The sequence below is a fragment of the Nonomuraea turcica genome (genome assembly GCF_030718205.1).
GTDB lineage: Bacteria > Actinomycetota > Actinomycetes > Streptosporangiales > Streptosporangiaceae > Nonomuraea.
Window position 1 is genome coordinate 277,277 of sequence record NZ_JAUZQF010000010.1, and the last position, 57,671, is coordinate 334,947.

Below are 57,671 nucleotides of genomic sequence, written 5' to 3' on the forward strand. Positions count from 1 at the left end.
CCGCCAGCTCCTCGGGCTCCTCGCCCCTCCCCCGGTCCACCAGCAGATTATGCCTGAGCACGAGCAGGAGGAACGGGATGATGCTGAGCCCGTAGAAGAGGTCCGCGTGCGCGTTGAGCGCCCACAGGCAGTACGTCACGATCATCGCGCCCGAGCACATGATCCGGACCTGGGCCAGGTAGGCGGGAGAGTAGGCGGCCAGCGTCGCGCGGGTCCCCGTCACGCCCTGGGTCCGCAGCTCCGCCTCGCGCTTGCCCACCACCAGTTGCAGGGCCGCCAGCGAGATGACCACCAGGAACCATCCGGTCACCGGCACGTCCACCGCCACGGCCCCGGCGTAGGCCCTGATCACGTGGCACCCGGCGACCGCGATCAGGTCCACGACCTCCTGGTGCTTGAGCCACACCGTGTACGACAGCGTCAGCGCCACATAGCCGGCGACCACGGCCGGCGACTGCCAGCTCCCGGTGAGCGCGGCCACCACGGGCGCCAGGATCAGCAGGGCGACGCCGGTCACCCGGGCCGTCCGCACGGACACCGCACCCGCCGCGATCGGCCGGTGCCGCTTACGCGGGTGCAGCCGGTCGGCCTCCACGTCGGCGGCGTCGTTGAGCAGGTAGGCGCCGCTCGCCGCCAGACAGAACGCGACGAAGACCAATAACGTCGCGAGCAGGCTGCCCGGCTCGCCCAGCACCCCGGCGGCCGTGGGCGCGGCCAGGACCAGCACGTTCTTCACCCACTGGCGCGGCCTGGCCGCTCTGAGTAACGCGAGCGCGGGCGCGGCCGTGCGGGGCCGCGACACCACGCCTTGGCTCATGAGGTCCTGCGGCCGCGCACGGTCAGGAAAACGCCTCCCACGAACAGCACGATACCGACCACCGCGAGCACAATCGGCAAGGTGGTCCTGATCAGGTCGATCTGGCTCTTGCCTTCGCGTGCGCTGGTGACGAGCTCGTTGACGGTCTCGTCGGTCATCTTGGCCGTGGCCACGAAGGCCTTGGAGCGCTCGATGCCGTCCTGGCTCTTGAGCACCTCGTTGCGCTGCTGCTCCTGACGGACGGGCGCGCCGGTGGTGGGCTCGATCCAGTAGGTGACCGTGCCGGAGTAGACGCGGTTGAGCTGCACGTCACCGGACTCGCCCATGCCGAACAAGGCGGCGGGCACGTTCAGGGTCTCCGTCTGGGTCTCGGGGACGACCTGCTCGAACTTGTAGGTGTTCAAGCCGTTGACCTGCTCCTCGGCAACGAACTTGGCCTCGAACGCCTTGCCCGCGCTGGAGTTGAAGACCAGGTAGGTCTTCTTCTCCACGTCGAACGGGAACTTGTAGATCTGGCCCTGCAACTGCACCGGAGCCTTGTCGATGCTGACGCCGCAGCAGTTGAGCCCGACGCCCGAGCGCTTGTCGAAAGCGCTGCGCCGCTCGGTGAAGTTGATGCCGGGCTTGCCGTTGGTGACGTCGTTCACGGCGGTGAACTCGTCCCACACGACCCGGTCGCCGGACGCCTCCTTCACGTCACCACGGGTGGTGACGATGATGTCGAGGTCGGCGGTGAGCACCTTGCCGTCGGGGACGCTGAAGTACTGCGCGCCGGTCGCCTGGAGCTTGGTGATCCCGTAGTGGTCGCCCGCGGCGGCCATGAGCGCGGGCGCCACCTGGAGGCGCATCAGCGGAGCCAGAACGATGAGGAATGCCCCGACGGCGATGAGGACGCTGCCTACGACGACCCGGTTCATCGACCCTCCATGTGCAGGTGCACGGACGCCTGTCTGGGTGATTAAGTAACTGAAACTAGTTCCTACTCGCCGGTATGTTATTGCGGTGAGTGACCGACGTCACCAGGGATGCGGAAACGTGACCGAAACAGGTTCTACATCGGCGGGGGTGCCCGCGGTCTCCGGACACCAGGCGTCGCTCGATGGCATACGTGCGGTGGCCGCGTTCGCCGTCCTGGTCTTCCACGTGGCGATGGAGGCGGGCACGGCGCTGGAACCGGGTTTCCTGGGTGGCGTGTTGTCCAGGGGCGAGATCGGCGTGCCGATCTTCTTTACGCTGTCCGGCCTGCTGCTCTATCGTGCTTGGGCCGCAGAGGTCCTGATCGGAGACCCGGCTCCCAGCACGCGCCGCTACCTGTGGAGGCGTTTCCTGCGCATCATCCCCGCCTACTGGCTGGTGGTGGCCGTGGCCCTGCTGCTGTGGGGCGAGGTCCACCGGTCGGATCCGTGGACGTGGGGGAACATGTTGTTCCTGGTGCACATCTACGACACGAACCCGTGGTGGTTCGGCCTCGGGCCCAAGGGGCTCGGTCAGATGTGGAGCCTGGCGGTCGAGCTGACGTTCTACCTCACGCTCCCGCTGGTGGCGGCCGCGCTGCGGGGGTTCGCGCTGCGGGCGGGGCCGGACCTGGGCGCCAGGGCCAGGCGCCTGCTGATCGGGCTGGTGGTCTTGGCCGCTCTCTCCTACGTGTACACGATCTTCGAGTATTTCCCCGAGTACCGGCCGTGGATGAACGTGTGGCTGCCGCGCTCGTGGACGTTCTTCGTGCCAGGCATGGCGCTGGCGGTACTGACCGTCTGGGCCCGGGCGGATGACGGCCGCATCCGCCGCCTGTGCGCGGCCCTGGCCTCCTCGTGGGGCACGTTGTGGCTCATCGCGGGGCTGGCGTACCTGATCGCCGCCACCCCGGTGACCGGGCCGCGCTTCGTCGGTCTGGGCGGCATCTGGACCGCGTTCTACGAGCAGGCCCTCTACACGGTCATCGCCTTCTGTCTCGTCGCGCCCGCGGCCCTGGAGCCGGAGCGCGCCACGCCGGTGCGCGCGCTGCTCGGCGGGCGGGTCATGAGCTATCTCGGCCGGATCTCCTACGGCGTCTTCCTGTGGCAGTTCGTGGTCATCTACCTCTGGTACGACTTCACCGGCCAAGAGCCGTGGTCCGGCAACCTGCTACTCAACCTGGCCGCCGTCGGCGCCATCACGGTTGCGCTCTCCGGGCTCACCTACCGCTACGTAGAGGAGCCCGCCAGGCGGCTGATCCGCTTCATCCCTCAGAGCGCCGGAGGGGCCGGTCCCGGCTCGCCGAAGGCCACCGCCCTCAGGCAGAACGCCTGACCCTGGCCGCCGGCCGCGCTGATCCGCATGCCCTTGCCCGCCCCGTCGTGCGGGACGTAGAACAGCGCTCCCATGGCGCCGGTCGCGGGCAGCGTGGCCGCCCGCTGGGTGCCGCCGAGGTCCACCACGACCTGCACCGGCTGGGGACTGACGTACGCCATGGCCACCACCATGCCGGGGCCGCCCAAGGACTCGACGGGGAAGACCTGGGTCGCCGGATAACACTTCCTACCCTTGACCGCGTCGAAGAAGGGCGCCACCCGGCCCACGAGGACGAGCTTGCCCGTGGCGTCGAAGACGTACGGCTCGGCCGACGGCTGCGGCTCGCGCATGCGCTCTCTGATCTCGGGGTCGGCCAGCGGCGCGAGCACGTAGGACGTCAGGCGGCGCGGCCCGTTCCAGGGCAGGACGATCTCCGGCGGCACGGGACGCGCGTAGATGTCGGCGTCCGGCGCGGCGGTGGCCAGCGAGGCCCGCGCGTTGTCCAGGTAGCTCCTGACCTTGTCCCCGCTGAGCGTGTCGCCGAAGGCGTTGATCGAGACCAGCGACACGGCCACGAAGGCGACGGTCAGCCCGCCCGCGGCCAGCGACAGCGTGCCCGGAACCGGCCTGCGGCGGGTGTCGTCGGGCTCGCCCTCGACCGGCTGCCAGGCCAGCGCCAGGCACAGGGCGACCAGCACCGCGGCGTCGGCGACGTACCTGGTCTCCGCGCCCACCAGGTCCCACGCGGTGGCCCGCGCGATCACGGTGGGCACCGCGTCGGCCACGACGACGTAGGCGGCCAGAATCGCCCACGCCCGCCACGCCCGCCTGCGGTACACGCACGTGACCACGACGAGTAACACGATCACGGCCCATGAGCCGATCACGGTGGCCTGGGCCGGGTCGGCCAGCCCTCCGGTGGCGGTGAGCCCGCCCCAGCGCAGCGGGCCGCCGACCGCGCCCGTGGGGAAGGTCTCCCCCAGCAGCCTGCGCAGCAGCCCGGGGACGATCTCGGCCTTCGGGCCGGTCAGCCCGTCGGAGCCGGCGCTGTCACCGCGCAGCCAGTACAGCACGCCGTACCCGGCCAGCAGCAGGCCGTGCGCCCACCAGACGGGCCTGCGCAGCTCGGTCAGCAGCGCGCGAGCCCACAACCCCTTGCCCAGGTAGGCGCTGGTGATCCCGAGCACCACGAAGGGGATGAACACTCCCTTCGTGGAGAAGGCCATCCCGACGGCGGTCCAGATGAGGGCGTGCCAGCGGCCCTTGCCCTCGCGGACGTATCTGATGTGCGAGGCCAGCGCGGCGATCAGCGCGAGTTGCAGCGGCACCGCGTTGAGCGCGGCCGACCACCAGCTCATCGCGGGCACGGTGAGCGGGGCGAAGACGTAGACGGTCAACGCGGCCAGCACGACCGCGCGGTCCCCGAACAGCCGCCGCAACAACACGAGAAACACGATCGAGGCCGCCGCCTGGAGCGCGAGGGTGACGAACGAGACTAGCGCCCAGTTGTACGGTGCCACCGACGTGAGCACCCACACCAGGGCCAGCGCGCCGGGCATGAGGTGGCCCTTGTGCACCCGGGTCAGGTATTCCCAGGTCAGCCCGCTGTCACTGGCGCCGGCCACGAAAAGGAAGTCGTCCTCGACGAAGTACGCCTTGCTGAGTACGCCGGCCTTGAAGACCAGCGAGACCAGGATGAGCAGCAGACCGACACCCATGACGGGCCCGGTGCGGATCGCGGGCAACGTGATCTGCACCGGCTCAGGGCGTCTGGCGTCGTCAGGCGGCGTCGTTTCGGTTTCGGAGCGCTCGACGTCCTCAGCCGGCGTCGCTTCCGTGCCGGAGCGCTCGACCTCCTCAGCCGGCGTCGTGCCCGCTTCCGACCGCTCGACGTCCTCGGTCTGCGTCGTTTCCGTGTCGGAGCGTTTGACGTGCTCGGGCATCGTCATTTCCTTCCGCTGCAGTAAGCTCCGCGCCGTGGACACCCCCGAACCGTTCCGAGCGGATCTCGGCAGATCCGTCCGGTTGCTGCGTGCCTTCCGCCTGGAGCAGAGCGATCCGGATTTCTTCTACGGCACCCTGGCCAGTGACACGGTCGCCCAGCTGGCGACCTACACGGATCTGGCCGGTGCCACGGTGGCCGACGTGGGGGGCGGCCCCGGTTACTTCGCCGACGCGCTGCGTGCCGTCGGCGCCCGGCCTCTGTGCGTGGACTGCGACGCCGGGGAGATGCGCCTGCGCGACGGGGTGCCGCCGCGGGACTCGATCCTGGGCAGCGCCCTGGACCTGCCCCTCGCCACGGGCTCGGTGGATGTGTGCTTCTCCTCGAACGTGCTTGAGCACGTCCCCGACCCGCTCAGGATGGCGGACGAGATGGTCAGGGTCACCCGTCCCGGCGGGATCGTCTACCTGTCGTACACCGTCTGGCTCGGGCCGTGGGGCGGCCACGAGACCTCTCCCTGGCACTACCTGGGCGGCCACTACGCCGCCCGGCGGTACGCGCGCAGGCACGGCAAGCCGCCCAAGAACGTCTACGGCGAGAGCATGTACGCCATCGGGGTGGCCAAGCCGCTGGCCTGGGCCCGCCGGTGCCGCGACGCGGAGATCCTTGATGCGATCCCTCGCTACCATCCCCGCTGGGCCCGGCATGTCATCCACCTACCTGGCATCCGCGAGCTGGTCACCTGGAACCTGCTCCTCGTCCTGCGCCGCAGGTGAGCGCCGCCGCATGAGCCAAATGGCGGTCACCACACAGCCGGCGCCGAGCGCGCCGCCGCCCACCGGCGCGACCGTTCCCAGCAGCAGGATCCAGCGGCGGTAGGCGGCCGCGGTGTTCAGCGCCGCCACGACGTCGGTCTCGGTGGTGCGGAACGCCGCTTCCAGCGCGGTCAGCCGGCCCCGCCCGTCGGCCGTGACCAGCGTCTCCTCCACCTCGTCCAGTGTCTTGATCGGCTGGCCGCTGACCGGCTCCACCCAGTACGTGCGGCGGATCTCGGCGTACCGGCCCAGCCCGACGTCGCCCTTGCCCGGCAGCCCCATAAGGTGGCGCGGCAGCGGCGCGGTCTCGCCGGGGACGAGCCGGCGCGGTGTGCGCTGGACGTAGCGGTAGGTCTCGACGCCGCGCACCCGCTCCACCCCGTCGAACGCGGCCGTGACCGGCTGGCGCAGCCGCAGGTCGAACAGCGTGTAGTCGCGGCGCTGGGCGTTGAAGGGCCAGCGGAACGCCTGTCCCGACTGCTCGATCGAGGTGTTCTCGTCCAGGTATTCGCCGCAGCAGTTGACAATGGCGCCGGTGCGGCGGTCGAAGGCAAGGCGCCGCTCGTGGTAGTCCAGCCGCTCGCCGTCCCGCGTGGCCATGGAGATCGACTCGCCCCACACCGCGCGGTCGTCGTCACCGGCCAGCACATCGCCGATCAGCCACCGCGTCTGCACCAGCTCCCCCACCGCGGGCCGCATCGTGGCCGGGTCCAGGTAGGTCGCAGACTCCGCCACCGACCGGGTCATGCTCTGCTGCTCCAGCGGCGCCTTGAGCAGCTGGCCGTACACGTACAGGCGGGTCAGGGGGATGAGCGTCAGCAGGAAGGCGCCCACGCCGGCCAGCACCAGCGCGAGGTTCCTGCGGCTCGTGACGTTCATGGTGCCGGACTCGGGCACGTCGGTCATGGTCGCGGCACCGCCTGTCCCGGCGTCACGTCGCCGATGCACACGCCCGGCGGCATGTCGTGCACGACGATGCGGTCGGCGCCCGGCTCGGCGAGCATGAACACCTTGCCCAGGCCGGAGCGCAGTTCCACGTCAACGGCGCGCTCGCCCATCCAGAACGTGATCTTCGTGTCCGCGCGGGCGGCGTACCCGAGCTTCACCAGGGTGCCCTCCAGGCGGCTGACGCGATTGTCCAGCGGCACCTGCACGGTTCCGTTGGTGACCGGCCAGCACCGGTCCTGGGTCGCCGGGACGAGCGGGATTCCTTGGACGTCCCCGGGCCGCAGGTGGCCCTGGTCGTCGAAGACCATGCCGTCGAGCGCCGCGGGTGGCGCCTGCATTCTGGCCCTGAGCTGAGGTGTGGCCATGGCCCCCAGCACCCTGGAGGTCAGGCTGTAGGTCTTGTAGCTCGCCGGCAGCACCTCGGACGGCACGAGCCGGTCGTAGATCACGGTGCCGGGCGCCGCCCTGACCAGGTCGGCCCGTGCGTTCTCGATGTAGTGGTAGCGCCGATCCGCGCCCAGGTAACCGGTGAAGAGCGTGACCGTGACCAGCGACGCGCCCACGAACAGGCCGAGCGCCGCCCCGCAGATCCCGCTCACCCGTTCCCTGCCGGGCAGCATCCTCCGGTACGGCTCCGCCTCACCGGGAAGCGGCAGCAGCACGAGCCCGACGACCAGCGCGATCAGCGGTACGGCGTCGGCGACGTACCGCGTGTCCGTGCCGGCGAACGAGCCGAGCAGGTGAACCCGGCCCCACAACACCGGCAGGGCGTCGGCCACGAGCACGTACCCGAGCAACAGCGCCCAGGCCGGACCCGCCCGCCTGCGGTAGTACGCGGTGACCGCCACCACGGCCGCGAGGGTGACGAGGGAGGCGATCACGACCGGCAGGGGCGGCGAGGCCACTCCCCAGTCGCCGCCCGCGAACCACCGCCAGGGTCCGCCGAGCACGGTGGTGGCGAACGTCTTGCCAAGCAGCTCCCACAGGAACCCCGCGGCCTGGTCGAAGATCGGCAGAGCTCCGGTGTTGGGCGACGAGAGCGCCCGATACATGTAGAGCGCCCCGAAACCCACCAGCACGAGCAGGTACATCGACCAGGCCACCATGTACTTGCGCAGCGCGGTGCGCAGGCCGCCGTGGTAGAGCACCGTGAGCGCGAACAGCACCAGCGGCAGGGCGAACCCCTTGACGAACCCGAGCAGCCCGAACAGCACCCATAGCGCCGCGGCCACGGCGTGCCGGAGCCGCCCGGTACGCAGGTGCAGCCAGTGCGAGGCGATCGCCATGGGCAGGGCGATCTGCAGGAAGACGGTGTTGAGCGCCGCCGCCCACCACACGAGCGCCGGTACGGTGATCGGCGCGACGAGGAAGACCAGGAGCGGCGCGAGGATCGCCGGGCGCTCGCCGAACACGACGCGGAGCATCCGCAGGACGGCGAGGGCGGCACAGGCGTGCAGCACCAGGATCCCGCCGGCCGCGTACCCCCAGCCGAAGGGCTCCAGCCTGGACGTGAGCCAGGCCAGCAGGAAACCGCCCGGCATGAACTGGCCGAAGTGGATCCGGGTCAGGTAGTCGAAGGAGAGATCGTTCTCCATCGCCCTGGCCACGAACTCGAAGTCGTCCTCCTTGAAGTAGGAGCTCTGGACGATGGCCGTCTTCCAGGCCAGGGCCGCAGCGATGAGCACGAGAGCGGCCAGCAGGACACCGTGACGCCGCGCCCACCGGGACGCCGCGCCGGCGGTGCGGGCCATCGGGGCCGGGACGGTGAGCACGAACCCGGTGCGCGGCTTGGTGGTCTCGGTCATGACACGCTCGTCATGGTCGGGCCGCCGGCGGCGACGGGTACGGGGATCTCGATCCGCTTGGCCGGCGCCCGCCTGGCGGGGACCTCGGCGAGCAGCTGCGCCAGCAGAGGCAGGCAGAGCAGCTGCGGCCACAGACCGCCCACACCCACGGCGACCAGCACCGCGGCGGCCAGGTAGAGGACGACACCGGCCGGCGGGCCCAGCAGGAGGCGCCCGCGGGTCCGCAGGCGCCCGTGCTCGGCCTCGCGCAGCGGGCGCAACCGGGTTCCGAGCGCACAGACCACGCCGACGACGCCCGCGCCGGCCGGTCCGCCGACCCAGAACCCCAGGGCGACGGCGAAGGGCAGGACATGGGCCGGGCGCAGGCGAGCGGGCCGGATCGGCGCCAGGTGCCGCGGGGGCAGGCCCGTTCTCGCCAGGGCGAGGAGCGCCACCAGCAGCGCCAGGGCGCCGCCCGCGGCCAGCCCGGCCCGGTAGGCGCCGTCGGGCTCGTAGGTGAGCGTGACGGTGCCCACGGTGTACTCGGGCAGGAACCACGCCTGCCGCCAGCCGTCGAGCCGGACGGGTTTCAACTCGACCGCTCCCAGCTTGGCCCGCCACCCGGCGTTGAAGTTCTCGTTGACGACCAAGTAGGAGTCGACGGTGACGCCGACCTTGACCACGCGCTCGGCTGCGTCCCACGACTGCACGGCGACGTCGTTCATGTCCACGGGGTTCATGTCCAGGGGGACGGCGCGGACGCCCGGCTGGGGGCGGACGATGGCGGACTCGATGCGGTAGGGCTCTCCAGGGCGTACGGACATGCGGGACTGGCCGGCCGCGAGCCGCTGCGGCTCGCAACTCCTGAACGTGATGGGTTTTCCGATGACCACGTCGTTGAGCGTGCCATCGACGACCTCAGTGTGCACGGCGTCGCCGTCAATGGTGAGCGTCGGGCCGAACCCGCAGGGCATTCTGAGCGGGAAGCCGGTCAGCGCGCCGAGCGGGCGCACCCCGGGGAAGGCGATGTCGCTGATCTCGATGGAGCGGCCGCCGGACGCGCCGAACTCCAGCTTGACCTTCTGGGCCTCCATGGCGGGGAAACGGATGAGGCCGTCCTTGCCCACCCAGCTCTGCCGCACCCCGCCCTCGGCCCGGATCGTCACCCGGATGGGCGGAGCGCCGAGGTAGGAGTCGGGTGTGACGACGCGGATCTGCGACAGCCGCGTCCTGCGGGCCAGCTCGACGCTCAGCGTGGGACGCGGGTCGAGCGGATCGGCGAACCAGGCGGTCTTCGGGTCCCCGTCGAACGCCCACCGGCCGGCGGCAGCGCCGTGCTCGACCGCGGTCGAGGACGCCTGCACCTTTATGGCGTCGCCGGGCAGCGTGCTGAGCCGCTCGATGGCGGTGCGCTCGGTGAGCACCGCACGGCCGGAGACGGCGTACGAGCCGTCCTTCCTGACGGTGAACGAACGGTCGAAGCCGTTGCCGTCGTCGCCGAGGACCTCGTGGCCCTTGGCGCAGCTCCAGGCGACGGAGCCCTTGACGCATCCGGGGACGTCACCGGTCCTGCTTACCGCGACCGAGACCGGCTCGCCCGAGGCCGCGCCCGGGTCGGGCACGGTGATCGACCGTCCGGCCTGGACGCCGGGGATGGCCAGCTCGGTGATCCCGACGCGGCTGCCGAGCCTGCTCTGCGGCTCGTAGCCGGTGGCGGTGACCTTCACGCGCAAGCGGCTGATCGGGCCACTCGGCACCACCAGCTCCTGCGGGTCCGCGGTGGCGCGTACCCGCTGGCGCAGCGAGCCGGTGTCGGTCTCCACCGCCACTTCGCTGGGCGGGGGGCCGATGGGCGCGTTCTCGAAGGCCACCTTGATCGTGCCGACCGTCAGAGGCTGGGTGAAGGCGACCTCAAGCCACTCGCCGACCGCGCCGTTCCAGCCCGTGGACCGCCAGCTGGTCCGCCGGTCGCCGTCGAGGGCGGCGAAGGGCTGACGGGCGGGCTCTCTGGAGCGTGGGGACGCCGTGACATCGGCCTCGGAGCTGGACGCCGTGACCTTCGCGATCCCGGTGAGCGTCGCCGTGGCCAGGTATTTCTCCCATCCGGGATCGAGGATGTCGTTCGACGGCAGGTCGCCGCGGAACGGCTCGTCGGCGGTGAGCGTGGCGCTGGCGTTGCGGCGCAGGTCGGGGTAGGAGAGCTCGCGGCGGCGCAGGGTGTCGGTCAGCACCGTGTCGCCGGCGGGCACCTCGACCTGGCCCTGGTCGTCGTTGAGCAGGACCGGGCGGTCGTCGTCCAGGAGGCCCTGCTCGGCCAGGTCGAGCAGGGCCTCGGGGGCGCCTCCCACGCGGAGCGGGCGGGTGGCCTCGACGGTGCCGACGAGCGGCGCGGCGTCCGCCACCTTGTAGATCTCGACCGCGTGGTAGGGCTGGTCCACCCAGGCGGCCGCCTTGCCGTACTGGCCGATGCCGACGCCGGGCCCCATCTGGGCGGCGAGCGAGATGCCGGGCGAGTCCTCGAGTGCCTGGTGCACGCGGATCGGCCAGGCCGTGCCGATGGTGGCGCGGTCCAGGTCGTTGCGCACCACCAGGTATGTCACTCCCATGCGGCGCAGCGTGGCCGTGAGCCCCGCCGACCCCTCGCCGGCGGACAGGCGCTCGTCGATGGCGGCCATGAGCCGCGAGATGCCGGCCGACCCCCACGGCACAATGGTGTGCGTGGCCCAGCGGCCCTGCGAGAGCGCCTGCAGCGGCTCGTCCAGGGGCCGCCCCCAGAGGTACTCACCACGTTTGGCACCGGGCACGGCCAGGACCATCCCGTCTCCGGCGTTGCGCCCCAGCCAGGAGATGGTCTGCTTCCAGTAGTCGGGGATCGCGGTGAAGCCTCCGGCCGGCGCGAGCCCCGCGTACAGGATGGGCAGGGTCGACAACCCCATCAGCCCGGCAGCGGCGACGGTCAGCGGCGTTCGCCAGCGCAGCCGGACCAGTGACAGCAGCCCGGCGACGCCGAGCGCCACGGGCAGCCTGACCAGAGCGTCGAACTTGTGCAGGTTGCGGAAGACGGCGAGCGGGCCGTCCAGCAACTCGACCATGAGCTCGTGGTGCGGCGTGCCCGGGTGGCCCGTCGTGATGACGGCGACGCCGCACAGCAGGCTGATCAGGAGAAAGGGCCGCTCGGGCAGCCTGCGGAGGGTGAGGCCGGCGAAGCCGAGCGCCGCCACGGCCGCGGTGACCACGATCAGCCACGGGACCGTGGACTGCTGGTTGGCGTCGGGCAGCCAGGTCTGCCCGTCCACCGTCAGGAAGCTGAGCCAGCTCGACGTCCCGCGCAGCGCGTTGACCAGCGACGTGACGCCGGTCGTCGCGCTGGCCGTCTCGATGAAGGGCAGGAAGGAGAAGATGTAGCCGCCCAGCGTCAGCAGCGGGGCGGCCCACCACATCGACGCCAAGGCGATGAGCGCCAGCCACCATGCGGTCAGCCGCCACTTCTCCAGCCCGCCGCGCCTGGTGAGCAGGTACAACAGCGGGACGACGAGGACGGCGGCCTCGGCCACGGCGTTGACTCCGCCGCAGAAGAGGAAGGCGAGCGCGGACAACGCGGCCGCCCGGCGCGGTGACAACTCCCGCCTGGCCCCTTTGACCAGGGGGAGAACAATCCACGGCAGGACGGCGCTAGGCAGGAACTCCGAGGAGTTGATGCCGATGAGCGCCTGGGCGTGCGGCGCGAGCGCGTACACGAAGCCGGCAACCACGCGGGTGAGCGGGCCGCCGATGCCGAACGCGCGGGCCAGCTGGACCACGCCGAGGAACGCGGTGCACAACACCAGCGACATCCACAACCGCTGGACCGTCCAGGCCTCCATGCCGAGTTCGAGGCCGAGCGCGTAGAACGGGCCCATCGGAAAGAGGTAGCCGTAGGCCTGGTTCTGCAGGTGGCCGAAGTAGGCGCCGTCCCAGAGGTGCAGGGCCCGGCCGAGGAAGCCCAGCGGGTTGACCGCCATGTCGAGCTTGGTCTCGGGGATGATCTTCTCGGTCGAGGTGTTGAACGCGATGGCGCCGAGCAGGAGGCAGGATGCGAGCAGTCGCAGCCTGTGTCTGATCCGTGTCTCGTAGCTCTCGGCTGTGGACTCCGCGAGCTCCCCCCGGAGTCCAGGCGAGGCTTGGGTCACTGATAGGCTCCGCCGCAATCTTGGAGTTTTGCCAGGATAAGTCCGGTTATGCTAGCCCCCGTTCGAGCCCACGTAAATTCCCGCGCCCAGGCGCGGCAGGCGTCGGCCACCTCCGTCCGGCGGGCCGGGTCCGACAACTCCTTGAGCGCGCGTTCGACGACGTCCGGCAGGGTCTCCCCCTCACGCACGAGCCATCCGGTGACGCCGTGGCGTACGGAGTCGCGCAGCCCCGCCACGTCGTAGGCCACCGTCGGCACCCCGAGCGCGGCGGCTTCGATCACGGTCAGCCCCCAGCCCTCGAACTCCGAGGCCGTCACATTGAGCCGCGCCGCGGCGAGCAGCGCGTTCTTGCGTTCCTCTGGCAGGAATCCGTGCAGCACGACCCGCCCGCACAGCCCCTTGTCCGCGACCTGCCTGGCCAGCGGGCCCTGTTCGGGTCCGCGCCCGATGACGTGCACGGTCAGCCGCGGCCAGGCGGCGTGCAAATCGGCGGCCAGGTCGACGACCCGCTCGATGCGCTTGTGCCCGACCAGGCGCCCGGCGTACACGATCGCGGGGTCGCCATGGCCGGGCTCCGGCGGCCCGCCCTCGGGCGCGGCGCAGCCGTTGGGCACGATGGCGATCGCCGCGAGCCAGCGCAGCCTCTTGACCAGCTCCTGCTTGGACGACTCCGAGACCGTGATCGTCAGGCAGTTGCGGTAGAGCAGCCGGGCGACGGGCCCCTCGATGAAGCAGCCGATCCTGGCCAGCCACTGCGGGAGGAAGGCGTGAAACTGCCGGTCGTGGACGTGGTGCACGAGGCAGAGCACGGGGGTGCGGCGGCGTACCACGAGCGGTGAGAAGAAGGGGATGCCGTTCATCGTGTCGATCACGATGTCGACCGAGCGCCTGTGGAACAGGAGCCAGAGCGGCACCAGCAGGTAGACGAGATAGGGGTTGCCCATCCTCCGCACCTGGATGCCTTCCAGGGTCTCGGCGGGACGCTGCCCCCGCTGGCGGCCGGTCACGAAGACGACCGAGGCTCCCTGGGCCAGCAGGAACCGGCTGACCTGCCAGGCGTACTCCTCTGCGCCGCCGGCGGTCGACTGCCGGGGCTCGCGAAAATTCAGCATGGCGACGCGGACCCCCGCGAGCGGCTGCTCGTCCCCCGATGAATAGGTCAGCGCTGCCAGGCCTGCCGCCTCGGCCCGGTGTTCACCGGTAAAGACCACCGTCACTCCTCGTCAGCGGGCGTGCGGGCATGGCGGAGCCACACTCCGTGCTGCTGAGCTGGTATGGCCCCGTCAAGCGGGGAGGATCACCTGGTGCCGTAGTTGTAGAGCGGCTGGTTCGGCGGGGTCAGCGAAGGTGACGCCACATTCACCACGGCAACGGAAGCACCGACCGCCAGCAGAGCTCCGATGGCCAAGGCCACGAGAAGTCGCAACAACTGAGCACTCCTTCCGATCGGTGGCGCAGTGTGCCGAGACTAGAACGTGTTCCGGCTTGAATCCATAAGATTGGTCAAACCGTGATAAAGCAAGTTACTCTCTGGTATATCACGAAACGCCGGGTCAACGCCGCAGCAAGTGGAGCTCTTGGCCGCGGAAAATGGTCTTGAAGCCGGCCACCTCAAGCAGGAACCCGTTCTGACTTGCCGGCGCCAGGACGTACCTGACGGGCAGCCGAGCGTGATCACCGGCGGCCAGGAGCTCGCCTGCGCGCCGGTTGAGCGGGTCCTCGCCGAGCACCCGCAGCCGGCCGCCGTCCGGCAGCCCGACGTACAGCGAGTCGTCCCAGACGACCCGGCGCTCGAAGAGCTTCGTGGCCGGGTCCAGCACGATTCGGCCGCCGTTCCAGGCGAAGGCACGGTGCGCGCCCCAGGGCAGCGACAGCAGCGCTCCAGGGACGGGGTCGGCGTTGACGATCCGCTGCACGGCTGTCCACTCCGGCGGGTACGTGACCGCCGCCAGCCGCCCGAACCCCCCGAACGCGAGCGTGGGCAGCACCAGCACCGGCGCCACGATCCCGACCAGTGCGGGCGCCCCCTCCTTCAAGGCCGCGGCCAGGCCGACCGCGACCAGGAGGGCGAGCGGCGCGAGATAGACCTGGCCGTCGCGCAGCGGCCCGAATCCCGGCCAGAGGGCGATGAGCCACTTGAGCGCCTCGCGGCCGGCCGTGAACGCCCCCAGCGCCGCCAGGCAGAGCCCGGCCGCCGCGGCCACGGCCAACCCGCCCCACCACGCCGGCCGGTCCTGGGCGGCGCGGAGCCGTACGTAGCCGAAGACGCCCACCGCGACCAGGAGCAGGCGCGCGGTAGCGAGCCACCACGACTCCTGGCCGGGCAGCCCGGCGTCAGCGCTCCAGATGCCGCCCAGGGAGAGCAGGCTGCCCACGACGCCGAAGGGCCCGTCGGCGCGCGCCGCGAACGCGTCGACCCCCGCCGGGTCCGTCACCGCACCCGAGGCCAGCGCGGGAACCGCCCACGGCAGGCTGAACACGATCAGGATCGCGGCGACCACCGGCACTGCGCGGCGCGTGACGGCGATCGGCATCAGGGTGAGCGCCGAGACCAGCATGGCCTGGAACCCGCCGATCGCCGCGGGGAGCAGCGCCAGGGCGAGCCGGGTCCAGTGCATGCCCACGGCCCGCACCGCCCACGGCAGGCCGGCCACGCCGAGCAGCAGCGCCCACTGGCCGAGCATGAGCCGCTGCGCCAGATAGATGTTCCACGCGTAGCAGGCGGCCGCGACCAGCCGCGCCAGCCTGCGCTCCGGCGGCACCAGCGCCGCCGCGCCGGTCGCGGCCAGCACGAAGATCGCGACCAGCATGCCCTTCTGCACGATCTCCACGGGCAGCATCTGGGACAGCAGCGCCACGACCACGTCGCTGGGCACGGCACGGGGGAGGCCGCCGCTGTCGGGCAGGAGCGGCGGGTCGGGCACGAAGAGCAGGTCGTAGCGGAGCACCAGCCCCCAGCCCAAGGCCGGCCCCAGCGCCAGGACCGCCAGCACCACACCCAGGAGCACGGGTGACGACCGGTCGACAGTCACCGAGCACCGCCTCTCCCCTGCCCCGGACATTCCAGGCACAGGGGAGCGTAACCGCCGTAGCGTCACATGCGTTACTTGCCGGGCTCAGGGTCCCTCGGCAGGCCGAGCATCCGCTCGCCGATGATGTTGAGCTGCACCTCCGTGGTGCCGCCGTAGATCGTCATGGCCCTGGTGGCCAGCACCGCCCGGGTCCAGTAGCCGGCGTCGCCGAGCTTGGCGTCGGCCGCCGTCGTGGCGGCGGCGCCCAGCAACTCCACGGCCGTCTCGGAGACGTGCTGGGCGTGGGAGGTGGACAGCAGCTTGCGTACGGAGGCGTCCGCGCCCGGCTCGTTCCCCGCAAGCTGCTTGAGCGTGACCCGCAGCGAGAGCGCGTTGATCGAGTGGCCCTCGCAGACGACCGCCGCCACCGTCTGCGCCTCGGCCGGCGTCAGCTCGCGGCCGAGCCGCCCGATGAGGCCGAGCAAGTCGGGCACGGACGCGCCGGTGCCGCCCGAGCCGGACGACAGCGAGACGCGCTCGTTGGACAGCGTGTTGCGGGCGACCTTCCAGCCCTCGCCGACCTCGCCCACGACCAGGTCGTCGGGGATGAAGACGTCGTCGAGGAAGACCTCGTTGAACAGGTTCTCGCCGGTCATCTCGGTCAGCGGCCTGACGGTGACGCCGGGGGCCTTCATGTCGACCAGGAAGTAGGTGATGCCCTCGTGCTTGGTGCCCTCGCTGGAGTTGCGGGCGATGCAGATGCCCCACTCGGCCACGTGGGCGACCGAGGTCCAGATCTTCTGCCCGGTGAGCTTCCAGCCGCCCTCGACCTTCTCGGCCTTCATCTGCAGCGAGGCCAGGTCGGATCCCGCGCCGGGCTCGGAGAACAGCTGGCACCAGATCATCTCACCACTGAGCGTCTTGGGCAGGAAACGCTCCTGCTGCTCGGGGGTGCCGTACACGGCGATGGACGGCACCACCCACGCGCCGATGATCAGCGCGGGTGTGCGGACCTTGGCGGCCTTGAGCTCCTGTGCGATCAGGACCTGCTCCAGCGGCTTGGCGTCGCGACCCCACGGCTTGGGCAGGTGGGGCATGACGAAGCCGCGCGCGGCCAGCGCCCGCTTCTGCTCCTTGCCCTCGAGCCGGGCGATCTCCGCGATCTCGGCGCGGATGCCTTCGCGCAGCTCTTCCGCGTCCTCCGGCAGGTCGATCTCCATGTCGCGGGAGACGCCCTGGAGTGCCAGCGAGGCCACCGTGGCGGCCCACTCGGCCGACGAGCCGAGCAGGGCGCGCAGGGTGAGCGCGCGGCGGTAGTAGAGGTGCACGTCGTGCTCGAAGGTGTAGCCGATGCCGCCGAACGTCTGGATGGCGTCCTTGGCGCACTGGACCGCGGCGTCGGGGGCCATCACGCCGGCGATGGCGGCGGCGTAGTCCAACTCTTTCCCTTGCGCACGGGTGGCGTCCCACACCGTGGCGCGCGCCTGTTCCAGCGCGACCAGCATGCGGGAGAGCTTGTGCTTGATGCCCTGGAACTGCCCGATCGGGCGGCCGAACTGCACGCGGACCTTCGCGTAGTCCGCCGCGGCGGACAGGCACCAGGAGGCCAGGCCCGTGGCCTCGGCGCCGAGCAGGATCGCGGCGAGGTTGCGTACGTCGGAGCCCTGAACGCCGCCCAGAATGCCCTCGGCGGGCACGGCCAACTCCGACAGCTCGACCTTGGCCACCGGCCTGGTCAGATCGAGGGACTTGATCTCGGTGACGGTGGCGGAGGAGGCGTCGATGAGGATCCACTCCTCGCCCTCGGCCGTGGCGACCGGCAACACCAGCGCGTCGGCCAGCGAGCCGCCGAGCACGGGCTCGGCCGTGCCGGAGACGACGAGGGAGCCGTCCTCGGCAAGGGTGCCGCGCAAGTCGCCGGTCAGCGCGACGGCGCCGGTGCGGGTGCCGTCGGCGAACGATTCGAGGTGCTCGGGGCGCTTCGACGCGTTGATCACGGCGCTGGCCAGCACGGTCGGCACATAGGGGCCGGGGGCCACACGCTCGGCCAGGGCTTCGACGGCCACCGCCGTCTCCAGCAGCCCGTAGCCGGAGCCGCCGTATTCCTCGGGCACGTGCAGGCCGAGCAGCCCCTGCTCGGCGAGGCCGGCCCAGAACGGCGGACGCCCGTCCGAACCGGCGCGCGCGAGCTCCGAGGGGATGTTCCGCTCGGCCCAGCCGCTCACCGACTCGCGGAGCGCCTCATGCTCCTCGCTCAACCCGATCGCCATTGCTCATCCTCCAGCCAGGTCCGAGTCATGCCCAGAACCATATTCTAGAGGATGCTTCTGACTCCCTGGCTAGAGCGGGCGAACCTGCAGGGCGAGGGTGTTCAGATCGCGCCAGCGTGCCTTGTTCGACTCGGGGATCGAGGCCATGAGCATCGCCGGCTTGGTCTTGCCCACCTCGACCACCGTCACCATGGCCTGCGCGACCTCCTGCTCGCCGTCGTTGGTGTAGGTCACCTTGTAGCCGAGCGTCCAGCCCTTGCCGAGCGGGATCTTCTTGGAGGCGGTCCACTCGACCGTGGCGCCCTTGGGGTATTGGGTGCGGATGCTCCAGCGGACGGCCTGGGTGGCGATCTCCCGGTAGTCGGCGTCCGAGCTGGGCTTCTTCTCGGGCGACTCGCCGGGATACATCGCCGAGGCGATCAGCGTGAACGGCATCTCGACCTTGCCGATCCGCTGCGCGATCGAGTACGGCGGGTAGGACCTGGCCTTCCACGGCGAGGCCAGCCGCGGATAGCTGATCCCGGACTTGGTGTCCGTGATGGTGCCGGTGACCAGGGACGCCGTGCCCGAAAGGTTCTTGTACGCCTTGCTCTCCGGCACCGGCGGCAACACGATCGGGCTCTCGCTGACGGTCGGGCTGGGCGAGGCCGCCGTGGGCGTGGCCGACGACGTCGGTATGGGGGCGACGCGGACGACCTGCTCGCCCGGCTGGTTGTTGGTCGGCACGTCCCCGGAGAAGACCACGAAGATCAGCCCGACCGCCAGGACGGTGGCGAGGATGGCGCCGAACAGGTAGACGACCTTGATCGGCAGGTCCCCGATGCGGCGGGCCGGGGGCTCAGGCGGCAGCACCGGCGGCATGGGCGGCAAGGGTGGCTGCTGCACCGGCGGCCGGATGGGAGGCCCGCTCGGGGGCGGGGTTGAGGGCTTGATCGGCACAGAATTCCCCGGCGCCGGAGGGCGAGGGATCCTGATCGTCTCCTCCGCAGGCAGGACGACCTTGCGGAACGGGGTGGTGGGTGAATCGAAGGAAGGTTTCTGGTCGCCGACGTCCGCCATGGCCTTGAGGTTACGTCACTACAGAGAGGGATAATTCCCCTACTCCCCCTGCAGAATCTAATTCTGTAAGGTCAGCGGATATTCCGTGAAGCGTATCTTTCCAGGTGAGCTGGGCAGGGACCTCCCATGAGGGAGCCCATCAGGCAGATCATCGCGGGACTGCTCGCCGTGCTGCTCACCGGCTGCGGCACGATCACCACGACCGGCACCGCCTCGCCCACGGCCACGTCACCGTCGCCATCACCGACGGCGACGGCCGCCGGCCCGGCGCAGTCGCTCGAGGCGGCCTACGAGCAGGTGATCACGGATGTCCTGCCCTCCATCGTGCAGATCAACACCAAGGCCGGACTCGGCTCCGGCATCGTCTTCGACTCTCAGGGGCACATCGTCACCAACGCCCACGTGGTCGGGCAGGCCACGCAGATGAACGTCACGATCGCCACCGGAGGCGCGCCGCGCCCCGCCCGCCTGGTGAGCTCCTTCGCCGCCGGCGACCTGGCGGTGATCAAGGTGGACAAGCCCGACGGGCTGCGGCCGGCCAAGTTCGGGGACTCCTCCAAGCTGCGGGTCGGGCAGATCGTCCTCGCCATGGGCAACCCGCTCGGTCTGTCCGGCAGCGTGACGAATGGGATCGTCTCGGCGGTCGGACGTACCGTCACCGAACCGGAGAACCCCGGCTCCCCCGGCGCCACGATCGCGGGCGCGGTCCAGACCTCGGCCGCGATCAACCCGGGCAACAGCGGCGGCGCGCTCGTGGACCTGTCCGGACAGGTGATCGGCATCCCGACGCTCGCCGCCAGAGACCCGGAGCTGGGCGGCGGCGCCGCACCCGGCATCGGTTTCGCGATCCCGAGCAACACCGCCACCGACATCGCCGGCCAGATCGTCAAGGACGGCAAGGTCACCAACACCCGCCGGGCGGCGCTCGGCATCAGGGGCCGCACCGTCGTCGGCCCCGACGACGAGCCCAGCGGGGTGGGCGTGGTCGGAGTGGAGCCGGGCGGGGGCGCGGAGAAGGCGGGCATCCGGGCCGGTGACATGATCGTGTCGGTCAACGACAAGAAAACGCCCACCATGGCCGAGTTGTCCGAGATCCTCACCACTCTCAAACCGGGCGACCAGGCCCGGGTGGCGGTGATGCGGGCCGGCGCCCAGCAGACGCTCAACGTGACGCTGGGGGAGCTCCCGGGCGACTGACCGGTCACTGCTTGGCGGTGAAGACGATCTCCACGCGGCGGTTCTTGGCCCGGTTCTTCTCCACCGGCTTGCCCTGCACGATGTTGGGCAGCTTGGGCCGGCTTTCGCCGTACCCGCCGGCCTGGAGTGTCATGCCCGGGCCGGTCAAGAGCGCGCGCATGGCCTGCTGCACGGCCTGCGCCCGCCGCCGCGACAACGCGACGTTGTAGGCGTCGCTCCCCTGGTCATCGGTGTGCCCTTCGATCTTGACCACGCCACCCGCGCCTTCGGCGTTGACCTTCTCCGCCACCTGCCGCAGCCGCTGCCGGGCCTTGGCGGTCAGCTGCCACTTGTTCAGCGGGAACAGCACGTCGCTCGTCAACGCGACCGTCACCTGGCGGCCTTGCTTGGTTTCGCTCTCGGTACCGTCCATCGACTCGACCTCGCCGATGATGTCCTCGACGGGCAGGACCAGGTTCTCGACCGGACCGGTGGCGTCGGATGGGAGCTCCGGCACGCTCGGCGCCGGGGTCGGGGACAGGACGAGGGCGACGGTCAGGCTAAGAGATCGGAACATCGGTGAACAAGCCGATCGTGGGCATCTCAACGTTGACCTTGGTGACGTCCGCGGGCGGCGCGGCGAAGACCGCGTAGAGCGTGGAGGCCTCTCCCGACTCCAGGAACTGGCCCTGCGTGCCGGAGCAGACGCACTTCGCGTCCTCACCGGTGCCGTTGCGGGCGACCCGGTAGCGCTTGGCGTTGACGGGGTCGATCAGGGAGACGCCGGAGACCGTGAAGTCCAGCGCGGCGGTGCCCAGGCCGTTGTGCACGTTGACCTTGCCGTCGGTCGCGGTGACCGTCCAGTTGAGGCTGACGGTCCTGCCCTGGCGCTTGAGCGCAGTGATCTCGACGCGGGCCTTGCCGAATATGCTCCCTGCGCCGACCTTGGCCTCGCGACTGGCGATCACCTGGCCTTGCTGCGCGGGCGCGGTCTGCTGTTCCTGAGCCTGGGTGGGCGTCGCCTGCTCGTCCGAGACAGCCTGCGACTGCCTCTCCTCGCCACCGCCGCCCTGCTGGCTCGGAAGCATTCCGCAGCCCGCCAGCGCGACGGAGCTCGCGGCCGCGACGGCCAGCGCGATCGTCCTTCGCATGATGTGATCACCTTCGTCGTTCGGGGATGTGGCCCTCACCTTAGAGAGGCGACCTTCAGGATCCGCATAGTCCGCTATATGCGCTGACCACGTCGCCTGCGAGCCTCCTGTGCGAGCCGTACGGCCTCGGCCTTGCCTTCCTGGTCGCCGAGACCGTCAAACTCTCCCATAGCACGCATTAGCGCATCAACAGCACCATCAGTCTCATCACCTTCTAGGGCGGTCCTGGCCAGCGCCAGCAGTGCCTGGGCGGCGTTCCTGCAGTCGCCGTACCGGGTGAAGGTCTCCAGCGACTCCCGTGCGGCGCGCGCGGCGTCCTCGAGTGCTCCCTCCGCCCGCGCCACCTCGGCCAGGACGAGCAGCGCCACGGCCTCGGGCAGGCGGTCGCCGAGGCGGCGGTTGAGGCCGAGCCGCCGTTCCACACAGTCGCGGGCCTGGGGGTGGCGGCCGGCGGCGAGATGCAGCCTCGCCAGGTCCAGCAGCGCCTCCGCCGCACCACGGGGATCTCCCAGATCTCGGTACGCGGCCAGGCTCTCCCGCAGCCGCGCTTCGTCCTGACGCAGGGCCCCGAGCGCCCGCAGCGCATCGGCCCGGCCGCGTCGATCGCCGGCTTCCTCGAACGCTCTCAGCGCTCGCACGAAGGCCTGCTCGGCCTGCGCCACCTGCGGCGACGGGTGCGTGGGGCCGGGACGGGTCTGGGCTTGGACGAGACCGAGCCTCAGCGTGATCCTGGCCAGTTCGACCCCTTCCGCCAGCGGCTGGGCCGCGCGCAGGGCCGCCGCGGCCGCGTCCGTGCGGCCCTCGGCCCGGTGCAGGTCGGCCAGACCGCGCAGCAGAAGCGCCTCACCGCGCCGGTGGCCGGCCGCCCTGGCCGCGTCCAGGCCGATCGCCGTGGTCGCGTGCCAGTCGTCGTGGTGTGCACCCAGCTCGAACAGCGGCGTCAGGTAGAACGCCAGCCGCCAGGCCGCCTCATGCAGCCCGGCCCGGTAGAAGTCGTCAACGGTCGCGACCAGGAAGCGGCGTTCGGCGCTCAGCCACTGCGCTTCCTGCCGCAACCATCCGGTTTCGAGGGCCGGGCCCCCAGGGAGCCCTTCCTCCGACGTGTCGTGCTCGGGCAGGTGGACCTCGGTACGGCCGCTGCCGGGCTCGGCGGGCAGCAGAGCCGCTCTGGCCTGCCGCGTACGCTCCAGGATCACCTCCGCCCTGACCGCCAGCACGCCGCCCGGGCCGCCGTCCTCCTCGGCCAGCCGCTCGGCGGCGTAGAGCCTGGTCAGCTCGTGCCAGCCGTAGCGTTCCTGACCGGCCTCGTCGAGCCCGCGCGACTGCAGCAACCCGGCCTCCGCCAGCGGCTCCAGCTCCGCGCCGAGAACCCAGGAGGCGAAGTCGGGGGCGGACCACGCCCCGAGCTCACGCAGCAGACGGCGTTCCGGGTCGGGCAGGCCGCGGTAGCCGAGTGCCAGGCTGCCGCGTACGGCCAGGTCGCCCGCGCTCAGCTCGTCGAGCCTGCGCCGCTCGTCCCCGAGGCGGCCGGCCAGGTGCTCGAGCGTCCAGCCCGGTTTCCTGGCCAGCCGGGACCCGGCGATGCGCAGGGCCAGCGGCAGGTGGCCGCAGAGGCGGACGATGCGCCGGGCGGCCTCGGGCTCGGCGTGGACCCTCTCGTGCCCGGCCACGCCGCCGAGCATGGCCACGGCCTCGCCCTCCTCGAGCACACCCAGCTCGTACGCCCGCGCCGCCTCCAGCCCCGGCAACGACGACCGGCTGGTCACCAAAGTGAGGCTCCCTGTCCCGGTCGGCAGCAGGGGGCGTACCTGGGCCTCGTCGGTGGCGTCGTCCAGCACCAGCAGCAGCCGTCTGCGGGCTGTCATGGTGCGGTAGAGCCGTACACGGTCATCCAGCGCCGGGGGCACCGCGCCGTCCGGGCAGCCGAGTGAGCGCAGCAGGTCCTCCAGCACGGCGCTGGGCGGCCGGGCGCCGAGCGCGGCGTAGAGCCGGCCGTCCGGGAGGTCGATCCCGGTCGCGGCGTGCACGGCCAGCGCCGACTTCCCGCAGCCGGGCGGGCCGTGCAGGACCAGGTGTACGGGGGCCGCCGGCGCCTGTTGGCCGGCCGTCCGGTGAATCCAGTCGAGCGCCGCCTGCCGCCCAGCGAAGTCGGAAATGTCCGGCGGCAGCTCATCACTCACCGCACCGGCACGCCGCCGGCCTCCGCCCGCCGGCCCCAGCCCCACACCGTCCGGCGACTGATGGCCGCCGTGTGCCGCCCACGCGCGGTCGTCTTGTGATGGCTGCGGGGCGGTGTCCGATGTGCCCGAGTCCGGCACCGTGTCCGCCAAGACCCGCTGCTGGGCGGCGGTCAGTTCGGCACCCGGTTCCAGGCCCAGCTCCTCGACCAGCGTCCGGCGCGCGTCCTGGTAGGCGCCGAGCGCTTCCGACCGCCGCCCCGCCTGGTGAAGGGCCTCGATGAGGCGTACCCAGGCCCGTTCCCGCAGCGGGTGCGCGCCCACCAGCGCCCGCAACTCGCCGACCACCTCCGCGCCCCTGCCCAGCCGCAGGTCCAGCTCGACGCGCTCCTCCAGCGCGGTCAGGCGCAACTCCTCCAGCGGTACGGCGTGCGCCCGGCGCAACGACGACGACTCGATGTCGGCCAGCGCCTGCCCCCGCCACAACCCCAGCGCCGCCTGGAACCCGTCCGCCGCCTCCGCGGCCTGACCCGCCGCCCTGGCCTGGCGCGCCGCGGCGACCAGCTGCTCGAACCGGTGGCAGTCGACGTCGTCCGGCGCGACCTCGATCAGGTAGCCGCCGGGCACCGTACGGATGCCGTCGACGAGCTTGCGCAGCGCGCTGACGTACACCCTGAGCACCGACTCCGCCGACGCCGGCGGCCGGTTGTCCCAGACCACGGACATGAGCCGCTCGACAGGCACCCGCTCGGGGGCGGACAGCAGGAGCGCGGCCAGCAACGTGCGGTGCTTGGCCGGTCCCGGGGCCTGGCCTCCGTCGACCCGCAGCGGCCCCAACACGCCGAACCGCACCTCACCCACCCCTCAACCGGCACATCACTGATCCGCCGGCCTGAGGGCGAACGAGTCGAAGCGGACGCGTGCGGAGGCGGTGGCGCCGGCGGCGGCGTGCACGCCTGCCTTGTCCGGGGCGTATGGGGCGTCGGCGTCGGACGCCTCGGCAACCAGGCGCTCGTTCAGCCACATACGCAACGTCACCTTGTCCCCGCTTCTGGCGCACTCCGCCACGATGCGGTTGACGGCGGTGACGGGCGTGTTCGCCGGGCCGTGCAGGGTCGTGCCGCGCGTGCCCGTGCGGCGCTTGACGATCGTGATCTTTCCCGAGCCGGTCACCGCAAATTCGTAGCGGTCTCCGGAGCCGGCCGAGCCGTGGCACCACACACCGTACTCCCCGGTTCCCTGGGTCAGGGTGGCCTTCGTGCTGACGATCACGCCGCCGTCGGGCTCCCGGCGGGGCGCCGACTTCCACAGGCGCCAGCCGGGGTTGACGGTCAGCTCGTAGCCGGCGCCCGCCTGGCGGGCGTTTCCGCCCTCGGACGTGCCGACCGCCCAGGCGTCGCCGAAGTCCGCCTCGTACGGCCAGGTCTCCTGCCACAGTCCGGGCACGGCCAGTGCCGCGCCGCCGACAAGCGCCATCGCGGCGACGCCGGCCGCCCACGGCCACCACCGCCTCCTCCGCCTGCCCTCCGGCGCCCCGCCCGAGTGCGCCCCGCCATGCGGCGCCTCGCCCTCCGGCGCCCTGCCATGCGGCGCCCCGCCAGACTGAGTGCCGCCCGAATGCGTGCCGCCCGACTGCGTGCCGCCCTTCGGCACTCCGCCCGAATGCGTGCCCATCGGCGGGCGGGGCAACTGCGCCTCGCCCAACCCGCCGCTGACGCCGGCGGCGGGCCGCGCGCCGGGCGAAGGCGCATCGGCAGGCCGCGCGCCGAAGGATGACGCGGCGATGGGAGGGGCGGTCATCGGGGTGCCCGTCCACGTGCGTTCCACTACCTCGGTGGCCGTGGCCAGGCGAGTGCCGCCCATCAGCTCGGACAGCAGTCCTTGGGCGGTGGGCCGGAGGCGGGCGTCTTTGGTGAGCGCCCGTGACACCACCTCCCTGATCCCCTCGTCGAGCCCGTCCAGCCGCGGCCCTTCCTGCATGATCCGGTACAGCACCTCGCCAGGCGCCCCGCCCCCGAACGGCAGCCGCCCCGTCCCCGCGAACGCGATCACCCCGCCCCACGCGAAGACGTCGGCAGCAGGCGTCAGCACCTCGCCGCGCACCTGCTCGGGCGCCATGAACGCAGGCGTCCCGAGAATCGCCTGGCTGGCCAGGCTGTCGTGGTCCACCAGCTGGGCGATGCCGAAGTCGATCACACGCGGCCCGAGCGGCGAGAGCAGCACGTTGGAGGGCTTCAGGTCGCGGTGGATCACCCCGGCCCCGTGGATGGCGCTCAGCGCGGTGGCGATCCCGACCGCCAGCGCCTCCAGGTTCCCACCGGACAAAGGCCCCTGATCGCGTACGACCTCCGCCAGCGACGGCCCTTTCACGTATTCCGTGACGAGGTAGGCGACGTCCCCATCGATCCCCGCATCGAGCACGGGCGCGGTGCAGAACCTGGCCACCCGCCGGGCCGCCGCCACCTCGCGCTCGAACCGCCGCCGGAACGCCGGATCACGGGCCAGCGCGGGATTGATGACCTTGACGGCGGCCAGACCACCGGTGGGCGTGGCCGCGAGATGCACCTCGCCCATGCCGCCCCGGCCGAGCAGGCGCCGCAGCGCATACCCGCCAATGACCCGGTCACCGTTCATCGCAGACACATTAGCCAGGTGTCACGTGGCGGCGGACGACTGCGTCAGGCGGTAACGCGAGGGCGGGATGCCATACCGGTCCATGAATGCCTGCCGCAACGTCTCCGCCGTCCCGAACCCGCACCGCGCCGCGATCGAGGTCATCGGCAACGACGTCGAGACCAGCAGGTGGGCGGCGGCCTCGGCGCGGGCCTGCCGGACGTACCGGCCAGGCGTCAGCCTGACGTGCTTGAGGAACAGCCGCGTCAGGTGCCGCTCGCTGACACCGGCCGCCTCCGCCAGTGTGGCCGTGGTGAGGTCCTCGGCGAGATGTCCGTTGATGTAGTCGACGGTCCGCTTGACCAGGCCGTCCGCGGGCGAGGGCGCGCTGACGAACATGCTCATCTGCGCCTGGTTGCCGGGCCGCTGCAGGTAGGTGACGAGATGGCGGGCCACCGTCCTGGCCAGCTCGCTCCCGTTGTCCTCCTCGATGAAGGCCAGGGTGAGATCGAGGGCGGCGGTGACGCCGGCGGAGGTGGCGACGTCGCCGTCGCGAATGAAGATCGGATCCGGATCGACGACGACGTCGGGAAACCGGACGGCCATCTCCTGCGCCTGTTCCCAGTGCGTCGTGGCGCGCCGCCCGTCGAGCAGACCGGCGGCGGCGAGGATGTACGCCCCGGTGCAGACGGACGCGACGCGCCGGCTCTCCCGGGCCAGCCGGCGGACGTGGGCGACGACCAGCGGGTTGGCGGCGGCGCTCGCGTAGCCGATGCCACCGGAGACGATGAGCGTGTCGAGCGGCCCATGGACCTGTTCCAGGGTGTCCTGGGCCTGGATGACCTGGGCGGTGCCGGTGGTGACGGCGTGGCCGCCCGGGGTGACCAGGCGTACCTGGTAGCACGGCGCCGCGCCGCGCCAGTTGGCCTCCTCCAGCGTCGAGATGACGCAGGCGAGGTCGAGCAGCGCGACCGCGTCGTACGCCACCACAGCGACCCGTCGTACCTCCATGGCCCCGACTGTAGGTCCGAAGGACCAAGAACCCAAGTTTCCGGACATGTCCGCTGGCCTGCCTTGGCGGGTGACCATGGCGTCCAGGACAGTCGGACACATGACGACGACACCAGGCACGAAACCCCGCCGCCGCTGGGGCAGGTTCGCGCTCCACTACCTCGAGATGATCATCGCGATGTTCGTCGGAATGTTCGCGCTCGGCGCGCTCCTCGACCTCGTGGGTCTCGGCGTCTCCCACCACGAGCACCCCGAGCTGGGCTACCTGGTGATGGCGGTCAACATGTCCGTGGGCATGGCCGTGTGGATGCGGATCCGCGGGCACGGCTGGGCTTCGACCCTGGAGATGTGCGCGGCCATGTTCGTCCCGGTCGTGCCGCTCTTCCCTCTGTTGTGGCTCGGCGTGATCGATGGCGGCACGCTGATGATGGTCGCGCATGTGGCGATGTTCCCGCTCATGCTGGCGGCGATGTTCCGCCGCCTCGACGAGTACGCGGGTTGCGCCCATTGACCGCCTTGCGGTAGCCGTCGAGGACGTCCTGCCGCAGCAGATGCCCGAACCCCGCCCGCTTCAGCCGCATCCCCAGTGCCTCCGCGTCGGTCCCGAGCGCGGCGGCGGTCGCGGGCAGGCTCCAGCCGTGCTCGGCCAGCTTGCTCACCAGGTGGCCGCGCCGGGTCTGCGCTTCCGACAACCGGAACGTCTTCAGGTACGCCAGCCGCCCGTCTCCATCAGTGATCGTCTCCCCGATGTGGTTCTCGCGCTTCCGCTCGAACGCCGGCAGGAAGCGGCTCAGCGTGAACCGGCCGAGCCGGTAGACCTCCTCCACGTGCGCGGGGGCCTGGAGGAGGCCTTCGGCCATGACCGAGTCGTGGAAGTCGGCCCACTCGTGCTCCCGCAGCAGGGCTTGGGCCCGCAGGTCGGCCAGGGTGGTTACCGTCGTCTCGTCGATGACGGCGGGGAAGTCCCTGGCCGGGTAGAAGAGCGCGTACTCGTAGACCAGCTCTCCGTACAGGTCCCTGATGAGCGTGGGGTGCAGCGCCCGGTAGTCCTCCGGGTGCGGCACGACGAAGGCGCTGGCCAGCGTGTCGCCCGCGTACAGCAGGAGCCCGCACTGCCCCGGGTAGATCTCGAACACCTTGAGCGCGTCGTCGAGCCCGCGTACCTCGGCGCCGGTGTAGGCGTCCTCGGCCCGTGCGGACAGCCCGTGCGCGATGGCCTGACGCGACCACTCCTCCCAGGCGATCACGGGCCCGCCGAAGTGCAGCGCGAGGAAACCCTCCACGGCCAGGTGCAGCGGCAGGAACCTGAGCCGGTTCTTGTCCACCCGGCGGGCCATCCTCCGCCGGGTCCTGATGCCCATGTGCTGGAGCTCGTCCAGCGGCTGCCCGAGCTGGGTGCCGTACGCCGCCGCCGGGGTGCCGTCGTCGGTCCACGACGCGACAAAGGCGTGGGGGACGTACGACGTGTAGACGGTCTTGTCGGGCAGGAACACCATGGACGGCTCGTCACCGTAGACCTTGGCGTGCAGCCGCAGGTCCTCGATGGGCTCGCGGCGCACGAGCGGCACCAACCGCATCGAGCCCCAGGTCTGCGCGGGCCGCGTGTCGAGACCGGTGAGGTCGATCATCGTGCCTCCAGCTGCGCCGCCCGGTCCGCCAGGTACGCCCGCAGCTCGCCCAGCCCCGTCCTGCCCTCCGCGAACCTGGCCAGCTCCACCAGCGCCGGCAGGTCCTCGGCGTCCCTGATGCCGGCGGTCGGCACCATCGGCGACAACCGCCGCACGTCGAACTGGTCGGCATCGTAAACCGGGTTCACGTGCACAATGCCCACGTCGCCGCCGGGGTCGAGCTTGCGCCGCCAGACCCGCAGGACCTCGCCCGCCAGCCCGGGCGGCGCGTTGTCCCAGCCGTCGGAGACGATGACGAGCATGCCGGGCCGTGCTTCGAGCGCGTCGAGCACCCGCTGTCCCAGCGGCGTCGGCCCGGACGGCCGGGTCTGGAGCGGATCGGTCCGCAGCGACAACCACAGACCGCGGTAGGAGCCGGCCAGCGCCTCCAGCAGGTAGTGACAGGCCAGCGCCACCGCCAGCGGACGGCGCTTCTTCACCGGCGAGCCGAACGACGAGAAGCTGTCGTCGAGCACGGCCGCTACGCTGCCCCACGTGCCGGCACGCGCCCCGGCCACCCGAGCGGCCGCGGCCCGCAGCGCGCCCACCAGCTCGGCACGGCGCCGCATGCGTGTGTCCGCGGGCAGCGCCATCACGTACGAGGCCAGCCGGACCAGCGGCATCGCGGCCAGGTCTGCCTGGGTGTCCAGGCCGTCCTTGCTCGCCGACTCGGCAAGGCGCAGCCGTTCGAGCCTGGTCAGCTTGGGTGCGATGCGTTCGAGGAACAACGTCCTCTTGATGCCGTGACGGGCGGCGAAGCCCTCGGCGACCGTGTACGGCAGCTCGTACAGAGCCGCCTTGTCGTAGTGCGCCCGCCGCCACGCCTCCAGCACCGGCGTCTCGTAGCGGGCCCGGCTGAACGGCGCGAACAAGAAGTCGCCCAGCTCGCCCGGCAACCGCAGGTGCGCGTGCCGCACCGCCGACTTCACCGCCGCGCGGTACTTGACGGCGTCGAAGGCCAGGTCGGGGCGGCCGGCGAGCCAGTCACGGACGAGGGCGCGGGTGCGCCGGTTGTTGACGCCGTCGTGGCGCAGCCGCTGGAAGAGCCGGTAGACGCGGGGCGGGCTCATCCTGGCCAGCCGCCGCGCGATCAGCCGCCCGTCGCCTTGACCGGGGTGGGCCAGCACGGTGGCGATGATGAGCGCCGCGTTGTGGTCGTTGATGTCGAGCGCCAGCGTCGCCGCGTACAGGTCCGGGTAGTTGCCGTGGATGTAGCGGTGCAGGAAGCCGAGGGAGAGCCGCTGCTCGCCGGCCGCGCTGTGGAACTCGCGCTGGCCGGTCGAAGTGATCGCCGCGTTCGCGAAGAGCAGCACGTCCTCGCACTCGATCAGGTCGGCGTAGGTGTCCATGGGCTCCCCCGAGGTCGCGGACTGGCCGGGGAATGGAGGCACGAGCTGCGAAGCATCGCGGTACAGGCGGGTTCCGGAAGTCGCACCGAAGTCCCGCGGCCAGTCTGGTTCCGGACCTTACCGGGCGTTTTTGGACAACGCGACGGGTTTACGCAGCCGCACGCTCTCTGTCGTGCTCGCGCAGGAACTGCTGGAGCCCCGCCAGATCGTCGGTGTTGATGTGGTCCACGTCCGCCGCGATCAGCTCACGCCAGAGGGCATCCCGGGCCGGACCGGCCGCGTCCGGGGTGGCCCAGAACCGCACCCGCTGCCCGTCGCGGTGCGCCGTGGCCACGATCTGCCGCAGCTTGTCCCGCTCGGCGGCCGGCATCTCACCCTCGCCGAGCCAGGTGAAGTGCCTCGTCCAGTTGTCGCTGATCAGCGAGATCAGGGCCGGGTTGCCCTGGCCGAGGTCGGCCATGCGCCCGTCGTAGAAGGCGTAGCGCCGCTCCTGGGCGGCCATGAGCTCGCGCGGCCGATCCCCGCTGATGACCACGGTGATCGCGCCGGGCTTCACCTTGCCCTTGTGGTAGGTGGTGAGCATCTTCCGGTACGACTCCAGCACCTTGTCGAGCTCGGTGTACGTGGCCGCGCCGTTGTTCTTGATGTCCACCAGGAGCTGGAGCTGTTGGCGGCTGCCCGGGAAGACGTGCCCGTGGCCCTGGCGTACGCGCTGGGCCAGCGGGTCGAGGTAGAGGGACTGGAGCGTGCGGCCCGGCCGCAGGTCCTCGGGGTCGTGCCCGACGCGCAGCTCGCCCTCCACCAGGTAGATGTCCGCCTCGACGCTGGTGAACCCATGGTCGAGGGCGTCCAGGAGCGGCCGTTCGTGCTCGTAGTCGTTATGGGCGTGCGCCCGGGGAAGGGGCTCGGCGCCGCCGGCCGCCGCGGCGGGAAGGGCCGTCAACAGAACGGCTCCGGCGGCGGCCAGCACACCCAGGACTCGACGCAACATCGCATCTCCTTACGAGGTCAGGGATGCAGGTCACGCTATTTGCGTCAGATGTGACAGAAGTAAAGTTCAGCGGAATTCATGGCTCTTCGCGGGCCGCCTCCTGATCTCGCCGAGCGTGGCGCGGCTGGACCGGATGTCGGAGATCAACACGTACGCGACGAGCAGCAGCCCCAGGCAGAGGGCGTCGGCCGCCCACCAGGGAATCTCCGCGAGCAGCAGGTTCCCGTCGCTGTCGCTCAGCGACCTGATCACCATCGTCACCACGGCCACGATCAAGGTGACCAGTAACCAACTACGCAGGCGCGGCAGACTGCCCTCGTTCCACAGCCGGATACGCCAGCTCATGAACACGGCCAGCACGCCAAGCAGGGCGCAGAACCCGATCAGCCACCAGGGCAGGGTGAAGGCGGTCTGCGCGGCGATCTGCGCCCGCGCCGTACGCAGCTCCACCTCGGCCTTCTGCCTGGCCTGCTCGGCGGCGTCGAGCTCGCGCTGTAGCTGGGCCACGCTCTTCTCCTGGCGCGTCGGCGGCGAGGAGTCCTCCGTCGGCAACATCCGCGCCACGACGGTCAGCATGATCGCGACGAACGACAACGCCAGGACGATGGCCATGAACAGGTCGATGAAGCGCAGGTCGAGCGGCGGCGCGAATGGCCTGGCGGCCCGCTTCCTCACGGCTCCCTCACCAGCGTGTACTTCTGCGGCCGGCTCTCCACGGCGCTCAACCGCTCCACCGCGGTACGCAGCGCGTCCAGCCCCTTGACGAGCTCCTCGGTCCTGCCCCTGGACAGGGCCAGCTCCTGGGTGAGCCCGTGCATGGCGGGAGCGGCCTGCTTCGCCGGCAGGCGCGCGATGTAGGTGAGGAACACCTCGTCGGCGGCCGCCACACCGGCCCGCTCCGCCCGCTCCACCAGGGCCATCGCACCGAACGCCAGCACGCTCAGGAACAACGCGACCAGGGTGACGCCGAACGCGGAGGCAAGCTCGGGCAACACGTGCTGCTTGAGCGCGGCGATCAGCACGCCCGGGTCCGCCTGGTTGTCCAGGGCGTTCGAGAACGAGTTGACCATCGCGCCCATCGTCAGCGCGGTGCCGATGAACCCGAAGACCGGCAGTGCCCAGATGAGCGCGTGGTCGAGGTGGTGCTTGTTGGCCATCTCGCCCTCGTCCAGCGCGGACCGGGCGCTCAGCACCGCCTCGCAGTCGTTGCCGGCCTCGGCGGCCTCCTTGAACAGCTTGAGCCGCCGCGCCACCAGCGTGTCATCGGTCGGTCGCACCGCCTGGACGCTCACCACGGCCCGCGCCGTCGCCGCGCTCTCCCGCCGGATGTCCGGCACGGCCCTGGCGATCCTGAGCACAGTGGTCAGGAACACCGCGATGATGAGGGTGACCACCAGCTCGGCGGCCGCCGGTGCCGTGGTCGCGCCCACGGACACCAGCAACATTTCCACAAACCCGGCCACCATGAGCAGCGCGGAGACCATCAGCCCCACTACGGGCGCGAACGCCGAGTGACGCCAGCCGTACCTTGACACCCTTGAACCCCATCCGACACGCCAATTGTCAAAGCACTACCTAAGCACACGGAAAGCAATCTTTGGGTGACAGTGTGATGCCATATTGGGGGTTCTCGTCGAATGTCCGGCCGACGACGTCATCGCACCCTTCCGCTGCGCTGGAAGCCGGGCCTCACAGGAGGGCGAAGCGGATCACTATGGGCATCGGTGCGCCGAGTTCGACGGACGTGACCAGGAGGCCGTCCGGCACGGCGTCGGCCCGTACCGGGAAATCGTCCAGGCGGACCGCCGTAGCAGGATCCAGCAGTCCCGGGCGAGTCTTCAGCAGGACTTGACCGCGGGCCGAGTCCGGGACGTCGGCGAGGAACGCGAAAGCGTGCCGGTCGTCGTGGGTCCAGCGGATCCATGGGGCGCCGTCGCGTGGCGTGGCGTGCTTATGGTCGCGCTTGCTGCGGCCTCCGTTGGCTTCGTCCCTCGCTCTCTCCGGCCTATCGCGCCGCTCCACGCCCAGGGGCCTGGTCGCGTGCACGGCGCGGCCGTGACCGGACATCCACGACGCGATGCCCTCCAGGACGGCGCGCTGCTCGCCAGGCAGCGCGCCGTCGGCCTGCGGGCCGACGTTGAGCAGCAGGTTGCCGCCGCGTGAGGCGACGTCCACCAGCAGGCGGACGGCGCCTGCCGAGTCCAGCAGGTGCTCAGGGCCCTCGTTCCTGTTGTAGCCGAAGGACAGGCCGATGCCGCGGCATTGCTCCCAGTGCGCGGCCGTCTCGTTCTGGCGGTTCGCCTGGTATTCGCTGGTCAGGTAGTCGGCGTGAGCGCCGTCCCAGCGATCGTTGACCACGCCGTCCGGGACAGTGGCGTAATAGTGGTCGAACATGTCCTGCAGGTCGGCCATGCCCGCGTCGGGCCACCCGATGTCGTTCCACAGCACGTCCGGCCGGTAACGGTCGATCAGATCGCGCACCTGGCGCAGCGCGTACGCGGCGTAGGCGGCCTCGTGAGGGCGGCACGCATCGATCAGATCCTCGTGGCGGATGACGGCCCGGCGGCCGGCGTGCCAGTCGAGCCCGCCGGAGTAGTACACACCGAAACGAAGGTCGCGGGCCCGCGCCGCGGCGGCAAGATCGGCGACCAGGTCGCGATGCGGGCCGCGGCGGACCGTGTTGCGGGTGCCGGTGCCGGGCGCGTCCCACAGGGCGATGCCGTCGTGATGCTTGGTGGTCGGGACGACGTAGCGGGCTCCGGCGCGGGCGAACAACTCCATCCAGTCTGCGGGGTCGAAGAGCTCGGCCGTCCACGCGTCGAGGAAGTCGTCATAGGGAAGGCCGCCGTGCACGGTGCGGTGGTGCTCATGGGCGGGGCTGCCCTCGATCTGGCTGGTGTTCCAGTACCACTCGGCGTACGGATTGTGGGCGAACCACATCTCCGGGTTGACCGCCCCCAGCTCACCGGTGGGCTCGGCCCACGCCGGCACCGAGTACGCGCCCCAATGGATGAACACGCCGAACTTGGCGTCGGTGAACCAGGCCGGAACGGTCATGGCGCTCCTTTCACGATCACGGCCGCCCCACGAACGGTACAGGTCACCCACGCAGCGCGCCCTTCATGGCGTCGCGGATGAAGCCGCGGGCGAACAGCACGAAGACCACCGCGAGAGGGAGAACGGCGACCAGCGCCCCCGTGAGGACCAGGCTGTAATCCAGGTTGTGCACGGTGTTCAGCTGGGAGAGCGCGACCTGCAGGGTGAGGTTCGACGGGTCGACCATGACGATCAGCGGCCAGGTGTAGTCGTTCCAGGCGGCGATGAACGTGGTGATGCCGAGGAAGGCCAGGCCGGGCCGGATGGCGGGCAGCCCCACGTGCCAGTACTGCCGGAAGAACCCGCAGCCGTCGATGCGCGCCGCGGCGAGCACCTCGTCGGGCACCGCCCCCTTGATGTACTGACGCATCCAGAAGATGCCGAACGCGTTCGCGGCGGCCGGAACGATCAGCGCGTTCAGCGTGCCCACCCAGCCCAGTTCCACCATGATCACAAATTGCGGGATGAGGGCGAGCTGCATCGGCAACATGTACGTGAGCAGCAGCAGGCCGAACAGCACCCGCCGCCCGGGGAACTCGTACTTGGCGAAGGCGAAGGCCGCGATCGAGTCGAAGAACAGGACGAGCGCGGTGGTGCAACACGCGACGATCAGCGTGTTCAGCATCGAGCCGAAGAGGTCGATGGAGCTGATCAGCCGCCCGAGGTTATCGAACAGCGCCGGCCCGAAGGTTACCTTCGGCGGCACCTGGTACATGTCCTTGGTTGTGTTGGTCGCCATGACGGCGGTCCAATAGAACGGGAACAGCGAGACGAGCGCCCCCGCGACCAGAACGAGGTGCAGGGCGGCGGCCCTCAGCCGCGTGACGGTCATCACAGCCCCCGTTCCCGGCGCTGCACGAGGCGCCAGTTGATCGCGGTGAACAGCAGGATGACCACGAACACCGCCCACGCGATGGCGGCGCCGTACCCGTAGTCGTTGTTGTTGAACGCCTCGCGGTAGAAGTACAGGATCGCGGTGAGCCCGGCCCCGCCAGGCCCGCCCGAGCTGGCGTTGTTGGCAGAGTTGATGCCGAAGAGCACCTGCGGCTCGGTGAAGATCTGCATGCCGTTGATCGTCGAGACGACCACCGTGAACAGGATGATCGGGCGCAGCATGGGGATCGTGACGCGGAAGAAGAGCTGCACGGGGCCCGCGCCGTCGATCTTGGCGGCCTCGTACAGCTCGCTCGGGATGGCCTGCAGCCCGGCGAGGTAGATGATCGCGTTGTAGCCGGTCCACTGCCAGCCGATGATCGCGGCGATGACGATTTTGATCGTCCACTCGTTGACCAGCCACGGGACCGGCGAGGCCGACAGCCCCTGCAGGATGGCGTTGATCAGCCCGAAGTTGGTGCTGAACACCGAGCCGAAGAAGATCGTGACCGCGACGACCGAGGTGACGTTCGGCACGAAGTAGGCGATCCGGTAGAACCCGGCGAACCGCACGGCCGAGTTGAGCATGTTCGCCACGACGAGAGCCAGGAACAACATCGGGATCGTGGACATGAACCAGATCAGGAAGGTGTTCTGCAGCGCCAGCCAGAACCTGCCGTCCTGCATCAGCAGCTCGAAGTTACGCGGACCGACGAACTCCATCTCGCCCAGGCCGTCCCACTTGTGGAACGCCAGAAAGAGCGAGAAGAGCACCGGCACCAGCATGAACACGGTGAAGAGCAGGAAGAAGGGCGAGATGGACAGATATTGCGGCCAATAGCGGCGCCATGCCCTCTCCGGCCGGGCGCGTCGGGCGTGGGCGGGCCCGCCGCGGCCGGAGGCGGCCGCGGCGGGTCGGGGCATATCCGTGGAGGTGCGGGCGGACATGAGGGGGTGCCGTCCTCTCAGCTCACACCCTGGCGCCCGGCGATCTGTTTGGCCGCGCTCACCGCGTCGGTCCACGCCGTGTCGGCGTTCTTGCCCTTGGTCCAGACATTGATGATCTCGTCCTTGAAGGGCTGGGCCACGGCCGCGTCCGCGGGCGCCTCGTACTGGACCGGGATGTTCTTCGCGGCCGGCCCGAACACCTCGATCGTCTTCTGGTCCCCGAAGAACGGGTCCCCTCCGGTCAGCGCGGGCAGGTCATAGGAGGCGGGTGTGGAGGGGAACAGCGCCGCGTCGGTGAAGCCCCGCGCCTGGTTGTCCGCGCTCAGCAGCCAGGTGACGATCTGGAAGGCCAGTTGGGGATCCCGGCACTCCCTGGTCAGCGCCAGGAACGACCCGCCGATGTTCGCCGGCCCGCCCGGCATGGGCGCCACCCGCCATTTGCCCGAGGTGGCCTCCACGCCGCTCTTGAGGTCCAGCGCGAACCAGGCCGCGCCCACGGTCCCGGCGATCTTGCCCTGGGCGGCCGCGGCGTTCCAGTCCGCGCCGTCGTACTTGGGCGCGATGACGCCCAGCCCGTTGGCCTTGATCACCATGTCCCAGGCGCCGCGGATGTGCGGCTGGTCGCCGATGAACTTGTTGCTCTCGTCGATGAAGCGCTTGGGGCCCTGGCCGACCATCTTGTCGAACAGCCCTTCGGCCGAGTCGATGATGAACGCGTCCGGGTTGGCCTTCTTCAGCTTCACCCCGGCCTCGAAGAACGTGTCCCACGTGGACATGGACGTGCCGACCTCGGTGGGGTCGCTCGGCAGGCCTGCCTTCTCGAAGATGTCGTTGCGGTAGAACAGCGCGGTGGGTCCGATGTCGATCGGGAATCCGATGAGCTTGCCGTCGGTGGTGGAGCCCTGCTTCCACTTCCACTCGACGTACTGCGAGGCCAGCTTGCCCGCGCCGAGGGTGTTGAGGTCGATGAACCGGTCGGACTCCGCCAGCATGGAGGCGATGTTCTCGCCCTTGATCCCCGTGATGTCGGGCACGAACTTGCGGCCGTTCATCGTGGCGATCAGCTTCTGCTTGAAGTCGCCGCCGATCACCGACGGCTTGAGCGTGGTCTGGGCGAACTGTTTGACGGCGTCGGCCACGACCTTGTCGCTCAGGCCGCCACCCCAGTACCAGAGGGTCAGCTCCGTGGCGCCGCCGCCGCTGCCGGCAGCGGTGCCACCTGAGCCACCGCAGGCGGCCGTGCCCCCGATGCCTGCCGCCGCTAGGGAGAGAAGTCCGGACTGAATGAGCCTTCTGCGGGAAAGTTCCATTTCTAACCCTCCGGGTTATGGGGGATGACATCGGGGATGAAGCCGTACTCGTGGCGCAGCCGCTGGTCGGTGAGATCCCGCCACCAGCCGGCCACATCCGCCCAGCCAGGCGCCGAGGGCGCGCCGCCCACCCGCCGCACCGACAGGGCCGCGACGAGGTTGGCGAACCGGATCCGCTCGGCGAGCGGCCAGCCGGCCAGGGTTCCCACGACGAGGGCCGCGCCGAACACGTCTCCGGCGCCGGTGGGGTCGTGGACGTCCACCGGCACTCCGGGGACGTTCGCGTCTTCGCCGCTGATCGCATCGACCGCGAGGACACCGTCACCTCCGCAGGTGACGACCGCGAGCGGCACCAGATCCCCCAACCTGGAGAGCGCCGCCGCGGGTGTGTGCGTTCTGGTGTAGCTCATGGCCTCATGAGCGTTGGGCATGAAGGCGTGGCACCCGGCGAGCTGATCGAGCATCGCCGACGACCACTCCTCAGTGGGATCCCAGCCCACGTCGGCGAAGACCAGGCCGCCGGTCCGCGCCGGCCACTCCACCGGCTGCGGGCCTAGATGGACGATCGCCGCCCGAGCCGCCGGAGGATCGCCGATCATCTGGTCCGCCCCCAGGGGTGGCGGGGAGCCGTGGGTCACCAGGGCGCGATCGCCCTCGTAGGCCAGGGAGGCGGTGGTCGGGGTGGACCATCCGGAGAACAGACGGGACCGGCTGAGGTCCACGCCTTCTTCCTCGCTGAGCGCCGTCCAGCAGTAGCGGCCGAAGGGATCGTCGCCGAAGGCCGCCGCCAGGCCGGTCCGCAGGCCGAGCCGGGCCAGCGTGAACGCGAAGTTGGCGATCCCGCCGGGCCCCGAGGCCATCTCGGTGGTCCAGATCTCCATTCCCGGCTTGGGCCCCTGGTCCAGGCCGGCGAAGACCACGTCGAAAAAGAGCAGGCCGGACACGAAGACATCGAGTTGCGGCTGGACCGCGTTGTCTGGCATCGCTCCGCCCACTTCTGGCGCACTCGCACCTCGCCGAATTTAGGCAGGATCGTGCACCCTGCTGAGCGACTGTGCAATAGTTTGCTCGAGAATTCCCAAAAATTCCTCTGGCAATGATCGTGTTTGAGCGCTACTGTCCCAGTCATGCTCCGGGACCGACGCCACGAGATGATCGTGCGCATTGTGCGCTCAGAAGGCCCCGCCACCGTCGAGGCGCTGGCCGAGCGCCTCGATGCCAGTCCCGCGACGATCCGCCGCGACCTCGTGCAGTTACACGATGACGGGCTGCTCCGGCGGGTCTACGGCGGCGCCATGCCGATCGACGAGCGCGACGATCCGTTCGTGGATGTGGCGGCGGTCCGCGGAGCCGAGAAGGACAGGATCGCGCAAAGATGCGCAGAGATGATCAAGGACGAGGAGACGATCCTGCTCGACATCGGCACGACCGCGCACCGCGTCGCCAGCTATCTGCGCGGCCGGCCTCTCACCGTCGTCACCAGCAGCCTCGCCGTTCTTGAGGAGCTGCAGGACGAGGAGGACATCCAGCTCATCATGCTGGGCGGCATGGTCCGTCGCGACTACCGGTCCCTGGTGGGCTTCCTCACCGAGGACAACCTGCGCCAGATCAAGGCCGACCGGCTCTTCCTCGGCACCAGCGGGGTGCGTCCCGGCGGACACGTCATGGACACCACCGTGGTGGAGGTGCCGGTCAAGCGGGCCATGATCGCGGCGAGTGACCAGGTGGTCCTGGTCGCGGACGTCGGAAAGTTCCCCGGCACCGGGATGGCCCGGGTGTGCGGTCCTGAGGATCTCGACGTCATCGTCACCAACGCCCCGGGCGACCAGGCAACGCTCACCGCCATGCGGGAGGCGGGGGTCGAGGTGATCACGGTATGAGGCTGACCGTTCTCGGCGGCGGCGGGTTCCGCGTACCGCTCGTCTACCGTGCCCTGCTCGCCGATCGCGGCAAGGGCCGGGTCACCCACGTCACGCTCCACGACCTCGACGCCTCGCGGATCTCGGCGATCCAGCGGGTGCTGGGCGAGCTGGCCGGAGGCGTGCCCGACGCGCCCGAGGTACACGCCACCACCGACCTCACCGAGGCCGTCTCGGGAGCCGACTTCATCTTCTCCGCCGTCCGCGTCGGCGGTCTCGAAGGGCGCGCCATCGACGAGCGGGTGGCCCTCGACGAGGGCGTGCCAGGGCAGGAGACCGTCGGCGCCGGCGGCATCGCGTACGGCCTGCGCACGGTCCCCGTCGCCTGCGAGCTCGCGCGGCGCATCGCCGAGGCGGCGCCCGAGGCGTGGGTCATCAATTTCACCAACCCCGCGGGCATGGTCACCGAGGCGATGTCCCACTACCTCGGCGATCGGGTCATCGGCATCTGCGACTCGCCGATCGCCCTGGGCCGTCGGGTGGCCGGAGCGCTCGGCGTGGACCCCGCGACCGTGTGGCTCGACTACGCCGGGCTCAACCATCTCGGCTGGCTGCGCGGCCTGCGCGTCAAGGGCCGCGACCTGCTCCCCGATCTCCTGCGGGACGCCGACGCGCTGGGCTCCTTCGAAGAGGGCAAGCTCTTCGGCGTCGAGTGGCTGCGCGCCCTCGGCTGCATCCCCAACGAATACCTGCATTACTACTACTTCACCCGCGAGGCGGTGGCCGCCGCGCGCGCCGCCAGGCAGACTCGCGGCTCCGTGCTCATCGACCAGCAACGGCGGTTCTACACGCACACCGGCGGCTCGGCGCTGGCGGCGTGGGAGAGCGTCCGGCTGGAGCGGGAGGCCACCTACATGGCGGAGGCCCGCGAGGCCTCGGGCGCCGGCGAGCGTGCGCCCGGAGACCTCGAGTCCGGCGGCTACGAACAGGTCGCCCTGGCCCTCATGCGCGCGATCGCGCTCGACGAGCGGACCACGCTCATCCTCAACGTCCGCGGGCGGGGCGCGATCGGCGGCCTCGATCCGGACGCCGTGGTGGAGGTGCCCTGCTTCGTCGACGCCAACGGCGCCCGCCCCATCTCGGTCGATCCGCTCCCCGGCCATGCGCTCGGCCTGGTGAGCGCCGTGAAGGAGGTGGAGCAGGCGGTCATCGAGGCGGCCGCCACGGGCTCGCGCGCGGCGGCGCTGCGTGCCTTCGCCCTCCACCCGCTGGTCGACTCCGTCACGGTGGCCGACCGGCTCCTCGACCGATACCAGCGCGAGCTGCCTCAGCTCGGCTACCTCCGCGGAAGGAACTGACACCCCGATGCACGACGACAGGAGCCTCGTCGAGGGCCGGATCGACCGCGTGCTCCGGGAACGCATCGCTCCCGCCGTGTACGCGGAGACGGTGCCGCTCGAGCTGGCCGCCTGGCACGTCCCCGACGAGCCGGTGCCCGTCGCGGAGGCGCTGGCCGCCGGCTACGAGCCGTTCGAGGTGGGCACGCGCTGGGGACGCCCCTGGTCGACGACGTGGCTGCGCGCCACCGGATCCGTTCCCGAACGGTGGGCGGGACGGCGCGTGGAGGCCGTCTTCGACCTGGGCTTCGTCGGCGACTGGCCGGGCAGCCAGGCCGAGGCGCTGGTGTACGACCTGACCGGCTGGCCGATCAAGGGCATCGAACCGCGCAACCAGTACGTCCCGATCGCCGGGGACCGGGTGGGCCTGCTGCTGGAGATGGCCGCCAACCCCGACATCCTGGCGAACGGCTTCCTCCCGACCCCTCTGGGCGACAAAGCCACGGCCGGTGACGAGCCGCTCTACCGCCTCGCCCGTGCCGACGTGGCCGTGCTCGACGAGGAGGTCTGGCACCTGCGGCTGGACGTCGAGGTGCTGCGCGAACTGATGGCCGAGCTGCCGATCGGCGATCCCCGGCGGCACGAGATCCTGCGCGCCTTGGAGCGCAGCATGGACGCCCTCGACATCCACGACGTGGCCGGCACGGCCGGGGCGGCCCGCGCCTGCCTGACCGGTGTGCTGTCCTCGCCTGCCCACGCCGGCGCCCACACCATCTCGGCGGCCGGCCATGCGCACATCGACAGCGCCTGGCTGTGGCCGATCCGTGAGACCAAGCGCAAGGCCGCCCGCACCTTCGCCAACGTCACGGCCCTGGCGAACGACTATCCGGAGTTCGTCTTCGCCGGGCCGCAGGCGCAGCAGTACGCGTGGGTCAAGGAGCGCCACCCGGAGATCTTCGAGCGCATGCGCAAGGCGGTCGAGGCCGGGCAGTGGGTGCCGATCGGCGGCATGTGGGTGGAGGCCGACGGCAACCTGCCGGGCGGGGAGTCCATGGCCCGGCAGCTCGTGCACGGCAAACGCTTCTTCATGGAGGAGTTCGGAGTCGAGTGCCGCGGCGTGTGGCTGCCCGATTCCTTTGGCTACACGGCGGCCTACCCGCAGCTCGCCAGGCTTGCCGGCATGGAGTGGTTCCTCACCCAGAAGATTTCCTGGAACCAGACCAACAAGTTCCCGCACCACACCTTCTGGTGGGAGGGCATCGACGGCACCCGCATCTTCACCCATTTCCCGCCGGCCGACACCTACAACGGCACGTTCGAGGGCGCTGAGCTGGCGCACGCCGTACGCAACTATGCGGAGAAGGGCGCGGGCACCCGTTCGCTGCTGCCCTTCGGGCATGGTGACGGGGGCGGCGGCCCCACCCGGGAGATGCTGGAGAAGGCGCGGCGGCTGCGCGACCTGGAGGGCTCCCCCCGCGTGGTGATCGAGAGCCCGGAGGAGTTCTTCGCCGCCGCCCACGCGGAGCTGCCGGACGCGGCCGTGTGGTCCGGCGAGCTCTACCTGGAGCTGCACCGCGCCACCTACACCAGTCAGGCCAGGACGAAGGCCGGCAACCGGCGCAGCGAGCACCTGCTGCGCGAGGCTGAGCTGTGGGCGGCGACCGCCGCGGTGCACGCCGACGTCCCCTACCCCTACGCGGAGCTGGACCGGCTGTGGAAGACGGTGCTGCTGCACCAGTTCCACGACATCCTGCCCGGCAGTTCGATCGCCTGGGTCCATCGCGAGGCGGAGGTCACCTACGCCCGCGTGCGTGCGGAGCTGGAGGAGATCATCGCCTCGGCCGTCTCCGCCCTGACCGGCGCCGGCGAGGCGACCTGGGTCTGCAACGCGGCGCCGCGGCCGCGCGCCGAAGTGGTGACCGCTCCCGACGGCTCGGCCGTCTTCGTCGAGGTCCCGGCCTCCGGCATGGTACGCCTCGAGGCGCCATCGTCCCCTTCCCCGGTCACCACGACCACCGGCGAGACCGGGACGGTGCTCTACAACGGCCTGATCCGCGTCGAGCTGGACGCGGCCGGCCTGCTCTCGTCAGTCCTCGATGTGGCGGCCCACCGGGAGTTGCTGGCCCCCGGCTCCCGCGGCAACCTGCTGCAACTGCACACCGATCTGCCCAACCAGTGGGACGCCTGGGACATCGACGCGCACTATCGCCGCCGGCGCACCGACCTCGACGAGGCGGAGGCGATCACCATCGTCGACGCGGGCCCGCTCGTCGGCGCCGTACGCGTCGAGCGCCGCTTCGGGGCGTCCAGGATCGCCCAGACGGTCCGGCTCACGGCGGGCAGTCCCCGGGTGGAGATCGAAACCGAGATCGACTGGCACGAGCGGGAGAAGATCCTCAAGGTCGCGTTCCCGCTCGACGTCCATGCCGACCGCTCGGCCGCCGAGATCCAGTTCGGTCACGTGTTCCGGCCCACGCACGTCAACACGAGCTGGGACATGGCCAGGTTCGAGATCTCCTGCCACCGGTGGGTCCATCTCGGGGAGCCGGGATACGGCGTCGCGCTGGCGAACGACGCCACCTACGGCCACGACGTGACCCGTACCACGCGTGCCGACGGCGGCACCACGACCACGGTGCGGCTGAGCCTGGTCCGCGCGCCGCGCTGCCCCGACCCGGAAGCCGACCAGGGGCGCCATCGGATGACCTACGCGCTCGTCCCCGGCGCCGCCATCGGCGACGCCGTGGCGGCAGGCTACGCGCTGAACCTCCCGCTCCGCGTGACGAGCGGCGGTGCGGCTCCGACGCCCCCGCCGCTGGTGACACTCGAGGGGACCGCCGCCTGCATCGAGGCGGTCAAGCTCGCCGACGACCAGTCCGGCGATGTCGTCGTCCGGGTCTACGAGGCGCTCGGCGGGCGGGCCACCACCCGGCTGCGCGCCTCCTTCCCGGTCACCGGCGTGACGATCACCGACCTGCTGGAACGTCCCCTGCCAGGAAACGCCGTCACCGTGGAGGCCGACGGCGGCATCCCGATCTCTTTGCGGCCGTTCCAGGTGCTGACCGTGCGGCTGCGCCGCTGAGTCCCGTCCAGAAGGGGGACAGTTGCTCGGACTGGCACGCGGCGGTGCGGGTCAGAGTTGCCAGTCGCAGACGTAACTGGCTCTGGCGGCGTGCCACTTGCTCAGCCCCGGCATCTCGCTGTCCACCGTGTCGGCAAATTCCTCCGACACGTCAGGCTCCTGCGGCGAGGGATCGACCTCTACCGTCTGGGCGCCCCACCACCGCTCCACACGTACCGGGATCGGCCAGTCCTCGCTGGTGATGTTGTCGCAGTCGGTCACCTGGTAGACGAGCTCCACCTGCACCCGCTCGCCCGCTTCCAGCTCGAGCGGGAACCGCGGCCCGTCCGCCTCGATCAGCCGCATGAACGAGCTGCTGTGTCCCACCTGCGTGACCTGCACCGACGTCCAGCCGTCATTCCTGATGGCGAAGCGCATGCTGACGGTTCGCTTTGCGGCGTCGGACCAGCCGCCACCCGATTCCACCGTGTCCGCCAGGAGCCGGGCTACCGGGAACCCCGCGGCCCAGGCGAGGGGCACCGCGATCAGCGCGAGCGCCAGCGCCGCCGCCGGCAGCACCCACGGTAACTTCACCGCGCACCCCCGAACGCCTGGCTGGATGTTGCGCAACCTTGAGATCGTCTCATGCAGTGCCGATCCCGAGAAAGGCCCGAATGGTACGTGTGGAACGACGCGCGCGATGGCGAGGGCGGCGTTGTGATGCGCTACGGGCCAAGGCCCACGTCCCGCCTCGTCCCCGGCGACACACCCACACAGGACCCACTCCCACCGACACTTGCCGCTTAACCTGCAGAAACAGGGTTACGCGAAGATCGACTCATACACGCGTCGTGGACGTGACCTGGAGCACGTTGCCTGATGTGAGCAGGGTCTCTGGCGGCTGTATCCGTCGGCGAACGAAATTGGGGGGACAGGACCTTGACCTCGGCCGTATTCGGTGGTCGCGTGCGTGTCGCGCTGACCGTGTTCGGTGTCGTCTTGGCGCTTGTGGCTGTCGTGGCCGGACTGGGTTATGTCCTGAACCATGACGGTGGCTGCATGGGGTGCAGACGGGCCACCGGCGATGTTTTCACTACGCGGCTGCGAGTGGTGGATGAGGCAGGTCGTCCGGTGGCCAGAGCCACTGTCGAACTGCACCCGTCTGCTGGTTCCGGGGGTTCGCCGTATCGACTGGTGACAGGTCAGGATGGGATAGCGCATACGCCGAGATTGTCCGGACCGACTGTGGCGGTGGTGGGCAAAGCTCGCCATCTGCCCGAGCCGGTGCCGCTCGGCTGGTCGGATGCGGGGCGTGAGGTTCGGGTGCGTCTGATGGCCCGGCTGCGGAACCGGTTGGTCATGCATTCGGCAGGCGATGTGATGTTCGGGCGCCGGTACGAGACGCCACCAGCCGGGCACGACCGTCATCAGCACGGAGGGCCGCCCCCTGATCCCGGCCAGACACCGCTCGTGCCTCGCTGGGACGCTGCGGACGGAGCCCGCCGGGTGGTGTCCTCGATCGCCCCGGTCTTCCGCGCCGCCGACCTGCGGACCGTCAACCTGGAGACCGTGCTCAGCGACCGTCCGGCCGGCAACGCCTACCCCGGCAAGCGGTACGTGCTGAGGTCGGCGACGGCGAGCGTGGCGGGCCTGCGCGCCCTGGGTGTGGACGTGGCGGTGCTTGCCAACAATCACACCCGCGACTTCCTGGACGGCGGTGTGGCCGACACCCGGGCCGCACTGGCCAAGGCGGGGGTGGCCGCGGTCGGTGCCGGGCCGGATCCGCAGCAGGCCGCCGTGCCGTATCTCCGTCGGGTGGCAGGCGTCGACGTGGCGATGGTCGCCTACACCAGCGTCGACGGGTCGTTCGTCAACGACCACTATCCGCACGGTCCGGCCGTGGGCGATACGTCCGCGAAGGCCGGCTGGCAGACCAGGCCCCGGCTGTGGGGCTTTTCCGGCGGTGGCGTGACGATACCGCAGCGGCCTCGGCGCATCGGCGACGCTTGGCAAGCTTACCGTGACATGGAACCGCGTCTGGTTCCCCGGACGGCGGCCGCAGTGTGGGCATCGCTGCAGAAGGTGTACCCGGAGTTGCAGGACTGGGTCGCCCGCCGCGGCCACGGCGGCCCCGCCATGTGGGACCCACGCACATCTCTGGAGCAGGTCCGCCGGCTGGCCCGCCAGGCCAAGCTTGTCGTGGTGCAGTGCCACTCCGGATTCCAGTTCCAGGACGCCTCGTCGGAAAATCTGCGTGCGATGGCGCGGCAGGCCATCGACGCCGGCGCCGACATCGTCATCGCGCATCATCCGCACGTGCTGCAGGGGATGGAGTGGTACAAGGGCCGCCTGATCGCCTACAGCCTCGGCAACTTCGCGTTCGACCAGAACTTCCACGCCACGTTCCCCAGCACGATCCTGCGCACGGTTTGGGACGGCGATCGTCTTGTCCAAGCGCGTGCGATCCCGGTCGAACTGGTCGGCTACCGCCCGGTCCCAGTGGTGGACGCGGCCGCCGCGCGGGCGGTGGGCAGGCTCGCCGAACGCAGCGAGCTCTCCGCGGTGGCGACCCGCGACGCGTCCGGGGCGGTCCGGAAGTTCCCACGGACTCGGGACGCCCACAGCCGCCCAGCAAGCTTCGTGCTCGAACACAACACCGCGCGTATCACCGCCGACCCGCCGGTGCCCACTGTCCAGCGCGTCACCGTGACCGCGGGCGGCGTGGACCGGCTGCCGGCCGACACGCTGTCGCGTGCCCAAGCCCCTGTGCCGTCCGGTATCGAGATGGGGCGTGACCTGTTCGGCTGGGGCGGCTTCGAGGACGAGACAGCCGACCCAGCCGTTGCCCCCGGGGGACCGCCACCGGTCCACTGGCAGGCGAGATCCAGCGCGAGGGTGGTGACCGGGGACGCGGCGATGGGACGGCGCTTCCTACGGTTGTCGGCCGGCGGCGGCGGCACCGCGCTGATCCGCCCGGTCGCACGCGTGCCGCTGCCGCGACACCACCTCTACCAGACGGTGGCAGGCGAAGCGGTACCGGCTGACGCCGAACCGGCCTACTCGCTACGCGCTATGGTCCGCCGTTCCCAGGGCGCAAGCCCGTTCGCCCGCCTCACCGCGTATCACTTCGATGACACCGATCCCACCGAAGACCCCGAGTCGACGCAGCTGAAGACCCTTGAACGTCCCATCGACGTTCCGGCCGACGAACGCTGGCACCAGATCAACATCGACATTCCCGCGCGATACCTCGACAAGGGAAACCTGCGAGGCAACGCGGCGATGCTATATCTGGGGATGAAGCAGTCCTCCGACGGCGCGGGCCGGGCCGACTTCGACGATGTCGAACTGGTGGAATGGCGCCGCCCCGACGGCGGTGGAGACTTCACGCGCTACGACCTGGTACGCAATTCTACTAGCCGCCCCCAAGAACTATCCCTGCAATCGTTCAGGCTCACGGCCGGGGTCCCGGGCGACTGACCTCCATGCTAACGAGAATCTGCAGGGGTTCGCCAAAATGGCCGGCCTCGGCGATGCCGGCCACGATCATCTGCCCTCGTAGTCCGCGATGGCATCAAGGACCGCCTCGTGGGTGGCCTTGCCAGCGCTGCTCGCCGGGATACGCCAGCGGAATAGGCTAGACGGGTCCAGCGTCAGGGCGTCGGAGTCGAGGTGCCAGAGTCCCCCGCTGCTGGGTCACGTAACAGAGGGCGGACCCGGAGTCGCCGCGGATGGTGTGCCCGCTTTCTCCTGCGGGGAGCGCGGCTCAATCCCGGGCAGCAGTGGCCGCGTCCCCCGCAGCCCAGCGTCCCGGAACCCCGTGATCCTGCCCGGCCGCCCGTACACGATCACCCGGATGCCCCGGCACAGCCGGTCTGCGCACGTTTGTGCGAACAGGCGGTGGCGGTTGGCTCGATTGACTTCCTGCCGATGCGGATCCGGGATGGGCGCCGCGACCGGCGTCTTTCTGCCCGTCACCCCTCGCCTGGGGTACAAGCTCGTGCTTCGATGTTGCCTTGTCCGCAGATCGCATGAATCGCACGATGAGAGGTCACCCATGCCGAATCTTGACGACCCGACCGCCACGTTCCAGGAGTTCGACCGCGACGGGGACGGATACATCACGCGCGAGGAATTCGCGCTCGCCATGAACACGCGCGGCGAGGAGGTCACCGCCGCCGAGCTCGACTCGATCTTCAAGGCCTCGGACGAGCACGATGGGGACGTGGACGGGCACATCTCGTTCGCGGAGTTCTTGGTGGCCTGGAACAAGTGACGGGGCGCTTGCCTACCGTAAACGATCATCCGGTCGCACCGGTAGGCAGGCACCCGGTAGTACCGGCGCACATACTCTGCCGCGGACTCGCTGTCCCAGCCCTCCCGCCAGTACCTCGCGCGTGCGCGCGCGTTAGCCTCCCGAAACGCTTTGCCGCTTCCAGCGAGGTGATCAAATTCTCGAGGCTACGTACGAGCCCCTTGCTCTCTCTCCCGAGGTCGACGGCGAGAGCGGCCAGGTCGCCGATGTCGGACCCGGTCGCCTTGGGTCGAACTCGACCTGCTGCAGACGCCATGCTCGGAGCACTAAGCGCAGAGTCTCCAGTTCCTGGTGGGCTCGCCAAAGGGCTTCGCGCAGCCGTCTGACCTGGTAGGAGAGGGTGCCGTCTTTCTTCTTCCGGTAGTCGATGCCTTCGGCTCGCTTTGCCACGGAACCATCTGTGTCCCTGCGTCTGAGGCGGTTCCGCGAACGTAGGCAACGACCAGGGCTTACGTCCCCGTCCAATGGTCCGTGCGTCCACGGTGCGTGCACGAACAAAAAACCGCCCCTGGCCTGTCGATGTTTCGACAGGTCCGAGGCGGTTTAATCTGGTGGAGGTGGCGGGAATCGAACCCGCGTCCTTCAACCCCAAGTCAGGGCTTCTCCGGGCGCAGCCTGCTGTGCTTTTCTCGGCCCCGGCGATCACGCAGGCGAGTCGCCGACGGGCCCAGCCACTGTTTGGTTTCCCGATCTCCCCCGTGGCCGGGTTGATCGGTTGAGCCTTCTAGCGATGCCAGATCCCGGGCCGAAGGCACTCCCGGGCTGACAGTGGTTTCGCTGCTTAGGCAGCGAGGGCCAGGGAGTCCCTGGCCGCCACAGTGCTCTTGGAATTGGCACTTGTTGTTTGCGGTCACAGGATTAACGAGGTTATGTCCGCAGTCCTCGGCCCGCTTCACCTGGCTTGCAAAGTCGAAGTCGAAGCCAGTCACCCCCTGTGCAGTTGTCAACACGCCCTCCGCGGAAGGCGCACAACATGAATCTACAGGGGACAACGCCCTCAACGCCAACTTAATTCCCCATGGCGAAACCCCCGGGAGAGTGGCACAGCAGCTCGCGCTCCCGGGGGCCGACCGGCAGGGTCGAGCCGGTCCGGACGGCAGGACTTCCCCCGAGATGAAGTCCTGATCTCATCACGGCGACTGGATCCGCAACCCCCCGAGCGGGCCCAGTCACTCAGTAAGACGCCACCGCGACCCTGGATGGTTGCTCAGCGTCGCGACATTTTCACGATGAGCTCACCACGGCTCACGACGGGTCCTGCAGGGCCTGGAAAAAGCCGCCCGCGACCGCCGACGCGTTGTAGTTCTTCGACAACACCGCAAGGGCCACGTCCCCCTGCCAGCCGACGAACCACGTCAGCTGGTCCCCGGCCGTCGCCGTCACCCCGTAGACCTTGCCCTTGCCCGCCTGGGCGGTCGTGCCGAAGGCGCCGGCCCGCATCATCGGCCTGAGCGCCGCGAGCACCCGCGGATCGACGGGCACAGGGGCGGGCTGGGTGATGGGCGCGGTCTCGACCGACGGGTCGGGCGACTTGGGGTCGGTGACGAGCACGGGCGAGCGCCAGGTGCCCGAGGACACCGCCGCGGCCACCAGTGCCATGCCCAGCGGACTCACCTCGACGTTCTGGCCCGCGATCGCCTTGGCCTTGTCGGCATCGCTGGACAACTTGGGGAACGAGCCGCTGAACGACTTCAGCGGCAGCCGCCACGACTGGCCCACGCCGAACGCCTCGGCGCTCTTGCGCAGCTCGTCGGCCTCGACGCGGCGGGCGAGCGAGGCCAGGGCGGTGACGCAGCCCTTGGCGAAGTTGTCCTGGAACGTGGCCGCCGTCGTGCTGCCGGCCGCCTGACCGGCGGCCACGAACCTGGCACCGCCGACCGTGCGTTCCTGCGGGCAGTCCAGCCGCTGCTTGGGGTCCATCCCCGCCCTGACCAGCGCGTCCGCGGCCACGATCGAGAACGCTGTGCCCGCCGGGTATTTGCCGGCCAGCGCGTCCTTCTCCTGGTGCATGCCGCCGTTGGTGGCCACCGCGCGGATCTCGCCGGTCTTCCGGTCCACGGCCACCAGCGCGCTCGTGTCGCTGTCGGCCACCGCCTGCTCGGCCGCCGCCTGAATGCCGCGGTCGATGGTGGTCTGCACCGACACGTTCTGCCGGCCCGGCCACTCCTTCAACAGGGCGACCTCCTTGCCGGTCTTGAGGTCGAGCGTGATCACCCTGGTCTGCGTGGAGCCGGTCAGGTAGCTCTGGTAGGCCTGCTGCAGCCCGCTCTTGCCCACCGAGTCACCGGCCCGTTGCGGGCCGCCGAGCTTCTGCTCGTATTCAGGGGTGAGCGCGCTGACGGTGCCGACGATCTGCCGGGGAGCGTCGGGGTTGACGGGCTGGTCCTGCTTCTGGGTCTCGATCTCCGAGATGTCGTCGAGCCTGGGCTTCATCTTCTGATAGAGCGAGCCGCCGAACGTGACCAGCGGCACGAACTTGTCGGGCGGCGAGGAGCGGATGCGGCTCAGCAGCCGGTCCTGGGCGTATCCCGTGATCTCCGACAACCTCGCGACGACCTCTTCGGCCTGATCGCCCAGCCTGGCCGGATAGACGCCGGCGCTGTAGACCACGGAGTCGGTCTGCAGCGCCTCACCGGTCCGGTCGACCACCGGCTGGCGCGGTTTGGGATCGATGTCGACCGCGAAGCGCTGCCCCTCCTTCAGCTCCGGATGCAGCACCGAGGGTGACCAGCGCACCTTCCACGTGCCGTCGACCAGGTGGAGCGGCAACGTCCCGTCGTACTCCCAGAGCGGGTTGTTCTCGCCCAGGTCGACCTCGGCGCGGAAGGCGGCCGTGGACTCGTCGCCGTTCATGCTCAAGTTTTTGATCTTGAAGCGGAACGAGGCCGCGTCCAGCTCCAACTTGGCGTCGGACAGCGCCTTGCGTACGGTCGCCTGATCGCCGTCGGCGCGTCCCGCGGCCAGGTCGTAGTCCTCCGTCTGCCAGCCCACGAGGAAGTCGCGCACCGCGTCGTGCGGCGACGGCTCCTCGAAGCAGCCGGTCAGCATGGTGCACGCGACCGCCAGGGTGGCGGTCGCGGAGAGCGTGCGGCGCAGGCGTCTCATGCCGATCTCATCGGTTGCGGTGGCGCAGGGCGCGGGCCATCTCCCGTTTGGCCTGCTGCTCCGCCAACGACTGCCGCTTGTCCCAGTCCTTCTTGCCTCGGGCGAGACCGATCTCGACCTTGGCGCGGCCGTCCTTGAAATAGAGCGCCAGCGGCACGATCGTGAGCCCGCCTTCCTTGGTCTTGGCGGCGAGCTTGTCGATCTCCTTGCGGTGCAGCAGCAGCTTGCGCTTGCGGCGGGCGGCGTGGTTGGTCCACGTGCCCTGCGAATATTCGGGAATGTGCACGTTGAGCAGCCACGCTTCGTTGCCGTCGATGCTGGCGTAGCCGTCGACGAGCGAGGCGCGACCCTCGCGGAGCGACTTCACCTCGGTGCCCTGCAGCACGAGACCCGCCTCGAAGGTGTCTTCGACGTGGTAGTCGTGCCGAGCACGTTTGTTCTGGGCGATGACCTTCCGCCCGGTCTCACGTGGCATGCTTCGACTTTACCGGCGATCCTCCGTACCTCGGGTACGTCGCGGCGGCTACACCCGAAGGTAGCGGCGGAGCGTGACGAACGAGGCCAGGATACAGATGAACACACCGATGATCATCGTGTACGTGATCGTCTGCGCCACCGTGTCCCAGCCCAGCTGAGCGGTCGCATCGCCGAAGAACTTGCCGAGCTCCTCGAACAGCAGGACCTTGGTCACGATCAGGATGACCGCGGCGAACACCCCGCCGATCAGGCCCGCGATCACACCCTCCATGACGAACGGCAGCTGGATGTAGAGGTTGGACGCGCCGACCAGCCGCATGATGCCCGTCTCTCTGCGCCGGTTGAACGCCGAGAGCCGGACCGTGTTGCCGATCAGCAGCGCCGCGGCGAGCACCAGGGTGATCGCGACGCCCAGCGCGTAGAAGGCGAGCTTGTCGAGCATCTGGAAGAACGGCCCGATCAGCTGCTTGTGGTCGGTCACCTGCGAGACGCCCGGCTGGCCCTGGACCGCCTGGATGATGGGCTGGTAGTTGTCCGGGTCGGCGACCTTGATGCGGAACGACTGCGGCATGTCCTCGACCTGGGTGGCCTTGACCAGAGCCGGGTTGGAGGCGTAGGCCTCCTGGAAGTTCTGGTAAGCCGTGTCCTGGTTCTCGAAGAAGACGTCCTTGACCCCTTGGGTGCCCCGGATGTGCGCCTCGAGCGCCTTGATCTGGGTCTGGGTGATCGCCTTGCCGTTGCACGCCGGCATGGCGGTCCCCTTGTTGCACAGGAAGACCGAGACCTCGACCTTGTCGCCCCAATAGCCCTTCATCAAGCCGACCTGGGCGTTGATCATCAAGCCGACGCCCAGCATCGCCATTCCGACCGCCACGGTGATGATGACCGCGATCGTCATGGTCAGGTTGCGACGGAGGCCGATCCAGACCTCGGAGAAGATGAAATTCGCCCGCATGTTGTGTCTGCAGCTCCCTGTCAGTACGCCTGGCCGTAAACGCCACGCGACTGGTCACGGACGATCTTGCCGTCCTCCAGCTCCACGACACGCTTGCGCATGGAGTCGACGATGGCCGCGTCGTGCGTGGCCATGACGACCGTGGTGCCAGTCCTGTTGATGCGGTCGAGCACCTTCATGATGCCGATGCTCGTCGCGGGGTCGATGTTGCCCGTGGGCTCGTCGGCCAACAGGATCATCGGCCGGTTGACGAACGCGCGGGCCATGGCGACGCGTTGCTGCTCGCCGCCGGACAGCTCGTCGGGCATGCGGTGGGCCTTGCCTTCGAGGCCCACCAGCTCGATGACCTCGGGCACCACCTTGCGGATGAACCGCCGGGGCTTGCCGATGACCTCGAGGGCGAACGCCACGTTCTCGTAGACGTTCTTGTTCGGCAGGAGCCTGAAGTCCTGGAAGACGCAGCCGATGCGGCGGCGCAGGTGCGGCACCTTGAAGTTGGAGAGGCGGGCCAGATCCTTCCCCGCGACGTGAATCGCGCCGGAGTTGGGCCGCTCCTCCTTCAGGATCAGACGCAGGAACGTGGACTTGCCTGACCCCGAAGGGCCGACGAGGAACACGAACTCGCCCTTGTCCACGTCAACGGAGACGTGGTCGAGAGCGGGCCGGTTCTGGTTCGCGTAGACCTTGGTGACATTATCGAAATGGATCACGAGAGCATCACGGCATGCCAGTCTAGGGGTCAGGACGGAAGCGAGGGTGGCACATGCCCACTTCCCGCCGCTGGCCGATCGGGGACCTCGTCTTTACTGATGATCGACGTTCCGATTGGCCAGAGCACAGTCTAGGGGGAAGACTGGCATGGAACGTCCATAACGGAAACAAAACGATTGTGCGGCTACACTTGGGGCTGTCATGAGTTGTGAACACCTCGTATGCGCGCAGTGCGCCCACCCCGTGATCGAGGGGCGCTGCGCCCTCTGCCGCGCCAACAGAGAGCGGATGCACCACCACGGCTTCGCCGGGCTGTCACCCGCCCTCATCATCCTGCTGCTTGTCGTCCTGCTCTTCGCGAGCCTGGCGCTCAAGCACCTCAGCGGGCTCTAGGGCCCTAGGACTCCGCCCCCGACTCCTGCCGCCGCATCCAGCGGATCTCCGACTCGATGAACCCGTCGAGGTCGCCGTCCAGGACGGCCGACGGGTTGCCTGCCTCGGTGCCCGTGCGCAGGTCCTTGACGATCTGGTAGGGATGCAGCACGTAGTTGCGGATCTGCGTGCCCCACGACGTGGTCGTCGCGCCACGCAGCTCCGACATCTTCTCCGCCTCCTCCTGCCGCTTGCGCTCGAGCAGCTTGGCCTGGAGCACGTTCATTGCGCTGGCGCGGTTTTGCAACTGGGAGCGCTCGTTCTGGCAGGAGACGACGATGCCGGACGGCAGGTGCGTGATCCGCACGGCCGAGTCGGTCGTGTTGACGCCCTGGCCGCCGGGGCCGCTCGAGCGGTAGACGTCGATGCGGAGCTCGTCCTCGTTGATGTCGATGTGGTCGGTCTGCTCGACGACCGGCACGATGTCCACACCGGCGAACGACGTCTGCCTGCGCCCCTGGTTGTCGAACGGGCTGATGCGGACCAGACGGTGGGTGCCGTGCTCGCCACGCAGAGTGCCGTAGGCATAGGGCGCCTTGATCGTGAACGTGGCCGACTTGATGCCGGCCTCCTCCGCGTAGGAGGTGTCGTAGACCTCTGTGGCGTAGCCCTTGCGCTCGGCCCACCGCAGGTACATCCGGAACAGCATCTCCGCCCAGTCGGCGGCGTCCACGCCGCCGGCCTGCGAGTTGATCGTGACCAGCGCCTCGCGGGCGTCGTATTCGCCCGAGAGCAGGGTGCGCACCTCGAGCGCGCCGATATCGGACTTGAGCGACTCGAGCTCCTTGTCGGCCTCGACGCGCGTGTCGTCGTCGCCCTCCTCGGCCGCCAGCTCGTAGAGGACGGTCAGGTCGTCGAGGCGGCGAGCGACGCCCTCGACGCGGTTGAGCTCGCCCTGGAGATGGGAGAGCTTGCTCGTGACCTTCTGAGCCTGCTCAGGGTCGTCCCAGAGGTCGGGCGCGGCAACCTGCTGCTCCAGCTCTGCGATCTGCTTGCGCAGCGCGTCGAGGTCGAGCACGTCCTGGATGCTGCGGACCGTGCCCGCGAGCTCGTTGATCTCTTCTGCCGGATCGATGCCTGCCACGTCTCCCTAGGGTACGCGCCTCGCGGGAGAACTCCGTCCTCCAACCCGGGACCCGCCCAAGGCGTCGTCTTCCCGCGCACCCAATACGATGGCGACGTGCGTGTATTCGGGCGGCGGAAGGTGCTGGCGCTCGCCGCCGGCGTGCTGGCCGCGGCGAGCGCCTGCACGGGCAATGCGCCGCCGCCCTCCCCCTCGAAGCAGGCCGTGTCCGCCTCCTCGACGCCCACGCCCTCCGCGAGCGCGGTCGCGATCACCAGGGCCGAGGCGGCCAAGGAGTTCCACGACATCCTGGTCACCGACGACGCGCTGCGGGTGAAGAGCGACGAGGAGGACCTGCAGGGCCGCCTGGATCTGGCGGCCAAGGACCTCACAACCGGGGGGCAGGTGCTGCTGACCGTGGCGGCATACCTGTCGACCGACTACGCGCCGCCCCGCTACAAGTGGGGCCCGCCCACGCTCTACGTGCCCAGGTTCGTCCCGGAGGAGAAGGCGCCCTGGTTCAGCGCGCTGGCGACCCGCGATGGGCGGCCGACGCTGCTGACGTTCGCCAAGGCGGCGGACGACTGGCGGCTGAGTTCCGTGGCGCAACTCCTGCCAGGACAGCAACTGCCGGAGATCGAGCTGGACGCCGAGGGCTATGCGACGGCGCTGGCTCCCGACGACAAGACCGTCACGATCAGCCCGCAGTTCATGCAGCCCGTGCACGCCAGCGTGGCCGAGACCGGGACGGCCGGGGTCACGGCCGGGCTCCTCGCGCCGGGGCCCTATACGACCGAGGTGGCCGAGCAGATCGCCGAGCTGCGGCAGAAGGCCAAGGGCGACAGAAAGGTCGGCGGCTACAGCTACGACTCGATCTTCAGCGCCGACAACTTCCCTGTGTACGCGCTGCGCACCAAGGACGGCGGGGCGCTGATCCAGTATTCGCTGTCGCGGACGTCAACCACGACGACGAAGACGGCCGAGGACGACTACATCCCGGTGCCGGAGTCGGCCCGATGGGCGATCAGCGCGCCGGTGCTGCGCCGCACGCTGCGCCTGATCGAAACCCACCAATATGCCACCGCCGTCCCGCCGCTGTCCCGCCCGTCCGCGGCGGCCGTGATCGCCCACGAGGGCGCTCTCACCCGGGCCTCCGGTCAATAACACCCAATGAGAGGCCCATTTTTTTACGGCAAGCCGCCTTGCCCGCACGCGCCGTAACTCCTTGCCGTCCGTCATGGCCGGTCGTGAAGGCTCACGGGTTGCTCGCCGTGACGAGCGTCATCTTTACCTGCTTCTTCGCTGACATCTTGGCCCGCTAAGCAACCACAGTTGACTAACGAGCCATTAGTCAACTACGGTTGCTTGTATGCCGGCAGATGATGTTTCCGTACCCAAAGACCCCGCGGACGCGCTCGCGGCCGTGATGGCGTTGCGGCGCCTGGCCGACCAGTTGGAGGACGCCGCCGTCGAGCAGGCCATGCGGGCGGGCTGGAGCTGGCCCGACGTGGCCGAGGCGCTCGGCGTCACCCGGCAGGCGGTCCACAAGAAGCACTCCAAGCGGCTCATCGCGGCCGGCGTCACGTTGAGGAGACGACAATGAGCGCGATCGACCACTACATCCAGGCGATCATCGTGGGAGGCGGGGCGGAGACGCTGGAGGACGGCTCCGCGGTGATCGAAGCGCACCACCTCCTGCTGGCGATCGCCGCGCACGAGGGCACCGCCGCGCACCGCGTGCTGCTCGCGGCCGGCCTGGGACGGCAGGCGATCAGGGAGGCGCTGGACCGGGAGTTCGAGCACAGCCTCAGCACGGTGGGGGTGTCTCTCGCCTCCTACGACCTCCCGAAGCCGAGCCGCGACCCCAAGCTGCCGAAGATCGGCGCCTCGGCCAGGCTCGCCCTGGAACGCGGCTTCGCCGCCGCCACCGGCAAGAAGGACCTGCGACCCGCGCATCTGCTGCTCGGCATCCTGGACACCGAGATCGGCACCGTGCCCCGCGCACTCACCCTGGTCGGTGCCGACCGGGCCGACCTGATGGCACGCGCCCGGGAGACCCTCGCCCACGAGAGCTGGTAGCTCGGGTCTCCGAGCTACCAGCTCTCACCACCCCATCCCCCTGTCGTCCCGGCCCTTGCCGCGGACCGCCCACGCGTAGCGATGCGGTCCGGCCGGTTCGGGTCGCGATGTGTCATGCCCTCGCGACGGGTGCCGCCGGCACGCGTCCCGTCACGGGGACATCCGATCACGAAGAGAGGTCATTTCATGACGATGAGCGACCAAGCCGCGCTCGACGTCGACGGGCTGCGCATGCGCTACGGCCCGGTCGACGTGCTGCACGATGTCACGTTCCAGGTCCGCCACGGCGAGGTCGTGGCTCTGTTAGGGCCGAACGGGGCGGGCAAGACCACCACGATCGAGATCCTGGAGGGCTTCCGCACCCGCTCGGCGGGCCGGGTCGAGGTGCTCGGCGCCGATCCCGCGCACGGCGACGAGCGGTGGCGGGCCCGGCTCGGGGTCGTGCTGCAGTCCTGGCGCGACCACGGCAACTGGCGGGTCCGCGAGCTCCTGGACCACCTCGGCGGCTACTACGCCGGCTACACCACCCCCCACATTCGGCGGCCGTGGGACGGCGCCGAGCTGATCGAGGCGATCGGCCTCACCGGGCAGGCGGGCAAGAAGATCAAGACCCTGTCCGGCGGCCAGCGGCGCAGGCTGGACGTGGCGATCGGCATCGTGGGCCGCCCTGAGCTGCTGTTCCTCGACGAGCCGACCGCGTCGTTCGACCCGCAGGCCAGGAGCGAGTTCCACGACCTCGTACGCGGCCTGGTCGACGCCCACGAGACCACCGTGCTGCTCACCACCCACGATCTGGACGAGGCCGAAAAGCTGGCCGACCGCATCGTCG

The 57,671-nt window shown here is 70.0% G+C and carries 46 protein-coding genes and 1 other RNA gene (2 of these 47 running past the window's edge); 14 read left to right on the forward strand and 33 right to left on the reverse strand.

Annotated elements, in window-relative coordinates:
* Positions 1-817: the 5' portion of a decaprenyl-phosphate phosphoribosyltransferase gene (locus tag Q9G87_RS26625; RefSeq protein WP_305919200.1), read on the reverse strand. Its footprint begins 71 nt before the window's first position; the window shows 817 of its 888 coding nt (coding positions 1-817); the start codon lies at positions 815-817; the stop codon falls past the left edge of the window.
* Positions 814-1,734 (reverse strand): DUF3068 domain-containing protein, encoded by a 921-nt coding sequence (locus tag Q9G87_RS26630; RefSeq protein WP_305919201.1) that lies wholly within the window; start codon positions 1,732-1,734, stop codon positions 814-816. The genes Q9G87_RS26625 and Q9G87_RS26630 overlap by 4 nt, the downstream gene beginning before the upstream one ends.
* A gap of 118 nt (positions 1,735-1,852) precedes the next feature.
* Between Q9G87_RS26630 and Q9G87_RS26635 the strand changes: the two genes are divergently transcribed.
* Positions 1,853-3,106: an acyltransferase family protein gene (locus Q9G87_RS26635; RefSeq protein ID WP_305919202.1), complete on the forward strand. Its 1,254-nt coding sequence runs from the start codon at positions 1,853-1,855 to the stop codon at positions 3,104-3,106.
* Here the strand turns inward: Q9G87_RS26635 and Q9G87_RS26640 are convergent.
* Complete coding sequence (locus Q9G87_RS26640) at positions 3,043-5,031, reverse strand: hypothetical protein (RefSeq protein WP_305919203.1); 1,989 nt, start codon at positions 5,029-5,031, stop codon at positions 3,043-3,045. The genes Q9G87_RS26635 and Q9G87_RS26640 overlap by 64 nt on opposite strands.
* Before the next feature lie 34 nt (positions 5,032-5,065).
* Here Q9G87_RS26640 and Q9G87_RS26645 point away from each other — a divergent pair, with 34 nt between their 5' ends.
* Entirely contained in the window at positions 5,066-5,806 is a 741-nt protein-coding gene (locus Q9G87_RS26645) for a class I SAM-dependent methyltransferase (RefSeq protein WP_305919204.1), read from the forward strand.
* Here the strand turns inward: Q9G87_RS26645 and Q9G87_RS26650 are convergent.
* The 8 genes from Q9G87_RS26650 to Q9G87_RS26685 all read right to left on the reverse strand — a co-directional run bounded on the left by Q9G87_RS26650 (position 5,747) and on the right by Q9G87_RS26685 (position 19,086).
* A complete protein-coding gene (locus Q9G87_RS26650; protein WP_305919205.1) occupies positions 5,747-6,751 on the reverse strand; it encodes a DUF3068 domain-containing protein in 1,005 nt (334 codons plus the stop codon). The two genes, Q9G87_RS26645 and Q9G87_RS26650, sit on opposite strands and share 60 nt — an antisense overlap.
* Positions 6,748-8,598 carry a hypothetical protein gene (locus Q9G87_RS26655; RefSeq protein WP_305919206.1) on the reverse strand — a complete coding sequence of 617 codons (1,851 nt, stop codon included), beginning with the start codon at positions 8,596-8,598 and terminating at the stop codon, positions 6,748-6,750. The genes Q9G87_RS26650 and Q9G87_RS26655 overlap by 4 nt, the downstream gene beginning before the upstream one ends.
* Complete coding sequence (locus tag Q9G87_RS26660) at positions 8,595-12,746, reverse strand: alpha-(1->3)-arabinofuranosyltransferase domain-containing protein (RefSeq protein WP_305919207.1); 4,152 nt, start codon at positions 12,744-12,746, stop codon at positions 8,595-8,597. Before Q9G87_RS26660 ends, Q9G87_RS26655 begins: the two co-directional genes overlap by 4 nt.
* A complete protein-coding gene (locus tag Q9G87_RS26665; protein ID WP_305919208.1) occupies positions 12,743-13,957 on the reverse strand; it encodes a glycosyltransferase family 4 protein in 1,215 nt (404 codons plus the stop codon). The genes Q9G87_RS26660 and Q9G87_RS26665 overlap by 4 nt, the downstream gene beginning before the upstream one ends.
* An 86-nt stretch (positions 13,958-14,043) precedes the next feature.
* The gene (locus tag Q9G87_RS26670; RefSeq protein ID WP_260477562.1) at positions 14,044-14,175 is read right to left on the reverse strand and encodes a hypothetical protein; all 132 of its coding nucleotides are present in this window, start codon (positions 14,173-14,175) and stop codon (positions 14,044-14,046) included.
* A gap of 124 nt (positions 14,176-14,299) precedes the next feature.
* On the reverse strand, positions 14,300-15,778 hold the full coding sequence (locus tag Q9G87_RS26675; RefSeq protein ID WP_305919209.1) for a hypothetical protein: 1,479 nt from the start codon (positions 15,776-15,778) through the stop codon (positions 14,300-14,302).
* A gap of 71 nt (positions 15,779-15,849) precedes the next feature.
* Positions 15,850-18,027, reverse strand: a complete 2,178-nt coding sequence (locus Q9G87_RS26680) for an acyl-CoA dehydrogenase (protein ID WP_305919210.1) — start codon at positions 18,025-18,027, stop codon at positions 15,850-15,852.
* A gap of 69 nt (positions 18,028-18,096) precedes the next feature.
* Complete coding sequence (locus Q9G87_RS26685; RefSeq protein ID WP_305919211.1) at positions 18,097-19,086, reverse strand: hypothetical protein; 990 nt, start codon at positions 19,084-19,086, stop codon at positions 18,097-18,099.
* A gap of 126 nt (positions 19,087-19,212) precedes the next feature.
* On the opposite strand from Q9G87_RS26685, the gene Q9G87_RS26690 reads away from it, so the two are divergent.
* The gene (locus Q9G87_RS26690; protein ID WP_305919212.1) at positions 19,213-20,283 is read left to right on the forward strand and encodes a S1C family serine protease; all 1,071 of its coding nucleotides are present in this window, start codon (positions 19,213-19,215) and stop codon (positions 20,281-20,283) included.
* Between the two features lie 4 nt (positions 20,284-20,287).
* Here Q9G87_RS26690 and Q9G87_RS26695 read toward each other — a convergent pair whose 3' ends face one another.
* The 5 genes from Q9G87_RS26695 to Q9G87_RS26715 all read right to left on the reverse strand — a co-directional run bounded on the left by Q9G87_RS26695 (position 20,288) and on the right by Q9G87_RS26715 (position 27,214).
* Positions 20,288-20,839, reverse strand: a complete 552-nt coding sequence (locus Q9G87_RS26695) for an OmpA family protein (RefSeq protein WP_305919213.1) — start codon at positions 20,837-20,839, stop codon at positions 20,288-20,290.
* Positions 20,823-21,413: a hypothetical protein gene (locus Q9G87_RS26700; RefSeq protein ID WP_305919214.1), complete on the reverse strand. Its 591-nt coding sequence runs from the start codon at positions 21,411-21,413 to the stop codon at positions 20,823-20,825. Before Q9G87_RS26700 ends, Q9G87_RS26695 begins: the two co-directional genes overlap by 17 nt.
* A gap of 74 nt (positions 21,414-21,487) precedes the next feature.
* The gene (locus Q9G87_RS26705; RefSeq protein WP_305919215.1) at positions 21,488-24,442 is read right to left on the reverse strand and encodes an AfsR/SARP family transcriptional regulator; all 2,955 of its coding nucleotides are present in this window, start codon (positions 24,440-24,442) and stop codon (positions 21,488-21,490) included.
* A gap of 24 nt (positions 24,443-24,466) precedes the next feature.
* Positions 24,467-26,224, reverse strand: a complete 1,758-nt coding sequence (locus Q9G87_RS26710) for a serine/threonine-protein kinase (protein ID WP_305919216.1) — start codon at positions 26,222-26,224, stop codon at positions 24,467-24,469.
* A gap of 21 nt (positions 26,225-26,245) precedes the next feature.
* The gene (locus Q9G87_RS26715) at positions 26,246-27,214 is read right to left on the reverse strand and encodes a GlxA family transcriptional regulator (RefSeq protein WP_305919217.1); all 969 of its coding nucleotides are present in this window, start codon (positions 27,212-27,214) and stop codon (positions 26,246-26,248) included.
* A gap of 100 nt (positions 27,215-27,314) precedes the next feature.
* Here Q9G87_RS26715 and Q9G87_RS26720 point away from each other — a divergent pair, with 100 nt between their 5' ends.
* The gene (locus Q9G87_RS26720) at positions 27,315-27,725 is read left to right on the forward strand and encodes a hypothetical protein (protein ID WP_305919218.1); all 411 of its coding nucleotides are present in this window, start codon (positions 27,315-27,317) and stop codon (positions 27,723-27,725) included.
* Here Q9G87_RS26720 and Q9G87_RS26725 read toward each other — a convergent pair.
* From Q9G87_RS26725 to Q9G87_RS26770, 10 genes are all read right to left on the reverse strand, one after another.
* Positions 27,670-28,842, reverse strand: a complete 1,173-nt coding sequence (locus Q9G87_RS26725) for an ARPP-2 domain-containing protein (protein ID WP_305919219.1) — start codon at positions 28,840-28,842, stop codon at positions 27,670-27,672. The genes Q9G87_RS26720 and Q9G87_RS26725 overlap by 56 nt on opposite strands.
* Positions 28,839-30,230: a hypothetical protein gene (locus tag Q9G87_RS26730; protein ID WP_305919220.1), complete on the reverse strand. Its 1,392-nt coding sequence runs from the start codon at positions 30,228-30,230 to the stop codon at positions 28,839-28,841. The genes Q9G87_RS26725 and Q9G87_RS26730 overlap by 4 nt, the downstream gene beginning before the upstream one ends.
* Positions 30,231-30,378: 148 nt before the next feature.
* On the reverse strand, positions 30,379-31,221 hold the full coding sequence (locus Q9G87_RS26735) for a phosphatidylinositol-specific phospholipase C/glycerophosphodiester phosphodiesterase family protein (protein WP_305919221.1): 843 nt from the start codon (positions 31,219-31,221) through the stop codon (positions 30,379-30,381).
* Between the two features lie 66 nt (positions 31,222-31,287).
* Positions 31,288-31,896, reverse strand: a complete 609-nt coding sequence (locus tag Q9G87_RS26740) for a mediator of RNA polymerase II transcription subunit 21 (RefSeq protein WP_305919222.1) — start codon at positions 31,894-31,896, stop codon at positions 31,288-31,290.
* Positions 31,893-32,756: a hypothetical protein gene (locus Q9G87_RS26745; protein ID WP_305919223.1), complete on the reverse strand. Its 864-nt coding sequence runs from the start codon at positions 32,754-32,756 to the stop codon at positions 31,893-31,895. Before Q9G87_RS26745 ends, Q9G87_RS26740 begins: the two co-directional genes overlap by 4 nt.
* A gap of 154 nt (positions 32,757-32,910) precedes the next feature.
* Positions 32,911-34,278, reverse strand: coding sequence for an alpha-L-fucosidase (locus Q9G87_RS26750; RefSeq protein WP_305919224.1), 1,368 nt, complete (start codon positions 34,276-34,278; stop codon positions 32,911-32,913).
* Between the two features lie 43 nt (positions 34,279-34,321).
* On the reverse strand, positions 34,322-35,149 hold the full coding sequence (locus Q9G87_RS26755) for a carbohydrate ABC transporter permease (RefSeq protein WP_305919225.1): 828 nt from the start codon (positions 35,147-35,149) through the stop codon (positions 34,322-34,324).
* A complete protein-coding gene (locus Q9G87_RS26760) occupies positions 35,149-36,114 on the reverse strand; it encodes a carbohydrate ABC transporter permease (protein WP_305919226.1) in 966 nt (321 codons plus the stop codon). Before Q9G87_RS26760 ends, Q9G87_RS26755 begins: the two co-directional genes overlap by 1 nt.
* Before the next feature lie 41 nt (positions 36,115-36,155).
* Positions 36,156-37,448, reverse strand: a complete 1,293-nt coding sequence (locus Q9G87_RS26765) for an ABC transporter substrate-binding protein (RefSeq protein ID WP_305919227.1) — start codon at positions 37,446-37,448, stop codon at positions 36,156-36,158.
* A gap of 2 nt (positions 37,449-37,450) precedes the next feature.
* The gene (locus Q9G87_RS26770) at positions 37,451-38,431 is read right to left on the reverse strand and encodes a carbohydrate kinase family protein (protein WP_305919228.1); all 981 of its coding nucleotides are present in this window, start codon (positions 38,429-38,431) and stop codon (positions 37,451-37,453) included.
* Between the two features lie 144 nt (positions 38,432-38,575).
* On the opposite strand from Q9G87_RS26770, the gene Q9G87_RS26775 reads away from it, so the two are divergent.
* The 3 genes from Q9G87_RS26775 to Q9G87_RS26785 are packed head-to-tail and all read left to right on the forward strand — an operon-like array spanning position 38,576 to position 43,726.
* Positions 38,576-39,328 carry a DeoR/GlpR family DNA-binding transcription regulator gene (locus tag Q9G87_RS26775; protein WP_305919229.1) on the forward strand — a complete coding sequence of 251 codons (753 nt, stop codon included), beginning with the start codon at positions 38,576-38,578 and terminating at the stop codon, positions 39,326-39,328.
* Entirely contained in the window at positions 39,325-40,665 is a 1,341-nt protein-coding gene (locus Q9G87_RS26780) for a 6-phospho-beta-glucosidase (RefSeq protein ID WP_305919230.1), read from the forward strand. Before Q9G87_RS26775 ends, Q9G87_RS26780 begins: the two co-directional genes overlap by 4 nt.
* A gap of 7 nt (positions 40,666-40,672) precedes the next feature.
* Positions 40,673-43,726 (forward strand): alpha-mannosidase, encoded by a 3,054-nt coding sequence (locus Q9G87_RS26785; protein ID WP_305919231.1) that lies wholly within the window; start codon positions 40,673-40,675, stop codon positions 43,724-43,726.
* Positions 43,727-43,777: 51 nt separating this feature from the next.
* Here the strand turns inward: Q9G87_RS26785 and Q9G87_RS26790 are convergent, their stop codons facing one another.
* Positions 43,778-44,299, reverse strand: coding sequence for a hypothetical protein (locus tag Q9G87_RS26790; RefSeq protein ID WP_305919232.1), 522 nt, complete (start codon positions 44,297-44,299; stop codon positions 43,778-43,780).
* A gap of 660 nt (positions 44,300-44,959) precedes the next feature.
* Here Q9G87_RS26790 and Q9G87_RS26795 point away from each other — a divergent pair.
* Both Q9G87_RS26795 and Q9G87_RS26800 read left to right on the forward strand, forming a co-directional pair.
* Positions 44,960-47,185 carry a CapA family protein gene (locus Q9G87_RS26795; RefSeq protein ID WP_305919233.1) on the forward strand — a complete coding sequence of 742 codons (2,226 nt, stop codon included), beginning with the start codon at positions 44,960-44,962 and terminating at the stop codon, positions 47,183-47,185.
* A 577-nt stretch (positions 47,186-47,762) separates the two neighbouring features.
* Positions 47,763-47,981 (forward strand): EF-hand domain-containing protein, encoded by a 219-nt coding sequence (locus tag Q9G87_RS26800; protein ID WP_305919234.1) that lies wholly within the window; start codon positions 47,763-47,765, stop codon positions 47,979-47,981.
* A gap of 588 nt (positions 47,982-48,569) precedes the next feature.
* Here Q9G87_RS26800 and ssrA read toward each other — a convergent pair.
* The 5 genes from ssrA to ftsE all read right to left on the reverse strand — a co-directional run bounded on the left by ssrA (position 48,570) and on the right by ftsE (position 53,267).
* Positions 48,570-48,953, reverse strand: a transfer-messenger RNA (tmRNA) gene (gene ssrA / locus Q9G87_RS26805).
* A gap of 312 nt (positions 48,954-49,265) precedes the next feature.
* Entirely contained in the window at positions 49,266-51,125 is a 1,860-nt protein-coding gene (locus Q9G87_RS26810; RefSeq protein ID WP_305919235.1) for a penicillin-binding transpeptidase domain-containing protein, read from the reverse strand.
* Between the two features lie 7 nt (positions 51,126-51,132).
* The gene (gene smpB, locus Q9G87_RS26815) at positions 51,133-51,600 is read right to left on the reverse strand and encodes an SsrA-binding protein SmpB (protein ID WP_138667355.1); all 468 of its coding nucleotides are present in this window, start codon (positions 51,598-51,600) and stop codon (positions 51,133-51,135) included.
* 48 nt (positions 51,601-51,648) lie between these two features.
* Complete coding sequence (gene ftsX, locus Q9G87_RS26820; RefSeq protein ID WP_305919236.1) at positions 51,649-52,557, reverse strand: permease-like cell division protein FtsX; 909 nt, start codon at positions 52,555-52,557, stop codon at positions 51,649-51,651.
* Between the two features lie 20 nt (positions 52,558-52,577).
* Positions 52,578-53,267, reverse strand: a complete 690-nt coding sequence (gene ftsE / locus Q9G87_RS26825) for a cell division ATP-binding protein FtsE (RefSeq protein ID WP_091079803.1) — start codon at positions 53,265-53,267, stop codon at positions 52,578-52,580.
* Between the two features lie 202 nt (positions 53,268-53,469).
* Here ftsE and Q9G87_RS26830 point away from each other — a divergent pair, with 202 nt between their 5' ends.
* Complete coding sequence (locus Q9G87_RS26830; RefSeq protein WP_305919237.1) at positions 53,470-53,661, forward strand: hypothetical protein; 192 nt, start codon at positions 53,470-53,472, stop codon at positions 53,659-53,661.
* 4 nt (positions 53,662-53,665) lie between these two features.
* On the opposite strand, the gene prfB is transcribed toward Q9G87_RS26830, so the two are convergent.
* Positions 53,666-54,784 carry a peptide chain release factor 2 gene (gene prfB / locus Q9G87_RS26835; RefSeq protein WP_305919238.1) on the reverse strand — a complete coding sequence of 373 codons (1,119 nt, stop codon included), beginning with the start codon at positions 54,782-54,784 and terminating at the stop codon, positions 53,666-53,668.
* 96 nt (positions 54,785-54,880) lie between these two features.
* Between prfB and Q9G87_RS26840 the strand changes: the two genes are divergently transcribed.
* The 4 genes from Q9G87_RS26840 to Q9G87_RS26855 all read left to right on the forward strand — a co-directional run.
* Positions 54,881-55,927, forward strand: coding sequence for a hypothetical protein (locus tag Q9G87_RS26840; protein WP_305919239.1), 1,047 nt, complete (start codon positions 54,881-54,883; stop codon positions 55,925-55,927).
* A 205-nt stretch (positions 55,928-56,132) separates the two neighbouring features.
* Positions 56,133-56,366, forward strand: coding sequence for a hypothetical protein (locus Q9G87_RS26845; protein WP_305919240.1), 234 nt, complete (start codon positions 56,133-56,135; stop codon positions 56,364-56,366).
* On the forward strand, positions 56,363-56,842 hold the full coding sequence (locus tag Q9G87_RS26850; protein WP_305919241.1) for a Clp protease N-terminal domain-containing protein: 480 nt from the start codon (positions 56,363-56,365) through the stop codon (positions 56,840-56,842). Before Q9G87_RS26845 ends, Q9G87_RS26850 begins: the two co-directional genes overlap by 4 nt.
* A gap of 186 nt (positions 56,843-57,028) precedes the next feature.
* A protein-coding gene (locus tag Q9G87_RS26855; RefSeq protein WP_452450090.1) for an ABC transporter ATP-binding protein crosses the window boundary here: on the forward strand, positions 57,029-57,671 show its 5' portion. Its footprint extends 260 nt past the window's final position; 643 of the gene's 903 nt are visible here — the first part of the coding sequence; it begins with the start codon at positions 57,029-57,031; its stop codon lies beyond the right edge, outside the window.

Excerpts from the sequence above, each read along its gene's own strand:
- Q9G87_RS26730 (WP_305919220.1), bottom strand. The coding sequence starts at position 30,230 with ATGGACACCTACGCCGACCTGATCGAGTGCGAGGACGTGCTGCTCTTC.
- Q9G87_RS26830 (WP_305919237.1), top strand. The coding sequence starts at position 53,470 with ATGAGTTGTGAACACCTCGTATGCGCGCAGTGCGCCCACCCCGTGATC.
- Q9G87_RS26720 (WP_305919218.1), top strand. The coding sequence starts at position 27,315 with ATGACGACGACACCAGGCACGAAACCCCGCCGCCGCTGGGGCAGGTTC.
- Q9G87_RS26630 (WP_305919201.1), bottom strand. The coding sequence starts at position 1,734 with ATGAACCGGGTCGTCGTAGGCAGCGTCCTCATCGCCGTCGGGGCATTC.
- Q9G87_RS26755 (WP_305919225.1), bottom strand. The coding sequence starts at position 35,149 with ATGACCGTCACGCGGCTGAGGGCCGCCGCCCTGCACCTCGTTCTGGTC.
- Q9G87_RS26725 (WP_305919219.1), bottom strand. The coding sequence starts at position 28,842 with ATGATCGACCTCACCGGTCTCGACACGCGGCCCGCGCAGACCTGGGGC.
- Q9G87_RS26850 (WP_305919241.1), top strand. The coding sequence starts at position 56,363 with ATGAGCGCGATCGACCACTACATCCAGGCGATCATCGTGGGAGGCGGG.
- Q9G87_RS26750 (WP_305919224.1), bottom strand. The coding sequence starts at position 34,278 with ATGACCGTTCCGGCCTGGTTCACCGACGCCAAGTTCGGCGTGTTCATC.
- Q9G87_RS26770 (WP_305919228.1), bottom strand. The coding sequence starts at position 38,431 with ATGCCAGACAACGCGGTCCAGCCGCAACTCGATGTCTTCGTGTCCGGC.
- Q9G87_RS26735 (WP_305919221.1), bottom strand. The coding sequence starts at position 31,221 with ATGTTGCGTCGAGTCCTGGGTGTGCTGGCCGCCGCCGGAGCCGTTCTG.
- Q9G87_RS26715 (WP_305919217.1), bottom strand. The coding sequence starts at position 27,214 with ATGGAGGTACGACGGGTCGCTGTGGTGGCGTACGACGCGGTCGCGCTG.
- Q9G87_RS26695 (WP_305919213.1), bottom strand. The coding sequence starts at position 20,839 with ATGTTCCGATCTCTTAGCCTGACCGTCGCCCTCGTCCTGTCCCCGACC.
- Q9G87_RS26710 (WP_305919216.1), bottom strand. The coding sequence starts at position 26,224 with ATGAACGGTGACCGGGTCATTGGCGGGTATGCGCTGCGGCGCCTGCTC.
- Q9G87_RS26700 (WP_305919214.1), bottom strand. The coding sequence starts at position 21,413 with ATGCGAAGGACGATCGCGCTGGCCGTCGCGGCCGCGAGCTCCGTCGCG.
- Q9G87_RS26680 (WP_305919210.1), bottom strand. The coding sequence starts at position 18,027 with ATGGCGATCGGGTTGAGCGAGGAGCATGAGGCGCTCCGCGAGTCGGTG.
- ftsX (WP_305919236.1), bottom strand. The coding sequence starts at position 52,557 with ATGCGGGCGAATTTCATCTTCTCCGAGGTCTGGATCGGCCTCCGTCGC.
- Q9G87_RS26765 (WP_305919227.1), bottom strand. The coding sequence starts at position 37,448 with ATGGAACTTTCCCGCAGAAGGCTCATTCAGTCCGGACTTCTCTCCCTA.
- Q9G87_RS26655 (WP_305919206.1), bottom strand. The coding sequence starts at position 8,598 with ATGACCGAGACCACCAAGCCGCGCACCGGGTTCGTGCTCACCGTCCCG.
- Q9G87_RS26775 (WP_305919229.1), top strand. The coding sequence starts at position 38,576 with ATGCTCCGGGACCGACGCCACGAGATGATCGTGCGCATTGTGCGCTCA.
- Q9G87_RS26800 (WP_305919234.1), top strand. The coding sequence starts at position 47,763 with ATGCCGAATCTTGACGACCCGACCGCCACGTTCCAGGAGTTCGACCGC.
- Q9G87_RS26785 (WP_305919231.1), top strand. The coding sequence starts at position 40,673 with ATGCACGACGACAGGAGCCTCGTCGAGGGCCGGATCGACCGCGTGCTC.
- Q9G87_RS26810 (WP_305919235.1), bottom strand. The coding sequence starts at position 51,125 with ATGAGACGCCTGCGCCGCACGCTCTCCGCGACCGCCACCCTGGCGGTC.
- smpB (WP_138667355.1), bottom strand. The coding sequence starts at position 51,600 with ATGCCACGTGAGACCGGGCGGAAGGTCATCGCCCAGAACAAACGTGCT.
- Q9G87_RS26640 (WP_305919203.1), bottom strand. The coding sequence starts at position 5,031 with ATGCCCGAGCACGTCAAACGCTCCGACACGGAAACGACGCAGACCGAG.
- Q9G87_RS26760 (WP_305919226.1), bottom strand. The coding sequence starts at position 36,114 with ATGCCCCGACCCGCCGCGGCCGCCTCCGGCCGCGGCGGGCCCGCCCAC.
- Q9G87_RS26845 (WP_305919240.1), top strand. The coding sequence starts at position 56,133 with ATGCCGGCAGATGATGTTTCCGTACCCAAAGACCCCGCGGACGCGCTC.
- Q9G87_RS26780 (WP_305919230.1), top strand. The coding sequence starts at position 39,325 with ATGAGGCTGACCGTTCTCGGCGGCGGCGGGTTCCGCGTACCGCTCGTC.
- Q9G87_RS26690 (WP_305919212.1), top strand. The coding sequence starts at position 19,213 with ATGAGGGAGCCCATCAGGCAGATCATCGCGGGACTGCTCGCCGTGCTG.
- Q9G87_RS26650 (WP_305919205.1), bottom strand. The coding sequence starts at position 6,751 with ATGACCGACGTGCCCGAGTCCGGCACCATGAACGTCACGAGCCGCAGG.
- Q9G87_RS26685 (WP_305919211.1), bottom strand. The coding sequence starts at position 19,086 with ATGGCGGACGTCGGCGACCAGAAACCTTCCTTCGATTCACCCACCACC.